This is a genomic window from Brevibacillus brevis (assembly GCF_031583145.1).
Classification (GTDB): Bacteria; Bacillota; Bacilli; order Brevibacillales; family Brevibacillaceae; genus Brevibacillus; species Brevibacillus brevis_E.
In genome coordinates, this window is the sequence record NZ_CP134050.1 from 3,398,698 (window position 1) to 3,456,368 (window position 57,671).

A 57,671-nucleotide genomic window follows, 5' to 3' on the forward strand; every position below is an offset into this window, starting at 1 on the left:
TTCCGTCTTGATTGCGTCGCCAAACACTTTTCCGCTGTGTACGATCTCCGAACGATGATTGTACGATTTTTTGATAAACTGCGCAATCTTTTCCCGCTGCTGCAAGGTTTCCCCAAAGTAATACGCCATTCGCAGCCTCAGCTTGTATGTGATTTCGCCTTTTTTCCCGTCCGGAACAAACAGCGACTCCAATCCGATCCACAAGTCCAGCAGCTGATCTTCGTAGCGTTTTTTTTCAAGAGAAAGAGCGTACCTGCGAAATGCCAGCGTCGGCAGATCCCGATCCAGCAGCGACAGGAAGATCTTCCTTGCCTGTTCGTCAAACACGTATTTGGCTCCGTCCAGGGAACGCTTCAAATAAGTGATTCCGAACAAATTCCCTTTCGCCGTAATGACATACGGTATCGAACAGATCCCGTCTACGTTGGAAAGGTTCAGCTTGTTCTCAATTTCCTCGATCCAGTCCCGCTCGTCAGTCAACCGCATTTCCGGGTATTCGCCGACAAGGAACAGGCTGCTCATGTCGACCCGCTTGTCAAACATCCGTCTGTTTTCATCCATTTCATTCCGCAAATAACGGGATGCAATCTTATATGGATTTTCAGCACCGGAAACCAGCGTATAGGAATTCGGCATATCGATCCGGAGCGGCTCTGGCGTCGTCGTGTTGAACACAGGTGCGATCAAAAGTGGCATATGCTTTCTCCTTTTGATTGGTGCATCTAGATGGGGCGAACAATGGTTTACATAATAAATATTATGTTGAACAAAGTTGCTCCTGCCAACCTCGTATTATTGCCAATCGTACGACCTGCGGACATGCTTCCTTATAGAATACCAGCATTTCCTATGGTTCGTCATCCTTCTCTTGCGACAAACTACAAAAAGTGCAAGACAGAAAGGAGCTGATCGTATGGAGAAAGACCATATCCTGGATGAAAACCCCCATCAAACGTATAATAACGAAGCAAGAAGCTTGGAGCAAACAGGTGAGCCGATGCCTGGCTCCAAAAAAGTGAAGCAGGAAAACCACAGCCGCGCGATCAAAACGCGCGAAGGATAAAAGGATCCACCCGGCTGCGAAATGGAGTCGGGTGTTCGGTTTTCCTTTTTTTTACACCAAAAAGATTGAATTGTCCCACAAGGATGAACTATGATGGATGAAGTATCCTTGTTGGAGGTAAGTATCTATGTTCACCATTCCGCTTCCGGGCACGCGCCCTCTTTCCGACACGTTCAGTTACAGCGTCTCGCCATTGTACGAGCTGGCTGCCAGTCTGCACACTTTGGCGCAGCCGAACCCGCCCGAGCGTTTTTCCCATTGGGCCGGCGAAAAGCTATCGCACATTCAAGTCGCGCGTATGACAAAAGATTGGGAGTATGTGCTCCCCCTCTTCCGCTACGGAATACCGGATACATTCGATCCCTTTCAGACCAAGGGGGTCATGTCGATCAACGATCTATACGACTACTTCTTCACGCTTCCAACCGAGCAATTCGTGACAAGCCTGCATCCCCTCCTGGAACAGTGGAATCAGCGTCACGCAGAGCCGCCTATTTTCAGTGACTTGCGCGAGGATTCCGACTACGTGAAAGGCCGATTCAGCCTTTTCGTCTCTTCGTACTGGCAGCTTTCCTTTGAAACCAACTGGGAAGGGATCGCTCCCTTATTCGTAAATGAAGCCGAGCGTATCCACGCTTCACTTGACTCCCCGCAGTCGCTGGTAGCTCTGTTGCAATCGATTCTGCCCGCCTGTTATTACGATCCGGACACTCATCGGATAGCCTGTCCCACCGATGGACCTTCCTATGAGGTGCAGCATCTGGTCCTATACCCAAGCCACTACTATTTTGCGGAACCGCTGCTCACGAAGAAAGGTGTCAATGGACATCTGCTCTATTCATTTACCGCACTGGCCGATTCCACCAAAAACGCCCTATGAAGGGCGTTTTTCATGCAACATATGGGCGACAATCAATTTGTCCAATTGCTGGCTAATCCTGACGATTTCAGGGTCAAGAAAATTGTAACCCGCGTCCTTGGCTGCTCGTTCCAGTTTGCGGCGCAAGTCATCAATCATCTGATTCGTAGTTTCCATGCTGCCGACCCCCACCCAACTTGTGTCTCCCACTATTTTACATTATATAAGAAACGGTGGAAAGGGTAAGATGTGGAAGAAAAAAGCCTTGCACGTTTGTGTGTGCAAGGCTTTTGTTATTGACCAGCCATCTTACTTCATGACGTGAATCGGATGACCCAAAGCCAGCTCAGCAGCTTCCATTGTCACTTCACCCAGCGTAGGGTGAGCGTGGATGGTCAGCTCGATATCTTCGAGTGTCGCTCCCATTTCGATCGCGAGTCCGATCTCGGCGATGATGTTGGATGCTTCCGGACCGACGATTTGCGCGCCGAGAACCAGGTTGGTTCCTTTCTCGCCAATCAGCTTCACATAGCCTTCGCCCGCATTGACAGACAGCGCACGGCCATTTGCTGCAAATGGGAAACGGCCGACAATGTAATCGATGCCTTTTTCTTTTGCTTCTTTTTCGTTGATCCCGACACTTGCGATTTCCGGATCGCAGAACACAACTGCAGGAATGGCTTTGTAATCCACCTCAGCAGGATGTCCAGCGATTGCTTCCGCAGCCACCTTGCCTTCGTAGGATGCTTTGTGAGCCAGGGCTGGGCCGGCAACGATGTCGCCGATCGCGTACACGTTCGGGATGTTCGTACGGCCTTGTTTGTCTACGACGATCAGACCGCGATCGGTCAAGTTCATGCCGATATCGCGTACTCCCAATTCGTCGGTATTCGGACGGCGACCTACCGTCACGAGGACGTATTCTGCCTCGATCTGCTTCTGCTCGCCTTTCACTTCAGCCGTAACAACAACGCCGTTTTCGGTTTCTTCCATGCCTTGAGCCAGTGCTTTCGTATGGATCGTCACGCCGAGCTTTTTCAGCTTGCGCTCGACCAGACGAGGCATATCCGGCTCGAAGCCAGGAAGAATTTGATCGGAGCCTTCCAGGATGGTGACCTGGGTGCCGAATTTCGCGAACACGGTACCCAATTCGATACCGATATAGCCTCCGCCGATGACAACCAGGCTCTTCGGCAGCTCAGTCAAGCTAAGTGCTTCCGTGGAAGACAGGACGCGCTTGCCAAACGGGAACGCAGGAAGCTCGATCGGACGGGAACCTGTCGCGATGATGCAATGCTCGAAACGGTAACGGTTCACATCGTAGCCGTGGAATACACGTACTTCGTTTTCGCTGACGAACAATGCTTCACCCGGGATTACCTGGATTTTGTGGCCTTTGAACAAAGAGCTTACGCCGCCGGTCAATTGTTTGACGATGCCGCTTTTCCACTCTTGTACTTTGGCAAAATCCACTTTGACGTTTTCCATGGTGATCCCCATGGATTCTGTATGCTGTGCATGCTCGTATGTGTGTGCCGCGTGAATCATCGCTTTGGATGGAATGCAGCCGACGTTCAGGCATACGCCACCTACGTCCGCTTTTTCCACGACGACTACGTTTTTGCCCAGTTGGGCGGCACGAATAGCCGCCACATATCCACCTGGACCCGCACCGATTACAAGCACATCCACTTCTGTGGTAAATTCACCTACTACCATTGCGCATTATCCCTCCATGACGAGCAGCGTCGGATTTTCCAGCAGCTGCTTCACGTAGTTGACGAAACGTTGAGCCGGTTCGCCATCAACCAAACGGTGGTCAAAGCTGAGAGACAGATGCAGCATTTGGCCAACCACGATTTCTCCGTTTTTCACGATCGGTTTTTCGCTGATGCGTCCTACGCCCAAGATCGCCACATCCGGGTGGTTGATGATCGGGGTGAAGAACATGCCGCCAGCGGATCCGATGTTTGTGATGCTGAAGGTGGACCCTTTCAGTTCATCCGTAGTCGCCTTGCGATCGCGAGCTTTTTTCGCTAGCTCACTGATCTCACCGGCAATCTCGAAGATGGATTTTCTGTCAGCCGCTTTTACGACCGGCACGAGCAGGCCGTCTTCGGTCGAAGTCGCGATCCCGATGTTGTAGTACTTTTTATAGATCACTTCTTGTTTTTCGTCGTCGATGGAAGCGTTCAGCTCAGGGAATTTTTTCAGCCCTGCTACGACTGCCTTCACGATCATTGGCAGGTACGTCAGCTTCACGCCGCGCTCTTCCGCCAGTGGTTTCGCTTCCTTGCGCATATTTACGAGCGCCGTTACGTCCACCTCGTCGAAAATGGTAACGTGCGGTGCGGTGTAAGCAGATTTCACCATTGCTTTCGCGATCGCTTTGCGCATGCCTTTGAGCGGTACGCGCTCTTCCAATTCGCCAGCTTGGGCAGGCGTGTAGTGCACAGTTGGCGCTGCTGCCGCTTGTGCGATACCTGTCGGTGCTGCCGCTGCTTCAGCTGCTGCTTGAGCCGGAGCTGCCGCTGCAGGTGCTGCGCCGCCCGCTACGAAACGATCGATGTCTTCTCGAGTGATGCGGCCCAGTTTGCCTGTGCCAGGCACATTCGCCAGCTGCACGCCTTTTTCACGTGCGTATTTGCGCACGGAAGGAGTCGCGAGTACATGCTTGCGGTCGATTGGTGCCGCCACCGCTGTCGCAGTTGCTTGCGCCATTGGCGTTTCAAGCGCTTGGTTGGCATTGGCGCTTACTTGAGAACCGATATCGCAGCCTGGCTCCATTTTTTCCGCAGCTGCTGGAGCTTCAGCAGCAGGCGCATCGCCGTGGCCGTGGTCCGGCAGGTTTGGAACTTCGCCTTCCACTTCGAACTCGATCAGCGGGTCTCCTACGACGGAAACGGTCCCCTCTGTCACTTTCAGTTCGAGCACTTTCCCTTTTACAGGCGATGGTACTTCCACAACCGCCTTGTCATTTTGCACTTCCATAATGACCTGGTCTTCTTCTACGGTATCCCCCGGCTGTACGTGCCATTTGACGATTTCGCCTTCGTGGATGCCCTCGCCGAGCTCCGGGAGTCTGAATGTAAAACGACTCACGATATCTCCTCCTTATAAACAGTTCGCCGTATTTTTACCTAAAATTGCCAAAAGAAGGCGGAAAGCTCTCATCTTTCCGCCGATTATGTCAGCTTCTTATTAGAAGTCCAAAACTTGAGTCAAGCCATCTACGACGCGTTTTACATCCGGAAGCCAGATGTCTTCCGCCTGTGCAAACGGATAGACGGTATCCGGCGCGGTGATGCGCAGAACCGGCGCTTCCAGGTGAAGAATCGCACGCTCGTTGATTTGCGCGATGATTTCCGCAGCGACACCGGACGTTCTTTGCGCTTCCTGAACGACGATCGCACGGTTGGTTTTCTTCACGGATTCGACGATGGTGTCGATGTCCAGCGGGCTGATCGTACGCAGGTCGATCACTTCCACCTTCGCTCCGCGAGCTTTTTCGATTTCTTCCGCCGCTTTCAGGCTTGTGTGCACCATTGCGCCGTACGTGATGATGGTAGCATCCGTACCTTCTTTCACTACGTTGGCCTTGCCGAGCGGAATGGTGTATTCGCCTTCTGGCACTTCTTGACGGAAGGAGCGGTACAGCTTCATATGCTCCAGGAACACGACCGGATCGTTGTCGCGAATCGCGGAGATCAAGAGTCCTTTTGCATCATACGGGTTGGAAGGGATGACGACCTTCAGACCCGGCGTTTGCAGCATCAGACCTTCCAGAGAGTCAGCGTGCAGCTCAGGCGTCTTTACGCCGCCACCGAATGGCGAACGGAACGTGACCGGGCTGTGAAAGCGACCGCCGGAACGATAGCGCATGCGAGTCGCTTGGGAAGCGATCGCATCGAAGGTTTCGAATACGAACCCGAAGAACTGGATTTCCGCTACAGGGCGGAAGCCGTTGATCGAGAGACCAACAGCCAAACCGCCGATACCGGACTCAGCCAGCGGGGTATCAAATACGCGCTGCTCGCCGAATTCAGCCTGCAGCCCTTCCGTCGCACGGAACACCCCGCCGTTTTTCCCTACGTCTTCCCCAAAGACAAGCACGGTCTCGTCGCGTTTCAACTCGACGCGCATTGCATCCGTAATGGCTTGAACCATTGTCATTTGTGCCATGGCTTACTTCGACTCCTTCGCCAGGTATTCTGCCTTTTGCTCTTCCAATGCAGGCGGCAGTGTCTCGAACATTACATCGATCAGCTCAGATACTTTCATTTTCGGAGTCTCGTCCGCTTTTTTGATCGCATCTGCAACTGCTTTTTTCGCTTCTTCAATGACAGCTTCTTCGTCTTTTTCGCTCCACAGGCCTTTTGCTTCGAGGAACTTGCGGAAGCGGATCAGCGGATCGCGCAGCTCCCATTCGCTTTGCTCTTCACCTGTACGGTAACGGGTCGGATCGTCACCAGCCATGGTGTGCGGACCGTAGCGGTACGTCAGTGCTTCGATCAAGGTAGCGCCTTCGCCGTTTACGCCGCGCTCTTTCGCTTTTTGGACTGCGTAGTACACAGCCAGGATATCCATCCCGTCAATGCGCTCGCTCGCGATACCTGCTGCAGTCGCTTTGATCGCAATGTTTTCGGAAGCGGTCTGCTTCTCGAATGGAAGGGAGATCGCATATCCGTTGTTTTGGGAGAAGAAGATCACAGGCAGCTTGTAAACCCCTGCATAGTTCATGCCTTCGTAGAAGTCCCCTTGGGAAGTCGCGCCGTCACCGAAGTAGTTGATAGCGACACGCTTTTCGCCGCGCAGTTTGTAACCCATTGCAACACCTGTAGCTTGGGTACATTGAGCTGCGATGATGATTTGCGGCATCAGCACGTTTACGCCTTCAGGAATACGTCCGCCCTCCACGTGTCCGCGGGAATACAGGAATGCCTGGTGCATCGGGAAACCATGCCATACCATTTGCGGGATGTCGCGGTAGCTAGGCAGAATGAAATCTTCTTTGGAAAGAGCAGCCTCGGACCCGATCATGCTCGCTTCTTGACCTGCAACAGGTGCGTAGAAGCCCAGGCGGCCTTGGCGGTTCAAGCTGATCGCACGTTGGTCCCATACGCGGGTAAACACCATTCGGCGCATCAGTTCACGCAATTCATCATCGGAGAGCTTTGGCATCAAGTCAGGGCGAACAACCGTTCCGTCCGGAGCAAGAATTTGCAGCGGGGCGTTGTTCTCTGTTTGTTCAACAGCAGTGGTTACGCTCATCACATTCACCTCTTCACTGGATTAAAGGATCCGTAGTCTGCAATACGCTTTTCGACAAAACCGACGAGTGTCCGTTCAGTCAAGAATCGCGAATGCTGGCTCTGGATACCCTGAAAGTAAAGCAAAAGAACAGTTGGAACTTACAGGAAAAGGCTTACAGATCCTCCTGCGCCACCCTGTTATACCTCAGACAAAATATCTGTTTAAAGTGTTATAGTATTGATATTACAGGGTTTATTTCCTCTCTGTTATCATTTACTATATAAGCTGTATCAGTTTATTTCAAGGACTTATTTGCAAAAAAGCAAATTTTGGTGGTGAGAATCATGTCCGAATATGTAAAACGAACAATCATAAAAGAAGAAGTGCCCAGCATCCATGTGGACACTCCCCGCTCCGTCAAAGTGTATGTGCCGCCTGGCTACAATGAGCTTTTGTCCTATCCTGTCGTCTATTGCCAGGATGGAAATGACTTTTTCACGATGGGCCGGATCGCCACAATCGCAAACCAGCTCATTCTCGAGGAGGGAATCGATCCCTTCCTGATCGTCGGAGTCTCGGTAGAGCGAAGCAAACGGACCAGCGAGTATTCGCCGATCGGTTCCCGCAACACGGCATACAAACATTTTTTCACAGACGAACTGGTGCCATACATCGAGGAGCGTTACCCTGTGCGCCGGGACCCGGCTTCCCGGGTTTTGGCCGGCGATTCGCTAGGGGGAGCGGTCTCCCTGCACCTCGCATTGGATCGGCCGGATCTGTTTCAGCGCGTCCTCGCTTTGTCCGGCGCTTTTTTTCAGCCGACCCTGGACCAGCTGCAAAGTGCTCCCAGCCTGTCCTGGCTTTCGCTATGGATGGTCGTCGGCACAGATGAGCTCGCAGTGGAGACGCACATGGGCACTTTCGACTTTGTCCAATGGAATCGGACTGCCAAAGAAGTGCTGGAGGCGAAGCAAGCAAACCTGTCCTACCGCGAAAAACCGGGAAATCACGTCTGGGGACTGTGGCAAAAAGAGCTGCCGGACGGATTGCGTCACTTCTTTCCCGCCCCAAAACTGTGAGGGGCGGTTCCGCAGACCTTACAATCCGTTGATTTCTCTGATGTCGTCGTATCCGTAGTAGCGGCCATCCACCAAGTAAATGCCTTCGTGGGTGGCTTTTTCAATTTCTCCCGCCACCTGCTGCTCATCGCTCAGCACGATATTTACGATTTTGCTCTCGTCGCGCTGCATTTGCCCCTGGATTCGTTGGCGATCCTTGGCCGATATCATGTCTATCCCCTCTTTTCCCTGCGATTGGATAGGTATAGTATTTCATTGGCGTTATGGATTTACACAACAAAAAACAGCCCGAACCTCGCACAAAGGCGATGCCGGGCTGTTTCCTCAAGCAATGTCACTTCGTCCGCTCCAGCATTTATCGTGGTGCAGACACACCTGAGATCAGCGTTTCCACCACTTCCAGCACGTGACGGACATCATCGTCGGTAATATGGCGATGCGTCGTAAAACGGGTGACATACTCGTCAAAGTCTACCGCATACACGCCGTGTTCGGCCAAAGAACGGAGGAAATCCACGGCCGTCAGCTGGATCCCATCGGTTTTTACCAGAACGATATTCGTCTCGACCGGCTCGACCGCAAGGGAAAGCTCGCGAAAACCATCCGCCAGCAGTTTGGCTCGCGCATGGTCTTCCGCAAGCCTCTCCGTCATTTCTGTGAGGGCGAGAATGCCTGGCGCAGCCAAATACCCGACCTGACGCAAGCCGCCTCCCAGCTTTTTGCGCCACCATCTCGCCGCTTCGATGAAGTCCCTGTCACCGGCCAAGATCGAACCGACAGGAGCGCTGAGGCCTTTGGACAGACAAACCTGCACGGAATCCGTAAAACGGGTGAGCTCACGCACGTCTACGCCCAAGGCTGCGGCTGCGTTGAACAGGCGCGCTCCGTCCAGGTGAACGGGAATCCCATGCTTCTGCCCGACATCATATACGCTCTTCATCTGCGCGGGAGAAACGACAGCCCCGCCTGCTCGATTGTGCGTATTCTCCAGACAAATCAGCTTCGTTCGCGGAAAGTGGATGTTGGTGGTAGAGCGAATCGCTTTTTCCACATCTTCGGCCCGGAGCGCCCCCCGCTCGCCATTCAAGGTCCGCGTTTGTACCCCAGCGAGAGCCGACATCGCCCCTCCTTCGTAGTAGAAGATATGAGAGTCGGCCTCCACGATGACCTCGTCTCCGTTTACGCAATGCGTCAGTACCGCCACTTGATTGCCCTGCGTCCCGCTCGTGACAAACAGAGCGGCTTCCTTGCCCAGCTTCTCTGCCGCGAGCTCCTCCAGGCGATTGACCGTTGGATCCTCGCGGTATACATCGTCGCCGACTTCCGCATCCGCCATCGCACGAATCATCGCGTCCGTCGGTTTGGTGACGGTGTCGCTGCGCAAATCAATTTTTCTCATGGCCTCCCCCTCCTCCTGCATTCTTCATTTCGTAACACTTTCCACATTGCATCGGCAATTCCCTCTTTGTTACTATGGAAGAGAACTTACATACAGTTAGGAGACCTGTCCCATGAAAGTGAAAATCACGCGCAATGCGGCGAAGCAGCTGAAAACCATTATGGAGCAAGAAGAAGACAAGGATCTCAAGCTTCGCGTCTACATCACCCACGCGCACGGCGACCACGCTCACTACGGTCTCGCTCTGGACAAGCCTACTGAAGAAGATGAGGTCATTTCCACCGACAAAGAAATCGATGTGATCGTGAAAAAGGACGAGTCTCTGCTGGACGGGATCATCCTCGATTACTTGTATCTGCCGGAAGAAGGCTTCGTCATTACGAATCCTTCGAAAGGCAACACCGGAGATCACTAAAAGAAACAGCACAAATCCCCCTGCCGCTGAATGCAGCAAGGGGATTTTTGTTTGTCCCGACGGGTAAGCGCTAGGCAGTCGTATAGAGCTCGGCTGGTAAATCAAGTAGCAGCGGCGCTTTCGTTCCCTCGCCGACGGTCATGACCAGGCGGTGCACCGGACGCGTCATCGCGACGTAAAGCAGCTTGGCGTCCCATTCCGTATCGGCGTACTGTTCGACATCCAATAGAATGACGACGTCAAACTGCAGGCCTTTGGTCAAGAATGCGGGCATCACGGTGACGCCGCCGGGAAACTGGCTGTCTTTGCTGCCGAGAAGAGTCACGTTCGGAATTTTATCCTGCAAGCTTTTGTGCGCCTTTTTGCTGCCCCCGATCGTCTTCGTCACGATCGCGATGGTCTGGAAGCCCTCCTCCAAAAAGGAAGCGACGCGCCGGGATATATCCGCCCACAGCTCCACTCGAGAGGTCGAGGTCACCATGACCGGCTTTTCGCCGTGCCTAAGTACCGGTTTGGCCAAAACCGTCTCCGGTAGCTCGATCTGCCGCAATACTTCGTTTGCGCATTTCATGATCTCAATCGTGGAGCGATAGCTCTGCGACAGCGTATAGTAAGCGGACCGGATCTTTTGGAAGACGCCCTCGGTCAATTCCTCCCACGTATGAATGCCACGGTAGGAATGAATCCCTTGTGCGATATCGCCCACGACGGTTAGCGACTGGTTTTTCGTAGCGAGAGACACTACGGCGATCTCCAGTGCGCTCAAATCTTGCGCCTCGTCCACTACCGTATGATCGAAGTGTTCGGCCTTGCTCATGCCCTCGATGATGTGCTGTAAATAGAGCAGCGGCGCAATATCCTCGACCTCCAATCGCCCGTCTGCAAACAAGGCGCCCGATGACTGGCACACGTCCCTGATGACGGTATCGTTCACATCGTCAAAGGCCAGCCTCCGCAATAGGCTCTCATCGGTCACTACTTCCCGGTATGCTTCGAATACGTCCAACCGTGGAAAGGAAGTCATGTACGTATCCAGAATCTGTTCCAGCATCTTTTCGAATCTCGTCAACCCTTGCTTGTCCAGATCGATCTTCAATTCGCGCAGATGAGCGAACATTTGCTTGCTCATTTCCTGCTTCAAATGCTTGCGCAAAGCGTCCAAACGGCGATGATACGGCAGCTGCGCGAACTGCTCCAAAAAGCTTTGGCGAATGAAGTCGCCACTGATGGTAAAGACGTGCTTCGTTTTGTTGTATTGAAAACTCAGTTTTTTGAACGGGATTCTCGTCTCAATGACGAAGCGGATGTACTGCTCCAGTACGTCCCTGCACGCAAGCGAGCCCTTGAAGCGCAGTCGATTGCGAGTCGCTTCCTGCTCCCTCTCGTCTTGCCCTTCCTCAAAGAACAACTGAAGCGGCTTATCCGGGCTAGTGATTCTCCACCCTTTCGGAATCAATGGCTTGACGAGCCTGGCAGCCCAATCCACAAAGGTCGATTGCTGGACGTCATCCACGCCCAACTCGGGCAGCACATCGGAAATGTATGTAAGGAACATCCGGTTCGGAGCAAACACCATGAATTTTTTGGATTGCATCGAATCCTGGTAGTTGTAAATCAGGTAGGAAAGCCGGTGCAGCGCAATGGTGGTCTTCCCGCTGCCTGCCACCCCTTGGACGACAATCGGACGCTCTTTTTCGGCCCGGATGATATCGTTCTGCTCGGACTGAATCGTGGCGACGATGTCTTTCAATCTGCTGTCGTTGGCCTGATTGAGATTGGCCGCCAAAAATTCGTCGATAAAGCCTTCCTGCAAAAAGTCGTCCGGATCGCCCATTTCCCGATGAATCGTCTCTTTTACCGCTCCATCGTAGATCCCGGTGATTTTCCCGTTCTCTATGGCAAAATTTCGCTTCAACGCCACTTCCCCGCGAACAATTTCCCGTCCCATCCGGTAGAACGCATCTTTGCTCTCCCCGGAGTAGTACAGGCTTGCAATCGGCGCCCGCCAGTCCACCACGACGGAGTCAAAAGTATCTCCACGGACAATCCCACGTTTCCCGATGTACACCTGATCGCGCTCGTACACCTCGTCCTTGATGAAATCGACGCGGCCAAAATACGGCTTTTCACGGCCATGGTCCTCCAGATAACGAAGGTCTTTCGCCTTCTTGGAATTCACGACCTGTTTCACATAATCGTCGGTCGCTTCCCGAATATCTTCGCGAAGCTGCGCGATTTCCTGATCGATAATGGCAATCGTCTCGTCGAGCTTCTTTTGTTCCAGTTCATACTCCCGGTGCTGGGTACTCATACCCATCCCCCCTCTCATTCACTCATTCTCGATAAGACGCTACTTCATGACCAATGACGAGCCATCCAGACACCCGCTGCGCATGCCAATAGACCTGCCGCCAAACTAAGCAACGCGTATACCGTACCACGGAGAATCTGGCCATCGCCCCAAAAAGAAATGACCTCCAGGGAAAAAGTCGAGAAGGTCGTAAACCCTCCCATCACTCCTGTCGCGAACAACAAGTACACTTGAGGCGGAAGAATCCCCTGTTCTTTGCCCCAGACCGACAGCATGCCGATCAAAAACGAACCGATTATGTTCGCGAGCCAGGTGCCCGCCGGCAGCCCGGGGCTGTTCGCTGCCAGAGAGAGCCCGTAACGCAGGATCGAACCAACCGCACCCCCTGCCGCTACCGCAATCCATGCCATCATCATGTTCACGCCCTTGCTTACCGATTCGGAACAAAAAGACACCCCGGCAATAAAGCAAGGATGTCTTTGCTATCCATACATATCTGTTATCTTACTGTTTCGGCCCATTTTCTTCAAGGTCTTCCACATAACGGATCGAATCGAGGTTTGCTTTCAGCGAAAGCCTTACCGCATCGATGTATTTTTGACGAAGCTGTTTTTGTTCGAGCTTCTCTTCCTCGGACAGTCCAACTTCACGGGATTTTTTCACCAGTTCATTAATGCGTTTAATTTCTGCTTCGGATACCACTGCTTCTCCCCCCACCATTGAGTAATGCCGCTTTATTATACCACAATGGACGCACCGCGCAAACAAATCGGCAGCTTTCACAGGAGCAAGATCATGTGGTGTAGTCTTGCTGGACTGGCAGTACCGTCTAGAATGCTCCCCCGCATCTTACTGCGCAACAGGTATTCGCAGTGTCTGCCCCGGGTAAATCACGACACTGTCGAGATCGTTCACTTCTTGAATGGCCGCCACCAGCTCTTTCACGTCCATCTGTGCTTCCTCCTGGTAGCGAACAGCCAGCTTCCAAATACTATCGCCTGCTCGCACCGTTACTTCTTTCACAGGAAGAGTCTCTTCTGCACCAGAGGCAAACACCAGTTCGGTCAAGAGGTAAAAAAAGAGAGAGAAGCTAATGAGAAACAGTAGCGCCTGACCTCTTGTAATCCCAAAGCGAGAGCGGCGGACTTCTCCTTTATTCCAACGGTTCTGTATCGAAATGGTCGACATCTCAATTCCCCCAAACACTTGTTCTGTTTTCTTGGATTCATCATAAACGAGAACATATGTTCATGTCAATAAAAAAAGAATCGAACTTACGTTTGTCGAACGCAAGATCCCATGGTATAATATAGGAAAATATGTTCGAGAAATCCGAGGTGTCTTTTATGTCTAAACTATCCAATCGACAGCAAGCCATCATCGACTTCATCCGCAAAGAAGTCCGCGACAAGGGTTACCCTCCCTCTGTTCGGGAAATCGGAGAAGCCGTCGGCCTTGCCTCCAGCTCTACTGTCCACGGACACTTGGCCCGTCTGGAAAAGAAAGGCTTGATCCGCCGCGACCCTACCAAGCCTCGTGCAATCGAGCTGCTGTCCGAGGAAGATCGCTTTCAAGACGATTTTGAAGATTCCGTAGTTCGCGTCCCTGTCATCGGGAAAGTCACGGCCGGTCAGCCGATTACCGCAATTGAGGATGTGGAGGAATACTTCCCTCTGCCGGAAAACATCGTGACATCGGACAAGGTGTACATGCTGCGCGTCTCCGGGAACAGTATGATTGACGCGGGAATTCTCGACGGGGATTACGTCATCGTGCGCCAGCAGCACGTCGCCAACAACGGGGATATCGTCGTCGCCATGACCGAAGAAGACGAAGCGACCGTCAAACGATTCTTTAAAGAAAAAAACCACTTCCGCTTGCAGCCGGAAAACGCGACGATGGAGCCGATCATTCTCGACACGGTTACCGTTCTCGGCAAAGTCATCGGCGTCTACCGCCTGATTCACTAATCATGAAGTAGAATCAACAAAAAGGACAGCCGCGGCTGTCCCTTTTTCCTGTTTGATTACGCTGCGAGGAAAAACCAGATCATCATCACCAGCTGCAGCACGACTTTCACTATGGCGCTGCCGAGAAAGCCGATCAGCGATCCGAAGCCGGCCTTGACTGCCCGCTCCATCGTCTGATTTTGAACGAACAGCTCTACCAGAACGACAAAAACAAAAGGCAGCACAATCATTCCGATCGGCGGGAACACGAAGATCCCGACAAAAATTCCGACTACTGCTGCTGCCGAGGACCATTTTGAACCGCCGTATTTTTTAACGAAGTACATATTCGTCAGCACGTCTGCTCCATACAAAAGAATGCTGAGGCCGACCATCCCCCACCAGAACGATGCCGGCAGCCCCGCTCCCGGCTCGGCAATAAAGAAATGATAGAGCAAAAATCCCGCCCAAAGGAGGATCGTATCAGGCAGTACCGGCAAGAAGATTCCGGCGATGCTGAGTGCGAACAGCGCCACCACGACAATCCACAGGATGATTTCCATCAGTTCCACTCCTCTCTCTAAGGATATACGTGCCAATAGGCATTCCGTTGCAGGTGATTGCCCTACCTTTCGGGTTACCAATCTCCTTGTCTGCCACCTACTTTACGAGGGTTACCCAAACGCATTGGTTTGAAACGGAGGTATTTTTCGATGTTCGATTGGCGCGATCTTTCTTATTTGCAGACAGGAACGTCCAGACAACAGGCAGCCTGGCAGGCTCTTTTCCGGACCGGGGTGATGGCTGTTTTGCAATCGTACGATCCCGTTCTCGCAGGAACGCTCCCTCTTCAGATCGATGTGGATGACAGCGACCTGGACATTATTTGCGAATGTCAGGAGCTGGACCAATTTGAGGCCAGCGTGCGAGCTGCCTATGAAAGAAAAGACGGCTACGTTGAAGAGCGTCACTTCGTGGGCGGTGTGGAGACGGGCATCATTCGCTTTTTCAGTGATGGCTTCTGGTTCGAGCTGTTCGCCCAGCCGATCCCGGTCGAACGTCAAAACGCCTACCGTCATATGGTTCTCGAAGCCAGGCTGCTAGAGCTGGGTGGGCCAGAAGCCCGTCGGGAGATCCATTTGCTGAAGAAACAAGGCATCAAAACCGAACCCGCTTTTGCCCGCTACTTCGGCATTCCGGGGGAAGATCCCTACCTGTCTTTGCTTCGGCTGGAATCCTTCACCGACGAGCAATTGCGGGAGCTTGTGAAAGCGAAAACCTCGTGAACGCTTCGCTCACGAGGTTTTTTGCTGCTTCTATAGAGACTGACGAGTTCCAGCTGTTTGTCGATAGCATCCGGGTTTGGCTGTGGGTGATTTCTCAGATGGACGCTCATATCCCCTGTCAGGTTTCCGTAGAGATCTTCCGCTAGGAGCGGCCCGAACGGCGCTATCATGCGAGCGATTGTCGGCAGTCTGGTGCAAAGTCACGTACGCGGACCGCCCCAAAAACGTTCCTTGAACTCCGCACATCCCCGTTGCTCAAATCGTCAGCTTTCTGATCGAAGACTCCGTTTCTTTCATCCGTCCTTACAATATTTCAATATACCCTTCTGTCCCATTCACCCGAATACGTTGCCCGTCTTGAATCAGCTTCGTCGCATTTTCCACCCCGACAACTGCTGGCAGGCCATATTCACGGGCGATCACGGCTCCATGGGTCATCAGTCCTCCCACTTCGGTGACTAGACCTTTTACGGAGACAAACAATGGGGTCCACCCTGGGTCCGTAAAGGAAGTGACTAATATATCTCCCTCTTCCAGTTCGGCATCTTCCATGTCTAAGATGACACGAGCCCGGCCCTCTATCACTCCGGAAGAAACTGGCAGGCCCACCATTGCACTTGCCGGCAGATTTTCCCGTTTGTACTCACCTGTAATGATTTCGCCATCAGACGTGATTACACGGGGTGGAGTCAGTTTTTCAAAGTACTTGTACTCGTCTTTTCGATTGCGGATGATCTGTTCATCCAGTTTGTTTGTGCGTACGACTTCGTGAAGTTCTTCAAACGTGAGATAGTAGATATCTTCTTTTTCATGAATAACGCCGTTCGCTGCGAGCTGTTCGGCTTCCTTCAGCAAAGCCTGCTTGTAAACGAAGTAGCGATGGATCATGCCGTATTTTGGATATTCCCGATATCCGCTGAAATTGCGGATGAGGTCGATCTTTTGTTTTGTCTCTTTGGCTTTTTGTTCGCCATCCGGTAACTGCTTCAATCGTTCGATCAGCTCTTGTTCCTTTTCCAAAGCTTCCTTGCGCCCCTGCTCAAATTTCCGCTTGCCCGCATTTGGCTCAAAGTTTTTGATGTTGCCTAGAATCAGAGGAACAAGAGCCGTTGGTTTTTCACTCCAACGCGTCCTCGTGATATCGATCTCCCCGGCACATCGCATTCCGTATTGATCGAGAAATGCTGTGATAGCGTCCCGGGTTTCCTGTCCACCATCAAACGCAATCAGTCCCTCCAAAAAGCTATCATCTTTTACCTGCTGTAAATATTTTATGACTTCCGGATAAGGACGAATCACATCTGCGACATCCATTAACGCCAAACCCATTTCCGAAGTAATATTGTTTGGTACCGATTGAGAAAGCGTATCTGCCGCGTTTTTCTCACCTAACCATTCGTTCATTTTTTCATTGATCCATGACGAAGCATTCATCGCAGCCATAATCAAAGCCGAACTTTGTGGATCAAATAAAATCTTCTTTAATTGCTGAATATCTTCCCGAATGAACTCAAACAAATCCGGTCCCGATTTCGTTTGGATGCTCTGCTTTAGCTCTTCGATCGATGTTTGACTACGCTTCATCAAATCCGAGACGATTGTCGGATCGTTTTCGATTTGTACTTGAGCTCCCCAAGGCGGCGTTCCTTTTTTGCTGATATCAGAACTCTGTCCGTTTGGATCGTTGGGCAACGACTGGATAAAATCCCCTCGCTCGATGATGGTCATCAGTGCGTCTTTTACGAGCGGTTCGGATTGTCCCAGGGTATTTACCAACATTTGTCTGCCGTCAGGCGAAGCCAGCCTATTTGTAACATCAACAAACAACCTTCCTCCAGCCGTGCGCATGGGTGCGGCAGTCGTTAGCAGGAAAAAAGACAGCCCCAATGGTTTAATGGGGTCGGTCATCATTTGCTGATGACCGACGGATATATAGACGCGATTTTCCTGATCATTTGCTTCGGGGATGGGGTATAACGTCGTGATCGGTCGACTCTGGACAATATAAAACGTATCGTTGGCCAAACACCACTCAATATCTTGCGGCTGTCCAAAATAAGCTTCGATCTGTCTTCCGATGCCTGCCAGCTGTAAGATTTGTGGGTCCGAAAGGGTCTGCGCCTTTTGCCGGTCAAGTTCGAGCTGCTGTGTCTTCGTTCCGCCTTCTTTTCGCCCATATACCGCTAGTTTCTTTGTTGCGATCCTCTTGCTGACGATTTCCCCTTCCCGCACTTTATAACAATCCGCAGATACGATGCCTGAGACCAATGCTTCTCCAAGTCCAAAGCTGGCATCGATGGACAGCTGCTTCCGGTTGGCTGTAATGGGATCCGCGGTAAACAATACCCCTGAAGCCTGTGGGAAAACCATCCTTTGAACGATTACGGATAATAAAACTTGGCTGTGGTCAAAACCATTTTGCATGCGGTAGATGACCGCACGATCCGTAAAGAGGGAGGCCCAGCATTTGCTGATATGCTGCAAGATGGAATCGACGCCGATGATATTTAGATAGGTGTCTTGTTGGCCAGCAAAAGAGGCATGCGGTAAATCTTCAGCTGTCGCACTCGAACGCACGGCATAAGCATGTTCTTCTCCAAACAGGGAGAGATAGTGAGCGACTGCGGACGCGACATCGGAAGGGATGCCTGCTTCCAAAATCGTTTGTCGGATCTTCCTGCTGATTTCACCGATTTGTTCCCGATCCTCTACTTTTAGCAAGGTGAGTCGATCCAGCAAAGCATGGTACGCTTCGTTTTGCTCGATCGCTTTTTGATATCCCACGGTTGTAACACAAAAGCCTTCTGGTACTTGGATTCCTTGGATTCCTTGAATGCTGGATAATTCCCCCAAGTGCAACCCTTTCCCGCCAACGAGCGAAAGCTGCGTTTTTTCCATTTCCTGAAAACCGAGAACCAAAGAGCTCATTCAACCTCTCCCCTAACAAGTAAATTGAGAAAAACCATTTGACATGAGTTTACCGGCATGGTACAATTAAATTGTAAAATAAGATAACTTTGACCTTATGAGGCTGAACAGTCGTAAACCGATTGTATCATTGTGCCTTTTTATTTGCAATAGAAAAGAACCTGGTCATCCGCCCAGGTTCTTTTTTTATGCTCTGTGTACACCACGCGCGGACCGTTCGTGTTTCTCGTAGACCCCTACTTGGAAGCTGGCGCATTTCCTGTTTTCAGCCGGGCATACGTTTCACGATCCATCCCGATATACTCCGGTCCAAAAATGGACAGGCCCCTCTCCGTCTCCCAAGCAGCAGGCGCGGGGAAAGTCACTACATCGACGATCATTCCCGGCTGGCAAGAGGGATTTAAGATCGGCTCTCCCGTCTTGTGATCCAAGATCGACAAAAGCTCCGGAATAATCGAAAGGATTTCGTCCTGCTGCGTTGCCATCATAAATTCATTGCGAAACCAGACACGAACCAGGTCATCCTGTTTCTGTCCGTACGCCTCGATCGTCACCTCTCCCTCGATGAAACCGCCGACATCCTGCCAGGAAGCCGAGCGAATGATGCCATGACAGAGATGCTGGCCGCCGCCCGCCTTTGCTATGGCGTGGGCAGGAATGCTTCCCTGCTCGCTCGCCAGCCGCATGGCTCGACCGACCTGCTCGGCCTTGGACAACGTCCCGATGATGACCGTTTCTTTCAGTCGCTTTCCATCTACGGGATGATCGCATACCCCGGCCAAATTGCCTGACGTTCCGGCAAAAGCACGAGCAATTTGCTCCGCGCGGTCATGATTGACGGCGTGCTGGACGATCAAGGTATCCCCAAAACGGTTGGCAAGCGCAAAGGGAGAGATGGATACATCATAAATATGGAAGGTCGTATGGGCCAAATCGGGAACAGCGCGACCGGCCGGATCCGCATCGATCAAAGGAACGCCTAATTGAATGGCGGTCTCGATTGCACATGCCGTGTTTCCTCCAAGCTCGGTGGCGATCACTGCCTTGATTTCCTTGCCCAAATATTTCTGCAAGGCTCTAGCAGCAAGCGTCGACACTTCATCCGGCAGAATCGGCAATCCCTCGAGACGTTTTCTCACTTCCTCGGGTGGCGGAGCTACGGAACCTACGTAGTAGGGTGAGGCAATCAGCCAGTCATCCTCGACCTCCTCCACGGAAATCATCATTACCGCCTTGCCGCTTGCGTACAATTTGCGGACGAGCGACAGTCCATCCGTGAGGCTTCCTCCTCCCCCTGTTCCAAAGATGCACGCTCCGTAGAGCATGTCCTCCGTTTCCTGCAACGTTAGCTGTCTCAAAATGTGGCAAACTCCCTTCTCCTACATGCTATTTCTATCCGCTACTCCAAGATTTGTCCTTCCGTTTCCGGCAAGAACAGAATAATGCAGAGCGTCATGACCATGAAAATCTGGATAAACGACACCGTCGTATTAAATGCCCATCCCCAACCGATCACCATCCCGATTATCGAGGGAGCGAGCGTATTCGCCCAGCGCTGAGCACCTGCCCCGAAGCTGTAGCCGGCGACCCGGCCGTTTGTCGGATAGATTTCGCCAAACCATGTATTCCAGACGCCCCACGCACCCAGGCTGAAGAAAGCCAATGCAAAATTGCAGATATACAGCTGCGTCATGTCACCTGCATACGCAAAGCCAAAGCCGCTGACTACCGCAAGTGCAACAAACGCTACCATCACTTTCTTGCGTCCATACTTACCCGTTAGCCAAGCAGCTACCATGTAGCTGGGAACCTGGAACAGCGTCGACAACGCCAGAAAGGTCAAGCTTTGCGACATGGACAACCCTTTTTGCGCCAGCAGTGTCGGAATCCACGTGTAAAGACCCCAATAACCGAAAGCAAACGCAAAGTTCACGATGGTTTGAAATGCCGTCAGCTTGCGGAACCGCTTGGTAAATATCGTAAAATAATTCCCTTTTGTCATCGGTTCGACCCACAGCTCTTCATGCTCCCCGATCGTCAGCTTGCCTTGGCTCAGATAACGGATGGCTTCCTTCGCTTCTGCCTGCTTCCCTTTGCTTGCGAGCCAATAAGGGGATTCCGGTATGTTTCGAATCATCAGGGCCCACAACCCTACCAGAGAGCTGAGCACAATGATCCCGCGCCATCCGCCCAAAAGTCCGTCCCCTTGCAAAAAGAAGGCGGTCACGCCGAGCGCGAGCAGCATCCCGAGGGGCCATCCCGCCGAGAGATACACGACGCCTTTGCCGCGTTGCTTGACGGGGAGCATTTCCTCAAAGTAGGGATAACCGGAGATCATCACTCCTCCGAGTGCTACCCCTGCAAGCAGCCGGACGGTATACAGCATCAGAAAGCTGGTGGAAAACGGTGTCAGCAAGGAGATGAGACTAAAACTAATCAAGCTGTACATCAATGTTTTTCTGCGGCCTACCCTGTCTGCGATAATCGCCCAGATATAAGTGCCGGGAATCATTCCCAAATAGATGGACCCGATCAACGAGCCTTCCTCGAGGGGAGACAATTGAAAATCTGCCGCGATGGAGCTGCTCAGGAAGATAATCAACATCATCTCCCAGGCCTCGATGACGGAAACGATGAATAAGACGATTCCGACAAACAAGTGCATTTTCGTGAACGGCATCCGTTCAAACAGTTCCCCTACTTTAACGATCTGTTTTTTGTTTTTGGAGACCTCCATGTGTCGTCGCCCCTTTTTTTGTGAAAAGCATGTCGTCGCTTTTCATAAACGTGTGCCGCTTCAAACGGTTACGAAACAAATGAAACGCTTTGACTTCCCATTCGGGCGGTACTGGTAACCGACCTTTTTGCTTTGACTCCGATTCAATTTCCGTTTGATATTTGCGAAAAATTCCGGATATTCCACGGATGCCAGGCGAATCCGCACCTTTTCCTTGCTCTCAGGAATCCCCTTTTGGAGTAGACATGCGAGGGAGCAAGGCCCCCGTCACATGTCTACGGTTGGATCGATGGAGCTTATTGCCGATAGTCTCTGCGCTCGGCCGTTTCCCCCCGCACTTCGTAAGACTCGGGGTTCAGTATGACTCCGTACTTTTGCTCGGCTTGCTCAATGGTCACGTATCCGTTCTTCGCATCCTTCGCGACCTGCTCCGCCGGCCGATGGAAAGGATGTCCATAGCCGCCTCCTGTACCGGTCATCAGCTTCACGACATCTCCCTTATTCAGGGGGTAGCGCGCATAGATTCCAAACGGCCCATCCGTTTCCCCATTGGCTTTCTCAATAAAAAACTCATTGGGAGAACCGGATTCCCCGCCATTGACTCCCCACGGCAAGAACTTGTTGCGGCCAAAGGTAACGGTCACTGCTTGCTTGTCCGTCATAGCACGATAAGAGCGAACAACACCGGATCCACCCATAAATTCACCCGCTCCTGCACCATCGCATCGCAGGCTGTACTCGTCAACCATGACTCCGTATCGTGCTTCTGCGATCTCCACGGGCATATTGTACGTCTCTCCATCCCCAATGCAAAACTGACCACGGGCGCCATCCTGACCTTCCCCTGCTCCCCATCCGCCAACGGAAGGTTCGACGATCAAAAAGGGCTCGTCCGACACATGATGCTTGCCGGACAAAGTCACAGCGGAGACGGACAGGAAATGGCCAGCTGTCAAACGGTTCGGCAGGATGGGAGCCAGTGCTTTCCATACCAGGTCTCCCCCTGCAGATCCACTTTCCCAATAAACAGAGACGGGTGCTGGCCGCTCTGCGGAGAAGATCGTGCCTGGATCGGCTATAATCTCCAACGGACGAAATACGCCATCGTTAATATCGTGAGAGGGGTTGGTGATCGCCAAGTAGATCGTGCGAACATCCGATACCAATGTCGTGTACGAGCAATTGACGGGGCCCAGTACTTGCGGATGGCTTCCCCTGAAGTCGCAAATGAACTGATCGTCCGTGATCGTGACCTTCACTTGAATCCGAAACGGCCCATTGCCCATTCCATCTGAATCGATGTAGTCAACCGCTTCATAGACCCCGTTTGGCAAGGAGGCCAGCTCTTTCCGGGCGAGCTGTTCGCCGTGGTCGAGCAAGCTCTGGATCGAAGCCAGAACCACATCTTTTCCATGCTTTTCACACAGCTCCTGGAAACGTCTTTCCCCAGTTCGCAGTGCCGCTACCTGTGCCCACATGTCTCCGAGAGACAGATCGGGAAAACGGACATTTGCTTGAATCATCTCCACCAGAGCCTGATTGACCTTTCCCTCATCAAACAGCTTGATGCAAGGGAATTGAAGGCCTTCCTGGAAAATGTCCGTCGAATCGTTAGTAAAGGAACCAGGATCTTTTCCTCCTACTTCTGTCCAGTGTGCTTTGTTTGCTGAAAACGCAACGATTTCCCCTTCGTAGTAAATCGGCATGACTAGCCCGACGTCAGACAGATGAGAGCCGCCGCCGCTGTACGGATCGTTGATGATGATGATGTCTCCGGGAGACAGATTCTTGCCCTCTGCAAATTTTTTCACCGTATCTCGTACCATGAAGCTCAGGTTGCCGATAAATCCCGCCACCCCGTGCCCTTGTGTCAATAGCTGACCATGGGCATCCGTCAAACCGCACGCGTAGTCCAATACTTCATAGATGATCGGACTCATGGATGTCCGACCCAAGGTATAAAACATCTCGTCCCCGATGGCGATCAACGAATCCTTGACGATTTCCAGGCTGAACGGGTCTACTTTTTGGACGCTCATTTAGTTCACCCCCGTGTGAATAATCAGATTGCCGTACTCATCTACCGTAAGCGACTGCCCCGGATGCATGACGGTGGACGAGGAACGCTCCTCTACAATGGCAGGACCCTCAAGGGCGATTCCTGGCGACAGCTTTTTGCGATCATAGACATGGGTAGCAACCCATCCTTTGCCCTCGAAGTAAACAGGACGTGATTCAATGATGGCTTCGGATACCGGGATATTGGTTTTCTCCAGCTTTTTGAGTGTGGGCTTCTGCACCTTGCCAAAAGCCGTCACATGGAGGGACACGATTTCCGTCTCTGTCTGTTCGAGACGGAATGTGTACGTTTTTTCGTGGAGCTGGTGGAATCTTTCCACGATCTCGGCAAAGGTATCTGCTCCCCACTCTCCATTCGGTACCTGCACTTTGACGGTATGCTCCTGTCCCACATAGCGCATGTCGGCAAAGCGAGCGTACATCACCGCTTCACGTGCAAGTCCGTCTGCTTCGTACTGCTGCCACGCTCCCTGCTCCAACGTATCCCACGCGCGGTTGATTTCCCCGATTTCTACTTGTCCCAAGCGCTTGTTGTACGTCTGTATGTAGTCGCGGCGCAGGTCCGTCATCAGCATGCCCCATGCGGAGAATACAGATGATGCGGTCGGTACCACTACTTTTTTCACGCCCAGCTCTTTTGCGAGAATCGATGCATGCATCGGTCCTCCGCCACCAAAAGCCACGAGCGTAAAGTCCCGCGGGTCGTATCCCTTGCGGACAGAAACAAGCTTCAGCGCATTCAGCATGTTGGAATCGGCAATCCGGATCATCCCGAGAGCTGCTTCCTCTACCGACATGTCAAAATGGCTGGCTACCGTCTCGTGAATGGCTTGCTTCACCTTCTCCAGATCGACGTTGTAACCGAAGTTTCTGGCAGCCAATCGACCCGTAACGAGATTCGCATCAGTCGTGGTCGGCTTCGTTCCGCCCATTCCGTAAGCGACAGGTCCAGGAAGTGCTCCGGCGGATTCCGGCCCTACTTTCAGCGCCCCCGCTTCATCGATCCAGGCGATTGACCCGCCACCATTTCCGATTTCCACGATATCGACGACGGGCACTTTGATCGGATAGCCGGCACTGCGCTCTGCACGCTCAATGTAGTAGTCCGTGGATACCTTCACTTCTCCCCTGTCGATGAGCGAACACTTCGCTGTCGTTCCGCCGATATCAAAAGCAATCAGATTGGTCTCACCGATCAGCTCTCCGAGTACCGCAGCTCCGTACACCCCAGCTACCGGACCGGACTCCACCATATTAATCGGAGTTTCCTTTGCCTGCGCAAACGTAGTCGTACCCCCATTGGATTGCATGATGTAGTTGTAGCTGTCTACCCCGTTTTCTTTCAGTTTTCCTTGCAGCTTATCGATGTACGAAGCGGCCGTTGGCTTCACGTAGGAGTTTAGCACGGCTGTATTGGTGCGTTCATACTCGCGCCATTCCTTTGTCACTTCATGGGAGGCTGTGACGTAGACCTCCGGCCATAGCTCCTTGATCAGGGCGGCCGTCATCTGCTCGTGCACCGGATTCACATAGGCATGCAAATAAGCGATCGCAACCGCTTTCACCTCTTCTTTTTGAAAGGAGGCGACGATGCTTTTGACCTGTTCACGATCGAGTGGACGAATGATTTCTCCCTGGAAGTCGAGGCGCTCCTCCACCTCCAGACGCAAATGGCGGGGGACGAACGGCTCCGGCTTGCGGTATCGCACATTGAAAAGATCCGGACGATTCCCTCGGGCGATCTCCAGTACATCGCGGAAGCCCTTGGTCGTAATCAGCCCTGTCTTGACTCCCTTTCTCTCTGTCAATGCGTTGATGATGACAGTGGAGCCGTGAATGAACGTATGAATCGCTTTTTTGTCGATTCCGCTTGCCTCAATGACATCCAGGACCCCTTGTTCAAAGTTCGGCGGTGTCGTCGGGCTTTTTGCTACGCCAATGTCTCCGTGCTCATCCACGAAAACCAAATCGGTAAAAGTGCCGCCAATATCTGTTGCCACTCTCATGAATATCCCCCTTTGCCAACCCATCTGTGATCGCTCACTGCTTTTTAAAAAATGACCGGCGTCAACACGCAGAGCAGCTGCGTTTCTTCTTGCAGCGGATTCTCGTATTCATGCTCGATATGAGACGGAAAATGAATGGAATCCCCTTGCTTCACGAAATATTCCTCTCCCCCAATCTCGAAGAGTACTGCTCCCTTCAGTACGAAGTAAAATTCCTCTCCTGGATGACTGAATGTCTGTTCCTTTTTTTGATTGGGCGCGAGCGTGACGATCATCGGTTCGAGAGAGCGCTTTGGGAAATCCCCGCCCAATCGGACAAAAGTCGTCGCAGAGCTCTCCACGCGAAATGGCTTCTGCTCGTTGGTTTTCACATGATAGTTGGAATGGACCTGCTCTTCAAAGAAGAAGCTCATCGGTACGCCAAACGCATCCGCAATTTTTTTGAGGGAAGTGATTGCGACGGAAGATGCTCCGCGCTCGATTTGGGACAAAAAACTGACGGACAGATTGGTCTTCTCGCTCAAATCCTTCAGCGTCATGCCTTGTTCCAGTCTGATGTCTTTGATTTTTTTGTGGATATCGTCCATCTCTTCACCTGCATCCTTTTCCTTATTGAAATTGAAGCATTTGCACGACAATTTCATATATTCTTTATTGATTGTGATTTTACTATAATCGATTACAGTTTTACAACATTTAATTCTTCTTTTACTTCATTTTTTACACTCTTATCTGAATATTGTTTCTCATACATTGACAACACTCGTTCTTTAAATCCTGCTGCCGCAGCTTTTGAAATAGAGGCATTATCAGGACTACAGCCGACACACTGCTTGGAGTTCATCTTCATCCAAATGTTGGTGGTCCCCCTTTTCAGAACAACAAAAATAGCCCCTTCCTCCGTCTTAGTACCGAAGGAATTAGGCTATTACTTTCAGTATTCCCGGTTTAGATTCGCCAAACCGAGTGGCGACATCCACGGACTTCCCGCAAAAAAATGTGGCGGCCTCCCCTTTTACTTTCAGCCATCGCCTTAGCGATTTCCCCTGTCTTCTTTCTTGCCTCTATTCGTAGTACCAGTTTCCAACTCACTCGTTCAAACTCTTGCGAATGCCCAAAAAGCCAAATAGGGCTTGTTACGCGGAAAATACGAGAATCTCTCACCCGATAAGAAAGATCCTTACAGGCATCATGAATTTGATTTACAGAACTTTCCTAAAATAGTACAATATTGTCATAACATTCACACAAGGAGATGGTACCAATGAAAAAATTAATTGCCATCGCTTTCGCAACCATGATGGTGATGTCTGTATCTACTGCTGCTTTTGCTTATGGTGACGGTAGGGGAAACGGTAAAGACCTTCCTGGCGGCAATCCCCCTACTCCCCCAGCCTATTGCCCTACACCAAAAGCCTGCTACGTACCCTGGTAGTATTAGGTTCAAATCCTCCAATCCGATGGTGATACCCCTGTCAAGTAAACACAACTAAAAAAACCTAAGCAGCCAGTGTGTTTCGGCATTCCACCGGAGCACACTGGTTTCATTTTTTTGGAACCGTTCATGGTTATCAAACCAGTCTTGTTATATGGGCTAAGCTTTTGTTTGTTCGGCCTGGCCTTGATTATCGCTCCTGTATTTGCTAAAAGTCGCTTCATTTATAAGAAATCTACTTCCGCCTGATTGCATAGCTGGCGGCTTTTATTTTGGGTGGACAGTAGAAACAATCACCGTATTAAGTCAGCTCTTCATCCCTCGTCATATGAAACATATATAATCGTATTTCGCCCAATGAAACGTTTTGCCATCGGCATCAAACCATTGAAGTTTGTAAAGGGGAAGATCAATGATATCCAGGAGCGTTGATCTTAGCGGAAATCAAATGACCACAGATGCGTATACCTATATCTCAAAGAAGATTGAAAACGATAGTATGAGTAAATTCGAGGTACAAATTCAGAAGGTATATAAGTGGATTGTAGGTAATTTTTGACTTCACCAATAAAAACAAAAACCCCTCGCACCAAATGGCACAAGGGGTTTGCATTCTTAATACGTGCTCATGTACTGCTCGCGCTCCCAATCGTGGACGCGTGTACGGAACATATCCCATTCGATTTCTTTCGCTTCGACAAAGTGGAGCAATGCATGCTCGCCCAATGCTTCGCAGATCACCGGGTCCGCTTTCAGGCACTCGATGGCTTCCTTCAGCGTTGCCGGAAGGTTTTCGATGCCGTTTTCTTCGCGCTCGATCTCGTTCATCACGTAGATGTTGCGATCGATGGCAGGCGGAGCTTCGATCTTGTTCTTGATTCCGTCCAGGCCAGCTTTGAGCATCACAGCCAAAGCCAGGTACGGGTTGCACGCCGGATCGGGGCTGCGCACTTCGATACGGGTGCTCAGACCGCGAGAAGACGGGATGCGGATCAGCGGAGAACGGTTTTTCGCAGACCATGCTACGTAGCAAGGAGCTTCATATCCCGGTACCAGTCGCTTGTAGGAGTTCACCAGCGGGTTGGTGATCGCAGTGAAACCGCGCGCATGGTGCAGAATTCCTGCCAGGTAATGTCTTGCCGTTTGGCTCAGTCCCAGTTCTTCAGACTCGTCGAAGAATGCGTTTTTGTCGCCACGGAAGAGAGATTGGTTGGCGTGCATGCCGGAACCTGCTACACCGTACAACGGTTTTGGCATGAAAGTGGCATGCAGACCGTGCTTCTGCGCGATCGTTTTGACCACCAGTTTGAAGGTCAAAATTTGGTCGGCCGCTTTCAGCGCATTCGCGTATTTAAAATCGATCTCGTGTTGTCCTGGAGCTACCTCATGGTGGGAAGCCTCGACTTCGAAGCCCATTTTTTCCAGGGTCAATACGATATCGCGACGACAGTTTTCACCGAGGTCCAGTGGAGCAAAGTCGAAATAGCCGCCTTGGTCGTTCAGATCAAGGGTTGGCACGCCTTTTTCGTCAAGCTTGAACAGGAAGAATTCAGGTTCTGGCCCAACATTGAACGATGTAAAGCCCATTTCCTCCGCTTCTTTCAGGGCGCGCTTGAGGATTTGGCGCGGGTCACCTTCGAACGGAGTACCATCCGGCATGTAGATGTCGCAGATGAGGCGAGCTACTTTGCCGTGCTCGTTGCCCCATGGGAAAACGACCCATGTATCCAGATCCGGATACAGGTACATATCGGATTCCTCGATGCGCACGAAGCCTTCAATAGAAGAACCGTCGAACATCATTTTGTTGTCGAGGGCCTTCGGCAGTTGGGACAGGGGAATCTCAACGTTTTTGATTACACCCATCAAGTCGGTAAACTGCAGGCGGATATACCTTACATCTTCTTCTTGGGCCAAACGCAAAATGTCTTCTTTTGTGTACTTGCTCACATTTCTCTCCTCCTGTCTCTAGTACAACTCTCTATCAGTGGAAGAACCGGGAAAGCTCTCCACGTATCAACGCATCTTCGCCGTAGCGAGAAGCATTGCGATACATGATTTGTTGCTTCAACAGTTGATGCAGGTCTTTCTCGGACAATTCCTTGCGCTTCGCCTCGGACGTGACCGTGATCTCGGACGGCGCCACAGCAGGCTCCTGCATTTGCAGCACTTGTTTAATGCCCGCGATGTTCAATCCCTTTTCGATCAAAGCCTTGATCTCCAGCAATCGATCCACATCATTGAAAGAGAAGAGCCGCTGTTTCCCTTCGGTGCGGGCTGGCTGAATGAGTTCGTTTTGTTCATAATAGCGAATTTGCCTCGCAGTCAGATCGGTCAGCTTCATGACGATCCCAATGGGAAAGAGGGCCATATTCCGGCGAATGTCATCACTCATGACTTGTCCCTCCTCATTTGTATTCCTTACGTTTATTCTATGCACTCCAAACTTTCCTGTCAACCGATGTTAGAAAAGATTACGCAAAACAGGAAAGAATTTTGGCGCGTGTACTGCACGTTGCCAAACACAATCGCTCATCATTCTTTGCAATCCAAAGGGGATCCGTATGAGCTCCGATCCCAGAGGAGTTCCAGGCTGAATCCGCCTTTCGCGGGTAATTTCGTCCACTGCCCATTTCCTTTTACCGCATCCACTGAGAGTATGGCTTGTCCTTCGAGAGACACGTCAGTCGCTTCCCTTGTTTTTTGTCAAACAAAAAACAGCGTCATACCCGTAACAGAGCATGGCGCTGTCTCCTATTTTCTCCCGGCCTTACTTTGTCTCCGGCAGCTCCAGCAGGTTTTTCTCGAGAAGTCCATTTAGTGCAGTAAGGATGCCCACTTTGACATGCGAGTAAGTCAAGCCCCCTTGCACGAATCCGAGATACGGCGGGCGGATCGGACCATCTGCGGAAAACTCGATGCTCGCCCCTTGAATGAAGGTCCCAGCGGCCATGATGACCGGATCCGCATAGCCAGGCATCTCGCTCGGGTATGGAGTGACGTGAGAATCGACCGGAGCCGCCTTTTGAATGCCTTGACAAAAGGCGATCAGTCGCTCTGCGGAGCCGAAAGCCACGGACTGGATCAAATCGGTGCGCGGTTCATGCCAAAGCGGATTCGTCTGGAAGCCGAGGCGCTCAAGCAATGCGGAGGAAAAAATTGCCCCTTTGAGCGCTTCCCCCACGACGTGCGGCGCGAGGAAGAAGCCTTGATACATTTCCAGCAGCGAATACAGCGACGCGCCTCCCTCCGCTCCGATACCCGGTGCGGCCATCCGGTAGGAAGCGAGCGTCACCAGGTCTTTGCGGCCGACGATATAGCCTCCGGTCTTCACAAGGCCTCCGCCAGGGTTCTTGATCAGCGAGCCGGCCATGATGTCTGCCCCTACGTGCAGCGGCTCCTGTTCCTCTGTGAATTCCCCGTAGCAGTTGTCCACGAAGACCACCACATCGGGCTTGATTTCCTTGACGACCCGGACCATCTCCTGAATCTTGGCGATGGTAAACGAAGGACGGTCGGCGTACCCTCGGGAGCGCTGGATTCCGATCACTTTTGTTTTGGGGGTAATGGCTTCCGCGACTGCCACGAAGTCGATCTCGCCCTCCGGCGTCAATGGGACATAGCTGTACCCGATCCCGTAATCCTTGAGCGAGCCCTGACCTTCTCCCCGCACTCCCACGACTTCTTCCAACGTATCGTACGGTTTGCCGGTAATGTAGAGCAGATCGTCTCCCGGGCGCAAAATCCCGAACAAGGAGATCGCGATGGCATGAGTGCCAGAGATGATGTGCGGACGGACTAGAGCCGCTTCTCCCCCAAATACGTCGGCGTAAATCGATTCTAGGGTGGCGCGGCCGGAGTCATCGTAGCCATAGCCCGTCGAAGGGGCAAAATGAAACTCGTTTACTTCATGCTTCTGGAAAGACCGAAGCACTTTCAGCTGATTCGTATCCACGAGTGCGGAAATCTGTCTGTGTCTTTCCGAAATCATGGCTTCTACTTCCATTACGAAAGGGCGAAGCTTTTCGCCGTGGGAAAAATATGGAAACACGTTATCTTACCAACTCTCTTCTGCAATCTCTGGTTTGTCCAGGAGGAAAGGGGCAATCCGGCCGTAGATCGGATGGTCCTTGTTTACGCGCACGGTGACGCGGTAGGATTCTTCGTTTTCATCGAAGTGCTGCTCCAGCTCGACGCCTTCGCGATGCAGGAGGGAAAGAATATCCCCTCGCTCGACCGGGACCTTCAGCGTCAATTCGTTGAAGGATGCGAGCGCGTACGATTCGATCCGCTTGAGCAGCCGCTCCTGGTCTTCTTTTCGCAAGGCGGAGATCAGGATCCATTCGTCCGCAGGGGGCAAGTACGTGCCCTCTTTCATGGCGTCCGCCTTGTTGAACACCACGAGCTGCGGGATGTCCTCCGCTTTTAACTCACGCAGGATCCGATCGACTACCTCCATGTGGATCTGCAGATCCGGATGGTGACTGTCCACCACGTGCAGGATCAGATCCGCCTCCTTGACCCCTTCCAGCGTGGAGCGAAAAGCTGCAACCAGGCTGGTCGGCAAATCCTGAATGAACCCGACCGTATCCGTCAGCAGCACTTCCATCCCGCTCGGCAACGAAAGCTGGCGTGTCGTAGGGTCCAGTGTGGCAAAAAGCTTGTTTTCCTGCAAGGTGTTCGCGTTGGTGAGCTGGTTTAAAATGGTGGACTTGCCCGCATTGGTGTAACCGACCAACGCAACCTGGAAAACGTTGTTTTTCTTGCGTCGCTCCCTGTGCAACGTGCGGGTACGAACCGTATCCGCCAGCTGCTGCTTCAGCTCGGTGATTCTACGGCGTATGTGGCGGCGGTCGCTCTCCAGCTTGGATTCCCCGGGGCCTCTCGTACCGATCCCGCCGCCGAGCCGTGACAGCTGTTTTCCTTGTCCTGCCAGACGCGGGAGCAAGTAGTTGTACTGGGCCAGCTCCACCTGGATCTTCCCTTCCCTGGACTGGGCACGCCCGGCAAAAATATCGAGAATCAACTGCGTACGGTCGATGACCTTGCAGTCGAACAGCCGATCCAGATTGCGCGTCTGGCTCGGGGAAAGCTCGTCGTTGAAAATGACCACATCGACATCCAGCTCTTCCGCGCGCTGGGCAAGCTCGTCGATTTTCCCTGTACCCAAGTACCAGGCCGGATCGATTCGATCCCGGCTTTGGGTAATGACATCCAGCACCTCGACACCTGCCGTATCGGCTAGCTCTTGCAGCTCTTCCATCGACAGGCGCATGCGTTCTTCATCGCGGTTATCCAAAAGGCATCCGACCAGGATGGCCGTTTCCTTCGTCTTAATCACATCGTTCACCGATTCACGCCCTTTCTTCCCCTATCATACCACATTTTCCCCCAAACCGTTACGCGCCTCTCCAGACAACGCTTCGTTTCAGGTCGGTGTGACTTGGCTCGGCTGGGGCACCAGCAGCACTCTCGCTCGGAATGCCGCCCCCCTTCCTTTTCCGCTCCCATCCCTAGCTTTTGCAATTCTTGCGCCAATATCATTTCTTTTCTCCCGCTCAGCGGCGAAACGAAAAAAAGACCGCGTCACGGTCTATTTCGCTAAAATCTCTTGCAATGCCTGTGCGGTTTGGTTGAATGCTTTCCTAGCCGGATGGTTTTTCCCCTCGATTTCCAGCATTCGTTTGTTTGCGTACAAGTCGATCAGCAGATCGAAAAGGAGCTGCTCGCTCTCATTTTTGGGCTGCATGTAGATGGAAAACTCAACGAATTCGTCTATAAAAGCCGCCCCCATCGTTTCCCCGTTTTTATCCATCTGGACCATTTGCGTATAGTATTTATTCCCCCAGTTCCTTATATCCGGACTGATTTCTTCCGTTGGGATGGCTGCGGCCGTTCTGATGGGCTTGGAATCAGGCTACCCGCTATGTATCGGAGCCGTCCCCGCATACATTACAAGCAGAGAAGATAATACCATGGTTATTGCTGTGTTCACGATAGCCTCCCAACAACACACGCTTGTTATTATAAACCATTCCATATTTTTACAACCAAATCCATCTTACCCCACGCTCATGTAGTCATCAACGAAAAATAAAAGCGTGAAGGCCAAAAATTAGAGGGAAAAGTCCTCTGGCTTCAGTCTGATCAAATCCTCTCGGGATAGCTGATTCGATTTTACGAGGCGAACTGCCTGAACCCTGATCGCTTTCTCGATGCAGTTCCGGATGTACCGGGCATTGCTGAAGTTTGCCTGAAAAGGATCATTCAGGATCGCCGTTACTGAACGCCTGATCTTTTCCAAAGAGTCTTTCGTCAGCTCAAAATCTTTCCCTTTCGCCATCAGGTTGGCGATTTCCAGCAGCTCGTCGACTGTATAATCGGAAAAATGAATATGGACGGGAAAGCGGGACGGCAAACCGGGATTCAGCTCCAAAAAGCTGTCCATCTCATCGTTGTATCCGGCGATGATGCAAATGAAATCTTTGTTGGAGTCCTCGAGCGCTTTCGTTAAACAATCTACCGCCTCCTTTCCGAAGTCTTTTTCCCCGCCTCGTGCCAGGGAGTACGCTTCGTCGATAAACAAGATGCCGCCCAGGGCCTTTTTCACCAAATCCCTTGTTTTTTGCGCGGTATGGCCGATGAATTCCCCTACCAAGTCAGCGCGTTCGACCTCGATGAGATGACCTTTGCTCAAAATGCCCATTTCGCGAAAGATCTTCCCGAACAATCGGGCAATTGTCGTCTTGCCTGTGCCGGGATTCCCTTTAAAGACCATGTGGTATACCTGTTTCTCGAGCTTTAGATTATGCTTTTCCCGCTCCTTGTTGATTTTGTGCAGAGCGTATATCTCATAAATGGTTTTCTTCGCTTCTTGCAGTCCAACAAGTCCTTCCAGCTCTTCAAACAGTACCAGCAATCCTTCCGGTGCCGTCGCACTTACATTTGCTGCCAGGGAATGAACCGGTTTCTTGGGGACTTCCCTTTTGAATACGACCTGGATCCGATTTCCCGAGCTTGGCATGCTGCTAGACTCGACGGACACACTGTTATCCATTTGCCTCAATCTGTTCACCCACCTGTCGCCCTAGAATGAGTGTATGATCACTACCCGGATTGTTTCGGTTACAGATCGCGTGCGAATGGCGATCACCTGCCTCCTGGTCCCTACATTAGTATACTCATGGATCAGCCAATCCTGCCCTATTTTTTCAAGACAAACCTGCCCGTGGCCCACGAGAAGAGCAGGACGCCGAGCATGCAGCCGGACAAGAAGGGAACGACACCGGAGAGCAAATGCGGCAAGGTCAAATCCGCATTTTTTCCGGAAACGTGCAGACCGGCCACGATGACTCCCACCAGCCACGAACCACCCCAAAACATCCATTTGATCCAGACAGGAAGCCTTCTCTCTCGCGGAAAAGCTCCCCTCTTCCTCCCCGCTTTCCAGAGCACCAGTGCGATTGCAGCAAAGCCGATGCACGAGCTTCCGTGCTGCAGCCACTTGTAAACGGGCCATACCCAAGCTCCGAAGCCGATTTGATGTTCGAGAACGGGCAGCTGCAGGACAGCATATCCCCCTTTATGGGTAAATGCATCCCATACGATATGGCTACCGATCCCGAGCAAGGCCGAGTAAACAAAAATAAGCACCCAACGCCAGCTGGGCCCGAAGGCGGCTGTGCGGAAGACAGGCCCGATTCTCCTGCCGACCGCCTCAGGCAAGCACGCGATGAGCGGCTCCTGGACAATCGCATGAAACAGCAGCCAAAGACAGGCAACCAGGGGCAAGTCAAACCAGAAGATGCCTGCAATCGTATGACTGTATACACTGTATGGCTGCATGCGGAAAAAATATTCGAAATCCGGTGCCATACTGCCCAGCGCCAATGCAGGAAAGAAAAAGAAACGGGACTTGCGAAGCGGCAGTACAATGGCGGGATGTGCGAAAGTAAACGGCAACGAACTCTCCCCTCTCTTTTTCGTAAGACGAAGAGTGAAAGGAAAAAGATACGGGCCAAAAGAAAAACACCCGACGCGGAAGCTTTCGTTCGCCGGGTGTCACTTCTTCTCAAAGGGGCAGGACGACCGCTACGACCTGTTTTCCACTCACCTGTATCCCTTTCTCTTGCTTTCCGCAGTGGGCCAAGTCGCGGACGAGCTCCTCCACCAGCCTTTTCGCTTCCTGGCTCTCCTTTTTCTCCAGCCGGACCGTCAATTCTACAACGTCGCCCGCTTGGAGAATCCGCTCCGCCTGGTGCTTTTTCGTCTCGTAATCGTGATCTTCAATGAAGGCACTCAGCCGGACCTCTTTCACCTTAGGGCCTTTTTCCGCCTTCCGGTTTTTCGCGTTTTCTTTCACTTTTTGCTGCTTGAAATCCGTACGGCTCACCAGCTGGCACGGAGGCGGACTGGAAGCGAGAGACAGGCATACCAGATCCACATCCAGCTCCTTCGCCATTTGCAATGCTTCTTTTGTGGACATGATGCCCAAATCCTCACCGTTTACGCCAGTTACCTGTACTTCTGCCGCTTTAATTTTTTCGTTGGCAATCATCGTATGGCTCACTCGTTTCTTCTTGATCTTTGGATTCGACAAACCCTTCAGTACTCCCGTTTGTACCCTTTGAAGATTGTACCATAAGGGAAGGAGCTGGAAGTATTGACACTCGAATGAGAATCAATTACAGTACGTTTAGTTAGCCAGCTAACCAAATTGGAGGAATCGACGTGGATTTCGACTACGCAAATGCCCTTACACACTTGATGGGTCACGTCATGAAGCTTCATCGGCAAAACGTGGATATGCTTATTCAAAAGTACGACGTGCACCCCGGGCAGCCTCCTCTGCTCATGCGGCTGACTCGTACAGACGGGATGGTGCAAAAAGAACTCGCTCGCCGAATGAACGTGAAACCGGCTACCTTGACCGTCATGATCAACCGGATGGAGAAATCCGGCCTTGTCACTCGCAGACCGGACCCGCACGATCAGCGCAGTTCGCGCGTCTATTTGACAGACAAAGGCAGAATTGCAGCCGGAGCAGTCAAGGATGCCCTGGAGCTGCTGGAAGGCAAATGCTTTGAACGTTTCACCGAAGAAGAAAAGACGATGCTCTGGGACATGCTCACACGCATTCACGCCGACCTGGAAATGTTCAAAAGCGAGCATGCGCGCGGAAGCTAGCTTCATCGCAGATCTCGACTCATGGCTGCGACTCAAACTCCGAAAGAAAGGTTGGAATTCTCCCATTGAACAATCTTGCAAAAGAACTGGAAACCACTGAATCTTCCGTCAGTCGCTCCCGCCGGCTGTGGATGGCGATTATCCTCGGTTCCTTGTCCGCATTTGGACCTCTTTCCCTGGACATGTACTTGCCCGCCCTGCCGATGCTGGAAACGGATTTGCAAACGACGACCTCCATGGCGCAGCTGAGCCTTACCGCTTGCCTCGTCGGATTGTCGGTCGGGCAGCTGTTCGCAGGACCTCTCAGCGATGTGCAAGGCCGGCGCAAACCGCTTTTGATCGGACTCATCCTTTATGCCGTATCTTCGTTTTTATGTGCGGTCGCGCCATCGATCTGGACGTTCCTCCTGCTTCGCCTCATACAGGGAATGGCGGGCTCCGCTGGGATCGTTATCGCTCGCGCAACGGTCCGCGATATGTATTCGGGGACGGAGCTTACCAAGTTTTTCGCTTTGCTGATGCTGATCAACGGGATCGCTCCCATCGCCGCTCCGATTGCGGGAGGTCAGCTGCTGCAAGTGACGTCGTGGCACGGCGTTTTTGTCGTCCTCGGAGTGATTGGTCTGATCATGTTCGTCACTGTTTTGTTCGGCCTGCCTGAGACGCTCTCTGCACAAATGCGCTCAAAAGGCGGTCTCAACCATACGCTCGCCACTTTCGGCAATTTGGTGAGAGACCGCACGTTTATGGGCTATGCCTTGGCGCAGGGTCTCGTAACGGCTGCCATGTTTGCCTATATTTCCGGCTCTCCTTTCGTCCTGCAAGAGATCTTTGGCGTCTCTCCCCAGATGTTCAGTGTCATTTTTGCCGTGAATGGCCTTGGCATCATCATCGCCAGCCAGGTCACCGGAAAACTGGCTGGCAAAGTCAAAGAGACCACTCTTTTTATCGCAGGGATCAGCATCGCTGCAATCGGCGGGATCCTTCTGCTGGCCATGATTTTGATCGGTGCGGGTCTGTTCGCCGTGCTTGTTCCTCTCTTTTTCGTCGTGTCCTGCGTAGGGATCGTCGGGGCGACGGGCTTTTCCCTGGCGATGCAAAACCAGAGCAAGGCTGCGGGCAGCGCTTCCGCCCTTCAAGGGTTGATCTCCTTCATCGGGGGTGGCATTGTGGCCCCGCTAGTCGGGATCGGCGGCAGCAGCACAGCGGTCCCGATGGGCGTGGTAATGGCGGCTGCAACCATTGGTTCCACGCTCTGCTATCTGCTCATGATTCGCCGGAAGGCATCCCACGTATAACCAGCCGTCCTGGACGGGCAAAGGACACGCGACTGTGTTCTTTTGCCCGTTTTTTCTTTGCCCCCGCTTTTTTTCCTCAAACAAGAAAAAAGTCCGGGCTGCTCGCTTCCCGGACTTTCCAAAATGCACGATCTTACTGTTGGTTGTTCTCCTGAGACATGAGCGATACCGGACGTTGCGGAGTAAAGGTGGAAATTGCGTGTTTGTACACCAGCTGCTGTTTGCCTTCGCTATCAATCACGATCGTGAAATTATCGAACGCTTTAATGTAGCCGCGCAATTGAAATCCGTTTACCAGGTAAATGGTAACCGCGATGTTTTCTTTCCGCAAATGATTCAAGAACGTATCTTGAATGTTGATCGTCTGTTTCATGTTCATTACCCCCTAAAAGGACTTGTATGTTATATATTCGGCAATTGTTGAAACTTTCCTGCCAATATTTGCTTGATAGTTTGCACGTTGTGCGGACGCTTTTCCGGCTCCGTCATGTCAAACCATTGGATTTCTGGCATGCGGCGGAACCAGGATAGCTGCCGCTTTGCAAAATGCCGGGTCCGCTGTTTGATGTCATTGACCGCTTTTTCCAGCGTGATCTCCCCGTACAAGTACGGAATCAGCTCTTTGTACCCAAGTCCCTGCATGGACACCAAGGATGCGTCGTATCCGCGGTCCAACAGACCTCTCACTTCTTCCACCAGTCCGGCTTCCATCATGAGGTCTACCCGATGGTTGATGCGCTCGTACAGCTTGGCGCGATCCATCGTCAGACCGATCATGACCAGATCGTACGGGGAATGCTGCGCCCTCAACTGGAACTCGGACATTTTGTATCCGCTGCTTTCGTATATTTCCAAAGCGCGTATGACCCGCTTCACATCATTGGGGTGAAGTCGTTCGGCCGTGATCGGATCGACTTGCGCCAGACGGGCATGGAGCGCTTCCACTCCTTCTGTTTCCGCCAGTCGATGCAATCGATCGCGCAGCTCCGGGTCTTGGGCAGTCTGCGAAAATTGAAAGCGATGGGTGACCGATTCTATGTAGAGACCCGTGCCGCCCACGATGAACGGCAAATGCCCCCGCTCGTTGATTTCCGTGATCAGTCGTGTGGCGCTTTCCTGAAAACTGGCGACAGAATATTCATCGCCGGGGGAGATGATGTCAATCAGATGATGCGGTACACGCGCCAGCTCCTCCGGAGACGCTTTCGCCGTACCGATATCCATGCCCCGGTAGACCTGCATGGAGTCGCCGGAAATGATTTCTCCCTCGAACTGTTCTGCCAGCTCCAGACTGAGATCCGTTTTGCCAACGGCTGTCGGGCCGATAATGACAACAAGCTTCTCTTTCTTGTGCAAGGTCACTCCCCTCCACCTATCTCTTTGTAGCTGTACACGACCTGCTGGCCGCGCGAGCGAAACGGGAGAAAGCCAAAACGCTCGTACATGCGACCTGTCTTTCCTTCTTTCAGAACCACTCGCTTTTTGGCGACCCGCATCGCCTCGGAAATGGCCTCTTCCGTGAGCGCTTCGGAATTCGCATACTCGCGGACTCCTGCGATTCCGGTCGAGCTGTGAACCGTCGTTTCAAACATCGGGTCGAAATAGACGACGTCAAAGGAACCATCAGGCAAATCCCGAAGAACATCCAGATGGTTTCCGCAGCGGACCTCGATGCGTCTCATGGCTTGCTGCAGAGCAACCTCGCCGGAAGCCCAATGCCGAAAGCCGTCTTCTACCAAGATGGCCAGCACTTCCTCCGACTCTACGCCAACGACGCGTCCTTCTGTGCCTGTGGCATGAGCAAACACAATCGCATCTGCACCCAAACCCATCGTCGCATCCAGGACAAAGTCCCCTGGTTGAATTTGGCAAGCGACAAGCATAGCATCAGTATCGCCCCGTAAAAGGCGCTTTATACGAAAGGCGGATGTGTTCGGATGAAAAAAGAACGGCTTTTTTCCCGGCTTTTCCAGACGAGCGCCCAACGCCGATACGATCAGCACTTCATCGTCGCCATGGCGCCTTCGCAATTCGTTGAGCGACAAATCGCTCCGCTCGGTGACTTGCAAGCCGAAGCGGGCAGCCAATTCAACAGCGTGTTGCCTGGTTTCCCATCCGGGCTCGAGTCCGGTCGTTACGATCATGTGTCCGTTCATCCCCTCATCTGTTCGTCCCAGGTGGACGGAAACTCTTTTATTGTACGCAGGATTAAATTCGGGAGTCAAACAAATCTTTTTGAAAACTGCTCCCCTTGCAGCCCGAAAATCCCCAGGAAAAATTCTGAGGATGAAGGGAGCTGATTGTCCTTTGCCGCCTACATGACCCGCTTGAACATCTTTTCCAGATCGTACCCGGAGAAATGAATGATAATCGGTCTGCCGTGCGGGCAAGTAAACGGACTCGTAGTCCTTCGCAGCTGATTGAGCAAGCTCTCCATCTCGGCGTGCGTCAAGTAGCGATTCGCCTTGATGGACGCTTTGCAGGACATGAGGATCGCTGCCTTTTCCCGCATCTGCACCACATTGGCCTGCATGCTTTCACCGGCTTCGAGGACGAATTGGATCAGCTCTTCGATGACTTCGATTTCCGCTCCTTCCGGGAACCAGTGAGGATGAGCCCTCACGATGAACGTCCGTCCCCCGAACGATTCGATCTCCAGGCCAAACGACTGTAGCAACGAAAGGCGTTTCTCCAGCTTGGCTGCTTCGGCAGAGGTCACTTCGACCGTATGGGGAAACAGCATGATCTGACTGGAGACGCCCTCTTCCTCCAGTTTGGCCATGAAGTATTCGTAAAAGATTCGTTCCTGGGCAGCGTGCTGGTCAATCAGATACATGCCTTCGTCGTTTTGGGCCACGATGTATGTGCCGTGTACCTGTCCGACCGGATACAGCAATGGTACCGCCGATTCTTCTTCCGCACTGCCGGTCGCCCCCGTATCGGACGTATCCGGTTCGGCTAAGCTGGCGGCCATCCCGGAAGCTGCCGACATCGATTCCACCTGCGGTATCGGTATGTTTACAGCCAATGTATCCGTTGTTGCCTCTTGGGCGGCGGACACACCGATTTTGGTTCCGATCGCTTTTTCTCTTCCCGGGTTAAGAGCTCCTTCTTCCCATGTCCCCGTTTCCCTGTCCTCTTGGCCAACCGGTTTCGCACTCCATAGGGCGTCTGAGAAGTGGGTGTTTTCCCCTCTCGCATAGTCCCCTCCCGCTTCTTTGACCGTAGCCGGCGGCAAAGTTGCTGTCGGGACCTGTGCCGGCTGGACCCGTTGCTGGCTTTGCTTCGAGAGCCATTCCTGAAGTCGAGGACTGGCTTCCAGCGATGGAGAGACGGTCACACTCGGCTTCGGCAGCTGCAGATCAAACTGGGGCTGCACGACCTGCGTTACCACCTTCGCTTTGGGGCTGGACACCATTGGACGAACGATCCCGAGACCTTGGCGCAGCGTCGCCTTCACCGATTGTTCGATTGCGCCGCATAGCTCGTCCTCTTTGCTGAACCTCGCCTCCAGCTTGGCCGGGTGGACGTTGACATCGACAAGCGTCGGATCCATCTCGATCTGCAAGGCGACGATAGGGAACCTGCCGATCGGAAGCAAGGTATGGTAGCCGCGCATGATGGCGTTGTTGAGGGCATAGCTGCGAACATAGCGCCCATTGACGAGCGTCGACAAGTACGAGCGATTGGCCCGCGTCACTTCCGTCTTGGAAACAAAACCGCTCCAGCGAAAGTCCAGTGTCTCGCCCGATATCGGCAGCAGCAGCTTGGCGACCTGTACGCCGTATATGGCTGCCATCACATGCAGCAGCTTGCCGTCGCCCGATGTCGTGAGCAGCGTCTTTCCGTTGTGCGTCAGGGTGAACGCGATGTTGGGATGCGTCAGAGCCAGACGATTGACGTAATCGGAAATATGCCCGACCTCAGTCGCGATCGACTTCATGTACTTCAATCGTGCCGGTGTATTGAAGAACAGGCTTCGCACCCGAATCTCCGTCCCCTTCGGCGCCGCCACGTCTTCTGGCTGGCCCACCTGGCCGCCATCGATCGTCAGGCGAGTGCCTACCTGGCTGCTGGAGGTGCTGCTCGTCAGCTCCAGGCGCGACACCGCGGCGATGCTGGGCAGCGCCTCGCCGCGAAATCCGAGCGTACGGATCCGAAATAAATCGCGGGACGACTGGATTTTGCTCGTCGCATGGCGCTCGAAGGCGAGCAAGCAGTCATCGCGGTCCATTCCTTGTCCGTCGTCCACAATGCGGATGAGCTCCAAACCGCCCTCCTCCACGTGCACCTCAATCGTCGTCGCCTGCGCATCGATGGCGTTTTCGACCAATTCCTTGACGACGGATGCAGGACGCTCTACCACCTCGCCCGCTGCGATCATATTGGCAAGCTGTTCGTCCAGCACTTGAATTTTGCCCATGGGTACCTCCTACTCGCCGCAAATTACCGTCTCTTCAACTGCTGCTTCCAGGCAAACAGCTTCATCATGGCATCCATCGGCGTCGTTTGATTCAGGTCAAGCTCGCGCAGTTCTTCCATAATCGCCAGCTCTACGGCTGCTAGCTGGGGAGCTGGCTCTTCTTTGACAGCTGCGACAGGGGCAGACCAGAGCATGTCCAGAGACATCTGCATATCCTTCGCAGCGGAGCTTCCTGCCTCCAGTCCTGCCAGGATGCTTCTTGCCCGTTCGATGACCCACACCGGCATCTCCGCCAGCTCTGCCACATGGATACCGTAGCTCTTGTCAGCGCGGCCTTCCTCGATTTTATGCAAAAACAGAAGCTTGCCTTCCCGCTCCTCGCAGCGGGCGTGAACGTTGACGACACCGCTCATCGTCTCTTCCAGGCTGGTCAATTCGTGATAGTGTGTGGAAAAAAGGGTTTTGGCGCCGATCTTCTGACAAATGTACTCGATGACGGCTTGTGCGAGGGCCATACCGTCGTAGGTCGATGTCCCCCGCCCGATTTCATCCAGCAGGATCAGGCTGCGTTCGGTCGCCTTTTGCAGGGCATGCTTCGTCTCCAGCATCTCGACCATAAACGTGCTGTGTCCTCCGACCAGATCATCGGCTGCGCCGATCCGGGTGAAAATCTGATCCACCAAGGACAGCTTGGCCGACTTTGCCGGTACGAAGCATCCGATTTGCGCCATCACGGTAATGAGCGCAATTTGACGCATATACGTACTTTTCCCCGCCATGTTCGGCCCTGTAATCAACAGGACGTGGCGGCCTTCCTGATCCATCCTCGCGTCGTTGGCTACGTACTTCTCCTTGTCCAGGACGGCTTCCACAACCGGATGGCGGCCTTCTTCGATGAGGAATTCCCCGGATTCCGCCAGCTCTGGCCGCACGTACCCGCGCTCGTCGCTGACCGTCGCGAAGGACTGCAGCACGTCAACAGCGGCAATCCGCTCTGCGAGCCCTTGCAGCCGGGGAATATGCTGAGCGATTTCGGAGCGAATAGCCGCGAATAGCTGATACTCCAGCTCAATCATTTTTTCTTCCGCTTCCAAAATGAGCGCTTCCCGTTCCTTGAGTTCAGGTGTGATGTACCGCTCCGCATTGGCTAGTGTCTGTTTCCTTTCGTAGCGGCCCTGCGGCACGCTGGCGATATTGGCTTTGGACACCTCGATATAGTAGCCGAATACCTTGTTGAAGCCGACTTTCAGCGAGCGGATGCCCGTCGCTTCCCGCTCAGCCTGCTCCAGCTGCGCGATCCACGTCTTGCCTTCCCTGCTGGCGGTATGCAGCTTGTCCAGATATTCGTCGTAGCCGGTCCGGATCATGCCGCCTTCCCTGACGGAAAGCGGGGGATCGTCGACGAGTGCAGCCTGAAGAAATCCGACGATGTCCGAGCAGTCCTCCATCCCCCCTGCCAGTTCCTCCAGCACGGGAGAATGCGTCTGGGCAAGCAGACGCTTTAAATCCGGAACCGCCTCGAGAGAGTGACGCAATTGTATCAGATCCCGGGCGTTTGCATTTCCATACGAAATGCGTCCAGCCAGGCGCTCCAGATCGTATACGCGATCCAGGCAGGTGCGGACGTCGGAACGCAGCAGCAGATCGGCTTTCAAAGCCTCGACCGCATCCAGGCGTGCCTGCAGCTCTTGATGTCGCAGCAGCGGACGTTCGATCCAACGGCGCAGCAGACGACCGCCCATCGCTGTCTCGGTACGGTCGAGTAGCCAAAGCAGCGATCCTTTTTTGGTCTTGTCGCGGATCGTTTCCGTCAGCTCGAGATTCCGCCTGGAAAAACCGTCCATTTGCAAATACTGGTTCGCGTCATAGCGTTTGATGGTACGCATATGTGCCAGGCTTCGCTTTTGGGTCGTCCCTATGTAACTGAGGAGCGCATTCACTGCAAGCCTCATGGCTAAATCGAGCTCTTTCGCCTGCTCCTGGTACTGCGAGTCGACGGCAAATGCGTCGAGCTCACTTGCGTCCAGAACCGTAAACGGCAGAGCGGTCTTCGGCGTGGACGAGAGGCCGCAAAACACGAGCTCTTTCGGACGGTATTGGAGCGCTTCCTCAAATGCACTCTCCCCGCTGCCGAGGAGAGATGTCACATGCATCTCCCCTGTACTCATGTCGCAAGCGGCGATCCCTGTGCGCCCATCGAGCTGCGCCACGGCTGCCATGTAGTTGTTTTCCTTGTCTGTCAACCATTTGCCTTCCATCATCGTCCCCGGCGTGATCACGCGTGTCACTTCCCGACGAACGACGCCTTTGGCAGCCTTCGGGTCCTCCACTTGTTCACAAACAGCCACTTTGTAGCCTTTCTTCAACAGTTCGGCGATGTAGCCATCTGCGGCGTGGTGGGGCACACCGCACATCGGAATGCGTTCATCCCCTCCGCCTTCCCGGCCCGTCAGCGTTATTTCCAGCTCGCGGGACGCAAGAACGGCGTCGTCAAAAAACAGTTCATAAAAGTCGCCCAAGCGAAAAAATAAGAAAGTATCCGGGAAATCTCGTTTGATCGCCAGATACTGTTGAATCATCGGTGTATACCCAGTCATTGTATTCTTCTCCTAGCCTACCAATCTCGACAGTTATTATAACATGAATCGCGAGCGATGTTGAACCGATGCGAGCGCTTAGGAGATCGCCCACGCTTTGCGCAAATCCTCGTCAGCCGGCCATGGCTCCTGTGACAGCAAACGGGAAAAATACCGATCCAGGTGAATGCGCGAGAGCGTGTATCCCGGCAGCTGGGCAAGCTCTCTCCAAATCTGGCGGACATAAGGCGCGAGCACCGATTTTTCCCCACGATAATAGGCTTTGATCAGAGCCAGCTGCAAATGCGGCACGGCATTCAGCTGCGAATGGCAGGTCGCCACCAGCCTCGCCAGGTGTAGCAGCCCCCGGGCCACTTCCGGATGTACCAGCCAGCTCGGAAGGGTCCGATATTCAAAACCGTACTCCTTTTCCCTGACGTCGCCCAAAAAACCGTACCGCTTCCGCCGAAGACGGCAGCCTTCGTCCTCGATCAGTACGAGCGGCAAAGCCAGATATGCGTCCAGCTTGCGCCGCAGGGCGAAAGTAGGAGTCAGTCCGCCAAAATGGATGTGCCCGCCGATGGGATAGCCGGTAAAAGGCATTCCTCCCGCTACCCACTCCACCTTCGGATTGCCGATTTTTTTCGCGGCCAGTCGCAGCGCTTCCCTTACGTGAAAAAACAGTTCATCCGGATCTTCCGATGGAGCGGGTCGCAGCTCTGCTACTGGATGCTGATGCATCGCGAGCTCTTCCCGATACCTCGTCGTGTCGCAGCCGACCGTTCCCTTTACCTTTAAAAAGTCAGAGGCAAGCGCCATCTCCCCGTCCGGCCCGCGCAACGCGAATTCCGGATCTGCCCCCATTTTGCTCAGCTCTTGGGGTTGGGTCGACAGCTTTGCTTCCCACCACTGGCTTGCCGCCTGAAAAAAAGCATCCGCCGACTGCATTGGCCAGTCCGGGACGACACTCACGACTTTCGCGCGATGTGCGGAAGCAGCGGTGATCGTCACCTGGCCCGCGTCAATTCCAGCCGCGTAGAGGCTTCGGGCTGCAAGGCTTTTGACCAGACTCGCTTCGGGGTCGAGGGAAGACAGCGAGACGGGTTCGAAAATCGGATCCTCCATGCGCTGCAACAGCCATTGCGGACTCTGGCTGCTTCGCGTCATCTCCAGGACGTGCTCCTGATACAAGCTGACCTTGTACGTCCGCCACCCGGGCAGGGTGATGCTTCCCGCCGTCACAGGGATGCCGCTCAGCCGCAGCAGCCAGCGCCCCAGCCCCGGCCGATGCAAGTGATCGACGGCTTCCTTGGCATTGGCTGTCATCCATGCTGCCACATTCCCTGCCTGTGCCTTACGTGCAAGCATGTCACTCACTCTCCCTCAGTCTACTGGTGTATCCTATGTTTTCGCCCAGAAAAGAGTGAGTCAGCCGCTACAGATGAAAAAAGACAAAGAAAAAAGAGGAGATGGGATTCTCCTCTTAGTCAAGCTCGTCGAGCAATGTAGCGGAATCGAAGTCGTCAAATTCGTCGCTGTTTTCTTCATAATCCCCGAGAATGTGGAAGTCTTTCTCGTCGCAATTATTGCAGACAACGACGCATACCTTCGTTTCTCCGATGATCTCTACCGCAAACTCGCTTTCAACCTTGACTGTAATCGTGCCACCACCACTCAACTCTGCTTTTACGCACTTCGGCTGTTCCACGGCTCGAGCAACGATTTCAAGATCGCCTCTGCAGTTTTTGTCGAAGAACGTGAGCGGAACGAGTACGGAGAACTTCACAGTTTCCCGCTTGACTTCGGTTTGCGTGTTATTTGCAAACGAGAACCACAGGTTGACGTCATACGTACCAGATACTTCAACCGCGTCTCCGACTTTCTCTGCCTGGAAGTTCGTGTTGATAATCCAGCATCCGAGGATCGTCGAAGGAGTTTGCGACGGTATGATGGTGTGGGTGGTAGTAGAGAATTTATGGCCTTTACCGCAGACAGCTTTCGCGATGAGTTCCCGGCACTGTAGTTCTTTGTCTGTACCCGACATTTCGTTACCTCCTCCATACAACGTTTCTGTACATTTGTATGCAGGGCATTCGGCTAGGGTGCAAACACCCATCTTATTTTAGGGAAAGTCGCGCGGGAGCTCATCTGGTCTGCCATTGCCGTTTTCGCCGAGGGTTAGCAGCCGCAGCCCCCGTCGTGTTTTTTCTCAGGTCCTCCGCCGGTCTCGCCTGTCAGCGGATTGCCGCCCGTATCCAGGATGATCCGCTCCGACACGGTATTCGTAATGACATGCGTGACCATTTGCAATAGATCGTTTACGTCGACCTGGGATTGCTTGAACTCGTTCACGATCGGAATGGAATCCAGTTCTTCCTGCAGCTGGTTGAATTCATCTTCCAGTTTTTTCACGAGCTCCGGTTTGTTGATAGACTCGAACATCACCATTTGTTTTTGCTTTTGCTTGAGCGCGTCGATGAGCTCCTGCACGCGCTCATTGTGCTTGATCTGATTCTCCGCCCGCTTGAAAAAATCAACTTCATTGGTACGGGAAATCATTGTGGCCAACTCACGGGCTTTGTCTAAAATTTCTTTCTGTGTGTACAAATTGGTCTGTTCCATCTCTTTTACACCTCGACAGTTGTAGCGATTTCACCGTGGAGAGTCCACGTCTTGGCATCGGTAATTTTGACATGCACATAGGTGCCGATCAGGGATTTATCTCCTCGGAAGTGGACCAGTTTGTTGGTGCGAGTGCGTCCGGCCAGTACTTCTGCATTCGTCTTGGATTCGCCTTCCACCAGAACTTCGACCACTTTATCCTGCAGCTTCTTGTTCTGCTCCAGCCCGATCTTCGCCAGCACTTCATTCAAGCGGTACAGCCGCGCTTTTTTCACTTCCATCGGGACATTGTCTTCCATGACAGCGGCTGGCGTACCTTCACGCGGAGAGTAAATGAAGGTATAAGCGGAGTCGTAGCGTACCTCCTCCACGAGGGAGATGGTCTCCTCAAATTGTTCGTCCGTTTCCCCCGGGAAGCCGACGATAATATCGGTGGAGAGGGAGACGTTCGGGATCGCCGCTTTAATTTTACGCACGAGCTCCAGATAGTGTTCGCGCGTGTATTTGCGGGCCATGCGCTTCAGAATTTCACTGGAGCCGGATTGCACCGGCAGATGAATTTGTTCCACGAGGTTGCCGCCTTTTGCCAACACCTCGATCAAATGATCGTCGAAGTCGCGCGGGTGGCTGGTCGTGAAACGGATACGCGGGATGTCGATTTTGCGAATCTCGTCCAGCAGATCCCCAAAGCCGTACTGAATGTCTTCGAAGTCTTTTCCGTACGCGTTCACGTTTTGGCCAAGCAGCATGATTTCCTTGAATCCTTGTCTCGCCAGATCGCGGACCTCCGCGACGACATCCTGCGGACGGCGGCTGCGCTCTTTCCCGCGCGTGTACGGCACGATGCAGTACGTACAAAATTTGTCACAGCCGTACATGATGTTGACCCACGCCTTGGTGTTCCCTTCGCGGATCTTCGGCATGTTCTCCACGATGTCGCCTTCTTTGGACCATACCTCGATCACCATTTCCTTGCTGAACATGGCATCGCGCAAAAGCTCCGGCAAGCGATGGATATTGTGCGTCCCGAAGATCAGGTCGACTTGCTGGTAGCTCTTCAGAATCTTATTGACCACTTTTTCTTCCTGCGACATACAGCCGCATACGCCGAGGATCAGATTCGGGTTGTTGTGCTTCAGCCGCTTCATGTGGCCCAGCTCGCCAAACACCTTGTCTTCCGCATTCTCGCGGATCGCACAGGTATTGAACAGGATGACATCCGCTTCCTCCATGACCTCGGAATGGCTGTACCCCATGTTCTCGAGAATGCCGGAGATGGTCTCCGAGTCATGCTCGTTCATCTGGCAGCCATAGGTACGGACGTGGTAGCGCTTCCCTTTCCCGATTTCCCGCATGTCCTCAGGAATGGCAAAGTCGTAGTGGACCAGGATCTCTTCCTTTCCACGCTGCTTCGCGTCTTTCAAGGAAGGAGCCTGAAAGTACTTCGCAAAGTCAGCCGTCGTCTTCGGAGACTTCGCGGATTTTAAGTCCGGAGTCGCCTCTTTCATTTCTTTCATCATGTATCACCTCAACCAGTGGGAATGTCTTTAGCAGTCAATAAAGAATTATAACATTTTGGGCCATCCATCGCTAATGTATAATGAGGCAAAATATGTACAATACGTCTGAACCCACCCCTACTTTTTGCCCAATTTTCCCAAAAAAGAGCTCTTCCCGTGCAACATTCCCTTCCCACCCAGCGTCTGAATAACAGCCAGACATAAGCAACCCATTCAAGAAGAGGAGGTTCCCCATGAAAAGAGCACTAGCCTTATTTCTATCGGTGATGATGTTCTTGACGATCGTTCCCTTTGTAAGCGCCGCGACGCCTACATTCTCGGACGTTCCGCGCAGTCACTGGGCCTATAAGGAAATTACAGAGATGGCTGCCAAAGGCATCATCGCCGGTTACGACAACCGGACATTCCGTCCGAACAACGAAGTCACTCGCGCTGAATTTGCCAAAATCATGATCGCAGCAGCAGATGTCGACATAGACAAACGCTCCGTTAGCCAAACCTTTAAAGACGTACCGCGCTCCCACTGGGCGTTTTATTACGTGGAGTACGCCAAGCCGTATTTGACCGGCTACAAGTCTGGCTCTACCTACACGTATAAGCCGAATAATGCTGCGGTTCGCGAGGACATCGCCGTAGCGCTGGTTCGCCTGCTCGGCTACGACAAAAAGTACAAGGCCGACCTGGATCAACTGAAAAAATTCCGCGATGACGACGATATCTCCCCGGCACTGCGGTCCTATATCGCCATCGCCATCCAAACCAAACTGATGCAGGGATCAAACAACTACTTCCGTCCACAGGATCCGATTACCCGCGCGGAAGCAGCGTCTCTGCTCTACCGTGCCTTGATCGATCGCAAGGATGACGATGAGACAAAGGTCGTATTCCCTGCTCCGGAAGAACCAAAGCCGACTCCCATCAGCATTTCCGACTCGTTCTCCGATACCAATCTGAAAAACTGGAAGAACGATCAAGCGAATGGATTTTGGGGTGTAGTCAACAAGCAGGTAACCGCGATTTCTACAGACAACAAGCTGGCTCACTACCTGCTGCCGCTCAGCTGGGATGAATCAGACAAGGTAGATAACTACGAGCTGTCTGTGGACGTAAACGTGAACGGCACCGACGGCCTGGGTGGTCTATTCTTCAATGGAAAAGACGGAAAAGCGAACGTCGTTTTCGTCCAAAAAGACCGCGTCGTCCTCGGCAAAGTAAACAACGTGAACGATGACAACGTCGATTGGATCGCCTCCGGTTCCTACAAACTGAAGTCTACCAACCGGATCAAGGTCGTGGTGAAAGGCAGCTCCGTCTCCATCTACATGAACGGACAGTTCCTGTTCGGCCAACAGCAAATCAAGCAGGAAGGAACGAAATTGGGGCTGTACTTGCAGCGTGAGGCAACGAAGGATACCCCACGGAAAACGACGTATCTGGACAATTTCTCGTTTCAAGAAGGAGAGTAAGCCTCAAATGAGCCCGGCACTTTGCACCCGAAGTGCCGGGCATTTTTACATAACGGTATCCCATGTATGTTTTTCCACTCCCGAAAAAAGGGCGCTGAACAACTAGTAAAGAACGACGTTCAGTTGTATAATGGAAGCTATTCTTGTTCGATAAGGAGTTCCTTATGTCAATTTCGATCTCTCAGCCGTTCCAATGGATGGACTCGGGCACTTATCAGGACAGTCCACTCGAACCGCTCGTGCGGGACGAAGCGCTGGCTGCCGGCATGCGCGATCAAGAATCATCACCTGTCATCCACCTGTGGGTCTACGACCAAGGGCTCTACCTTGGACGCCGCGACGCCAGACTGCCGCATTTGGAGAATGCTCTTCGCAGCTTTGGCCAGGAAGGCTTTGGCTGCGTGCTTCGCTCTTCCGGCGGTGCCTGTGTGCCTTTGGATGCAGGTGTCGTTAATGTAGCCTGTTTATTGCCGGATACGGCGATCTCAATTGATTCATTCTTTTCTTTTGTCGCCGACCTGCTTCGCGTGGGACTGCGCGACTACGGGACCTTGGAATTTGGAGAGGTCGCCGGCTCATACTGTGCAGGCGAATACGACTTTTCCCTGCACGGCAAAAAAATCGGGGGAATGGCCCAACGCCGCACCCGATTCGGCTCGATCCTGCAGCTGTGCATCAATGTGGACGAAAGACCTCGCGGCGAATGGATGGAACGCTTTTACGCACTCGCCGGATTGGAAGAGATGGAGGAAAACCACAAGCCGATCCCTCGTATCGATGGGACTACGGTCGGAAGTATCGCTGGTCTGACAGGCAAACCTGTCACAGTGGATGATGTGAAGGCCAGATTGCTTGCTACGATCCGGGAAGAATGGCCCGTCATGCCTGCTCCTTTCGCGGTGCAAAGTCACCTGCATCAGGACGCCTGGCAGCATCTTTCACAACGACTGCATTTGTTTGCCTTTACAGCAAAAGAACTGGCTGCACCAGACTGGAAGTTGCCTAAGTAAGGAGCTTATCAGTACGTTGCCGCCAGTGAGAATTTTGGAGGAGATATGAATACCAATCGAAAGGGGACGTTTCAGGATCTGAATGCCCTTTTTGTGTTTGGGGCGTTCACTGTCCTGATCATTCACATCCTTGGTTTTTTTATTGAAAACCAGACAGATTACCCTTGGAATGGCGATGTAGAAGCAATTTCCCTGATTTTGCTACGATTTGGACGTTCCTTGTTCATCTTCGCGACTGGGATGCTGCTGTTTTACTGGCATCAAAAAAAGCAGATGGACTGGATGGCATTCTGGCGCAAACGTTGGCGCGTCATCGTGCTTCCTTACATCATCTGGACGTTGATATTCACGGGCTTCAAGTTTCAAAGCGTCAACCCGCTCGTATTGGCGGAGCCGTTTTTTAACAGCTTGTTTACGGGAAGCTCCTTTTACCATTTGTATTACATCCCGCTTTACTTGCAACTGAATCTGCTGTTTACTTTTACCAAGCCGCTCATTGAGCGTTACTTGAACATGAAAGTGCTGGTGGCATTGTTCGTTGGGCAAATCGGGCTGTACATGCTTTACCAATTCTTGTTTGTCAACCCGCACTGGACAATCGACTGGTCGGCGAACGCTTTGCTCGCGCTCGTCCAACACAGCTATGTATCAGGTCAAAACTATTTTTACATGTACATCTTCACATTCGCACTCGGCGCCTATGCGGGAATGCACGTTGACCAATGGCGGTACTGGACAAACCGGCTGCAACCGATTGCGATCGTGTTGACCCTCGTGACCGGAGCGTGGATCATGTTCCGCTACTTGAATGGCACAAAAACGTACGAGGAAAGCCTCAATATTTTTGATCCGCTCTATCTGATCTACACGTTGAGCTTTCTGATCGCGTTTTATTCGTTTTCGCGTTTTTTGGGAGCGCTACCAAATTTCGGAAAATGGCTGTCTCGCCTTGCCAAGCAAAACATGGCCATCTACATGGTCCATCCGTTGATCCTGTTTCTGATGGAGAGCTACGTCATTTTCCGGCTCGATTGGTCCACGCCTCTCATCATGGCTGCGATGTTTATTATCACGCCGCCGCTTTGCATCTTCCTGTACGAGCACACGCTGGTCTCCCATTGGACCGGAGGAAATCGGCCAAAATCCAAGCCTGTCTATCGAGTGGAGGCGCACAAGGCTTGACCTGCCGTCTTTCCTTCAAGCTCCTAAGGTAAAAAGCCAGTCGTTCTTGCATACTACGAGTAGGGACAATTGTTCCACACCTCGATTCTTTACCCGGCGCAGCTGCCGGGCTTTTTCTTTTTCAGGGGAACCCTCCTGCCGATCAGACGTTGCCGGCAGCTGGGGGATGATGGCAAGATTTACACTTTTCTCAGGAAGCCCTACCGCAGATTCGCCGCATACGGTATCATAGAAGAGAACCACAGGCAGCGGTCCGCCTGCTGCCTTAGACGAAAGAAAAGGTGGTGGATTCTCAGATGAATCAGGATATCCCATTGCTACATACACCCATAAAAGATCTCGTCATTGCTTCCACAAAAGTCGCTCACGTCCAACTGGGCAATTCCCTTGAGCACGCCCTGCTCGTTCTGATCAAAAGCGGCTATTCGGCCGTCCCTGTTTTGGATCATCAGTATCGCTTGCACGGTTTGATCAGCACCAACATGATCATGAATAAAGCACTGGGACTCGAGAGGTTCGAGACCGAAAAGATGTCGGAATATACGGTGGACGAAGTGATGGAAACCAAAATGGCCCGCCTCAAGTACACGGACGATTTTCTCAGAGCGCTGGAAGTCTCCATCAACCATCCGTTTATTTGCATCGAAGACGATGAACAATATTTCCAAGGCATTCTCACCCGCAAATCCATCCTGGCGCTCGCCTACCGCCATTTTCGCAACTTGCCATTCCCGACTGCCGACCATCAGCAGCAGACGGCTACTGAATAATCACAATGAGAAGAACGGATTTCCGTTCTTTTTGTTTTCCTCTGGCTTACTTCATCCCGACTGCTCCTGATCCCTTTTTTGCAAGGATTGCCTTGAAGCGCCAGCTTGCAAAAAGGAGCAGACGCCGGTTTGCCTCGCGTGATCTGCTCCTTCTTGCTCTTTGTTTAAGCATGCCTCTTCTCCTGTTTTTTTCCTTCCTGGAACAGCGTATGGGCATATTCCATTGGATGACGGTAGGTCTGCTTGAACATCTCCTTCTCCCCGGCTTTGTAAAAAGAATAGCGCTGGTCTCGTACATTGACTTCAATCAGGAACGGATGTCCGCTGTCGTCAAGCCCCATGTCCATTCCCAAATCCGCGAGAGACGGGAAATGCTTGCCGTATTGTTTGGCAATTTCGATGGCCGCTGTCTGGATCCGCTCGATGGCAGCCATCTGCTCCTCTTCCGAAAAAGTGGCGGCCAGAGCCACTGTCAAAGGTACCGCTCTGCCGCCACGCGACAAATTGCTGAGCTTGTTTTTTTGGTTGGCAACCTTGGCGACCATACCGCTTACTGTCCACTCACGCTCCCTGTTCCGTTGCACAGAGACGCGAATATCGAATGTCCTTCCATCGTACCGCACCAGGTTGATGCCCTGCTGGATCAAAAATCGCTTGTTCCCTACCCATTTGCGGACGGTTGCCAGTAGACGACCTTTTGACATCGTCTTCCTTTTCTTTGACGCAATAAAATGATACTCGCTGCCATGCCTCTCTATCCGCGCTACCCCAATCCCCACCGAACCGATCGAAGGTTTCACGTAAACAATCCGGTACTTCTCCAGGAAACTCTTGAGCTGCTCCACGGAAAACGGAACGGTGTGCGGCAGGTACTGTCGGATATACGGATTTTTCCAAAGCATTTGATGCACTTTTCGTTTGTCACGCACCACGATTCCGTTAAATACGGTTTTCTTCTGGCTCAGCCGCCGGATTACTCTACGTGAAGCTCCGTCACCCGTCAAGACTCGGTTGTGAATCACACGCGGGATCTGTACCAGACGGGGGACCAGCCGATTTCCATTCCAAAAGTATCCTTGGACCTTTTCTTCCCCAGCCAGTACATGCCGCGGATGAAAGAAGACCGGCTCCAGCCCCAGCTCTTTTCCGATCTCGACATAATACGGCAAGCGCTCGTAAGACTTGTCTCCTTTAATGCCTTTCTGCATGACACCCCAGTCCAACATAATGCCGATTCGATTCACATAGATCCCCCTTGCTGCGTTACTCAACATAAGGTATGTGCCTTCACAGCCAAGGGCGTGCCTATTTTTTGGCGGAGGAACGGGGCGGCAGCGCCTGACACGATTCTCGGATCTGCCGCAGTCGCTGTCGCAATCTGCGCTTGCCCGGGAAAAGGATTTCCCTTACGCGCTTCTCCGCTCGATGGCAAGCAGGAATGGCGCTTGGTTCTGCTGGTTTATGTACTGGTATTTCAAGACGAGATACTCCATTTGGCTCAACGACTGGCAAAACGATTCGACTGCGTCCTTTTCCACAGCTCCGGCCGCATGCCCCCAGTAAATCATCACGGTCATGATTCCACCGGGACGCAGCACGCGGAGTCCTGCCTGGATCGCACGGATCGTGCTGGCTGCCTGTGTCGTAATCTCTTTGTCCCCTCCTGGCAAATAGCCCAGGTTGAACATGATGGCTCCCACCTGGTCAGTAAGGGATTCCATTTCTTCGTGGCTTGCGAGGCGCATGTCTACCCAATCGAGCACACCTTCCCGCTCCAACCGCTCTCTCGTCTTTTTCATAGCCAAAGACTGGATGTCATACGCGACGACCTTGCCCTTCTCCTGGACCAGCTGGGCAAGAAACAGTGTGTCATTGCCGTTGCCCATCGTGGCATCTACCACCGTCTCCCCCGCTTTCACTCTCTCCCGAATCAAATTCCGGGCCACTTCCAACACATTCGGAAACATCTTGGCATTCTCCTTACAATCCATTCTCCGTTTTTCTACTGCAACGAAATTTGCAAGCCGATACGGGCTACGTGACAAGCCCCTGCTTGATAGGCGCTCGCTTGCCGAAGGACTTCCTCCGGATCGTAACCGTGATACAGGTGCGTAATCAACAACGAGCGGCATGAATGCTCTTCTGCGATTTGTGCGAGCTGACGCACAGAGAGATGACCATTCGGAGTTGCCGGCAGATTGTGATCCAGATAGGTGCCTTCCCCGATAAATAAATCGGCCTCTTTCAGAAATGACCCCCAGTTGGTGGCCGGTCCGCTATCCGCTCCATACACCAGCACCTTCCCTTCCGCCTCAAGCCGCATCGCGTAGCAGGGGTCCCCGTCGCCATGATCCGTCCGCAAAAATTGGATCTCCATATCCCCGATTTTAGCGCGGGATTGCTCCTTTACCGGGTGAAATGCGGTTGCCGCCTTGTACACGAGCGACTGGGCATTGGCCGCTGGAGAATCAGGGGCGTACACCGGGAGCGGTTTTCCCGGGTTACGCTCACCGAACAGCTGGTGAACCATGAGTCCGTACTGCAAGACTCCGATATCCGCGATATGATCGTGATGGTAATGCGAAAGCAGCAAGGCATCCAGCTCGTAGATCGGCATGTACCTACCCAGCTGTGCCAGAACGCCGCTCCCGCAGTCGAGCATAAGGCGAGTATGTTGTGTCTCAATCAGATAACCGGGCGTCGCTCCGTTTGGCCCGGGATAAGGAGATTGAAACCCAAGGACAGTAACGCGCATAAACGGTTCACTCCTCTTCATAGGATGGATTAAGGTGGGACAGGAGGTCTGAGATGCAAGGATCATGGAAAACTACTTGGCAAATCGCCTTTACGTACATCGGAACCATCGTAGGGGCCGGTTTTGCCTCCGGAAAGGAAATCGTAGAGTTCTTTGTTCAATACGGTATACAAGGCCTGTTCGGAATTTTGCTCGCCACTGCTTTATTCATATGGGCTGGAACACGCGTGATGCTGATTTCTTATCGCATCCAGGCTGATTCGTATCAAGACGTCAGCACCTACTTGTTTGGTCATCCGTTCGGTACGATTTTCAACAGCTTGCTGCTCACCGTGCTGTTCGGCACGACTTCCGTGATGCTCGCGGCGACTGGAGCGATTTTTGGAGAGTCATTTCAGCTCCCTGCTCAGGCCGGTATTTGGATCAGCATGCTGCTCATCTTTATTGTCGCGCGAAAAGGGCTGTTCGCCATCCATCAGGTCAATGCTATTTTCGTTCCGACCCTGATCGTGTTTACCTTTCTCGTTTTCCTGCACACCGAGCCATGGGAAGGCCCGATCATTCTCGTCGAATCCGTCCGTCGGTGGGCTTGGCTTAGTTCTCCCTTTTATTATGTTGCCTTAAATGTCACGCTTGCACAAGCCGTTCTTGTTCCAATCGGACGCTACAGCACAAGTGAAAAACCGCTGATCATCGGAGGAATCATCGGAGGGATCGGGATCGGTCTCTTGCTCATCTTGGCATTTGTCTCCCTCTCTGTAAAAATGCCCGGTATTCAGGACGCGGAAATGCCCATGATCGCCTTGCTGCAGGGCTTTGGGCGCGGCATTCCCCTGCTTTTTTCACTCTTAGTGTATGCGGAAATTTTTTCGACCCTCGTCGCCAATGTCTTCGGACTGGCTGAGCAGCTGCGCCTCGTCACTCGGCTGCGAGGTCCAACGATTCTTTTCGGGATCCTCCTGGTCTGTTACCTGATCAGCTTCGTCGGATTCAGCTCCCTGTTGCGTTTCCTCTATCCGCTGTTCGGCCAACTCGTCGTCTTCTTCCTCGTCATGCTCGTGTATCGCCAATGGCGCGGTCGAACGCTTTAATACCCGGAACCGAGATACGGCGGACGGCCGTTCTCTTGCAATGATGAGCTCACAAAAAAACCTCTCCTGTACAGGAGAGGTTTTCGAGCTTGGATAAGCCTTATGCAAACTCGGCTACCAGTTTTGCAAAGTCGTCTTCGGACAGACGAACATCTTGTTTTACCAAGCCTTCTTCTTTGAAGCCATTTACGAGCGCTTCGTAAGGTTTTTGTTCTTTGTTTTGATAGATCAGACCTGTGATCAAACCTTTGTATTGCATGGAAGTGGACATTGCCTTGATGCGGTCATGAGGATCGTAGCCTTCGATAGTATCTACCGGTACGATGTTCTCTTTGAACCAGTCGTAGGTGTTCACTTTGTTGTATGTTACACAAGGGCTGAATACGTTGATCAGGGAGAAGCCTTCGTGTTTGATACCTTGTTCGATCAGCTCTGTCAAGCCTTTCAGGTCGCTGGAGAACGATTGGGCAACAAAGGTTGCGCCAACAGACAGCGCCAGTTCCACTGGAGAGATGGAAGACTCGATGGAACCTGCCGGAGTCGATTTGGTTACGAAACCGGTAGCGGAACGAGGCGAGGTTTGACCTTTGGTCAGACCGTAAATTTGGTTGTCCATTACGATGTACGTAATGTTCATGTTGCGGCGGATCGCATGGACAGTGTGGCCCATACCGATCGCGAAGCCGTCACCGTCACCACCAGCAGCAATAACAGTCAGCTCACGGTTCGCCATTTTTACACCTTGCGCGATTGGCAGGGAACGTCCGTGAATGCTGTGGAAACCGTAAGCGTTGATGTAGCCGGAGATACGACCGGAACAACCGATACCGGAAATAATCGCCAGATCTTCAGGCTCCAGACCTACGTTCGCTGCCGCGCGTTGGATCGCTGCTTGAACGGAGAAGTCACCGCAGCCTGGGCACCAGTTAGGCTTTACGTTATTTCGAAACTCTTTCATAGTCGCCATGTTTTA

57 protein-coding genes (2 of these 57 only partly in view) are annotated in these 57,671 nt (G+C 52.5%); 14 read left to right on the plus strand and 43 right to left on the minus strand.

Annotated features, from left to right (window positions below; all coding sequences use genetic code 11):
* Positions 1-696: the 5' portion of a HEPN domain-containing protein gene (locus RGB73_RS16885; protein ID WP_310763800.1), read on the minus strand. Its footprint begins 162 nt before the window's first position; 696 of the gene's 858 nt are visible here — the first part of the coding sequence; the start codon lies at positions 694-696; its stop codon lies beyond the left edge, outside the window.
* Between the two features lie 217 nt (positions 697-913).
* On the opposite strand from RGB73_RS16885, the gene RGB73_RS16890 reads away from it, so the two are divergent.
* A complete protein-coding gene (locus tag RGB73_RS16890; RefSeq protein ID WP_310763801.1) occupies positions 914-1,063 on the plus strand; it encodes a small acid-soluble spore protein P in 150 nt (49 codons plus the stop codon).
* Positions 1,064-1,190: 127 nt separating this feature from the next.
* On the plus strand, positions 1,191-1,943 hold the full coding sequence (locus tag RGB73_RS16895) for a hypothetical protein (protein WP_310763802.1): 753 nt from the start codon (positions 1,191-1,193) through the stop codon (positions 1,941-1,943).
* Here RGB73_RS16895 and RGB73_RS16900 read toward each other — a convergent pair.
* The 5 genes from RGB73_RS16900 to pdhA all read right to left on the minus strand — a co-directional run bounded on the left by RGB73_RS16900 (position 1,938) and on the right by pdhA (position 7,193).
* Positions 1,938-2,099 carry an aspartyl-phosphate phosphatase Spo0E family protein gene (locus RGB73_RS16900; RefSeq protein WP_310763804.1) on the minus strand — a complete coding sequence of 54 codons (162 nt, stop codon included), beginning with the start codon at positions 2,097-2,099 and terminating at the stop codon, positions 1,938-1,940. The genes RGB73_RS16895 and RGB73_RS16900 overlap by 6 nt on opposite strands.
* A gap of 132 nt (positions 2,100-2,231) precedes the next feature.
* Positions 2,232-3,641: a dihydrolipoyl dehydrogenase gene (lpdA, locus tag RGB73_RS16905; RefSeq protein ID WP_310763806.1), complete on the minus strand. Its 1,410-nt coding sequence runs from the start codon at positions 3,639-3,641 to the stop codon at positions 2,232-2,234.
* A gap of 6 nt (positions 3,642-3,647) precedes the next feature.
* On the minus strand, positions 3,648-5,024 hold the full coding sequence (locus RGB73_RS16910) for a dihydrolipoamide acetyltransferase family protein (protein ID WP_310763808.1): 1,377 nt from the start codon (positions 5,022-5,024) through the stop codon (positions 3,648-3,650).
* Between the two features lie 99 nt (positions 5,025-5,123).
* A complete protein-coding gene (locus RGB73_RS16915) occupies positions 5,124-6,104 on the minus strand; it encodes an alpha-ketoacid dehydrogenase subunit beta (protein WP_310763810.1) in 981 nt (326 codons plus the stop codon).
* Positions 6,105-6,107: 3 nt separating this feature from the next.
* Positions 6,108-7,193: a pyruvate dehydrogenase (acetyl-transferring) E1 component subunit alpha gene (gene pdhA / locus RGB73_RS16920; RefSeq protein ID WP_310763812.1), complete on the minus strand. Its 1,086-nt coding sequence runs from the start codon at positions 7,191-7,193 to the stop codon at positions 6,108-6,110.
* Positions 7,194-7,519: 326 nt separating this feature from the next.
* On the opposite strand from pdhA, the gene RGB73_RS16925 reads away from it, so the two are divergent.
* The gene (locus RGB73_RS16925) at positions 7,520-8,254 is read left to right on the plus strand and encodes an alpha/beta hydrolase (protein ID WP_310763813.1); all 735 of its coding nucleotides are present in this window, start codon (positions 7,520-7,522) and stop codon (positions 8,252-8,254) included.
* 18 nt (positions 8,255-8,272) lie between these two features.
* Here the strand turns inward: RGB73_RS16925 and RGB73_RS16930 are convergent, their stop codons facing one another.
* Together RGB73_RS16930 and ltaE are read right to left on the minus strand one after the other, a co-directional pair.
* Complete coding sequence (locus tag RGB73_RS16930) at positions 8,273-8,464, minus strand: hypothetical protein (RefSeq protein WP_310763815.1); 192 nt, start codon at positions 8,462-8,464, stop codon at positions 8,273-8,275.
* Positions 8,465-8,609: 145 nt separating this feature from the next.
* Entirely contained in the window at positions 8,610-9,653 is a 1,044-nt protein-coding gene (gene ltaE / locus RGB73_RS16935; RefSeq protein ID WP_310763817.1) for a low-specificity L-threonine aldolase, read from the minus strand.
* Positions 9,654-9,765: 112 nt separating this feature from the next.
* Here ltaE and RGB73_RS16940 point away from each other — a divergent pair, with 112 nt between their 5' ends.
* Complete coding sequence (locus RGB73_RS16940) at positions 9,766-10,068, plus strand: HesB/IscA family protein (protein ID WP_310763819.1); 303 nt, start codon at positions 9,766-9,768, stop codon at positions 10,066-10,068.
* Positions 10,069-10,138: 70 nt separating this feature from the next.
* Here the strand turns inward: RGB73_RS16940 and RGB73_RS16945 are convergent, their stop codons facing one another.
* The 4 genes from RGB73_RS16945 to yneA all read right to left on the minus strand — a co-directional run bounded on the left by RGB73_RS16945 (position 10,139) and on the right by yneA (position 13,567).
* The gene (locus RGB73_RS16945; protein WP_310763820.1) at positions 10,139-12,379 is read right to left on the minus strand and encodes a HelD family protein; all 2,241 of its coding nucleotides are present in this window, start codon (positions 12,377-12,379) and stop codon (positions 10,139-10,141) included.
* A gap of 44 nt (positions 12,380-12,423) precedes the next feature.
* Positions 12,424-12,795, minus strand: coding sequence for a fluoride efflux transporter CrcB (gene crcB / locus RGB73_RS16950; RefSeq protein ID WP_310763821.1), 372 nt, complete (start codon positions 12,793-12,795; stop codon positions 12,424-12,426).
* An 88-nt stretch (positions 12,796-12,883) separates the two neighbouring features.
* Positions 12,884-13,081 carry a DUF896 domain-containing protein gene (locus RGB73_RS16955; RefSeq protein ID WP_310763822.1) on the minus strand — a complete coding sequence of 66 codons (198 nt, stop codon included), beginning with the start codon at positions 13,079-13,081 and terminating at the stop codon, positions 12,884-12,886.
* A gap of 147 nt (positions 13,082-13,228) precedes the next feature.
* Complete coding sequence (gene yneA, locus RGB73_RS16960; protein ID WP_310763823.1) at positions 13,229-13,567, minus strand: cell division suppressor protein YneA; 339 nt, start codon at positions 13,565-13,567, stop codon at positions 13,229-13,231.
* Positions 13,568-13,725: 158 nt separating this feature from the next.
* Here yneA and lexA point away from each other — a divergent pair, with 158 nt between their 5' ends.
* Positions 13,726-14,349: a transcriptional repressor LexA gene (lexA, locus tag RGB73_RS16965; RefSeq protein WP_310763824.1), complete on the plus strand. Its 624-nt coding sequence runs from the start codon at positions 13,726-13,728 to the stop codon at positions 14,347-14,349.
* A gap of 56 nt (positions 14,350-14,405) precedes the next feature.
* On the opposite strand, the gene RGB73_RS16970 is transcribed toward lexA, so the two are convergent.
* Complete coding sequence (locus tag RGB73_RS16970) at positions 14,406-14,891, minus strand: DUF456 domain-containing protein (RefSeq protein WP_310763825.1); 486 nt, start codon at positions 14,889-14,891, stop codon at positions 14,406-14,408.
* 150 nt (positions 14,892-15,041) lie between these two features.
* Here RGB73_RS16970 and RGB73_RS16975 point away from each other — a divergent pair, with 150 nt between their 5' ends.
* Positions 15,042-15,614, plus strand: a complete 573-nt coding sequence (locus RGB73_RS16975; RefSeq protein WP_310763826.1) for a DUF4269 domain-containing protein — start codon at positions 15,042-15,044, stop codon at positions 15,612-15,614.
* Here RGB73_RS16975 and RGB73_RS30630 read toward each other — a convergent pair.
* The 8 genes from RGB73_RS30630 to RGB73_RS17010 all read right to left on the minus strand — a co-directional run bounded on the left by RGB73_RS30630 (position 15,539) and on the right by RGB73_RS17010 (position 26,208).
* Complete coding sequence (locus tag RGB73_RS30630; protein WP_396136113.1) at positions 15,539-15,784, minus strand: hypothetical protein; 246 nt, start codon at positions 15,782-15,784, stop codon at positions 15,539-15,541. The two genes, RGB73_RS16975 and RGB73_RS30630, sit on opposite strands and share 76 nt — an antisense overlap.
* A 133-nt stretch (positions 15,785-15,917) precedes the next feature.
* Positions 15,918-18,542, minus strand: coding sequence for a phosphoenolpyruvate synthase (gene ppsA / locus RGB73_RS16980; RefSeq protein WP_310763827.1), 2,625 nt, complete (start codon positions 18,540-18,542; stop codon positions 15,918-15,920).
* Between the two features lie 236 nt (positions 18,543-18,778).
* The gene (locus RGB73_RS16985) at positions 18,779-19,900 is read right to left on the minus strand and encodes an S-methyl thiohydantoin desulfurase family protein (RefSeq protein ID WP_310763828.1); all 1,122 of its coding nucleotides are present in this window, start codon (positions 19,898-19,900) and stop codon (positions 18,779-18,781) included.
* Between the two features lie 41 nt (positions 19,901-19,941).
* Positions 19,942-21,279 carry an MFS transporter gene (locus RGB73_RS16990; protein WP_310763830.1) on the minus strand — a complete coding sequence of 446 codons (1,338 nt, stop codon included), beginning with the start codon at positions 21,277-21,279 and terminating at the stop codon, positions 19,942-19,944.
* Between the two features lie 296 nt (positions 21,280-21,575).
* Positions 21,576-23,318 carry a hydantoinase B/oxoprolinase family protein gene (locus RGB73_RS16995; protein ID WP_310763832.1) on the minus strand — a complete coding sequence of 581 codons (1,743 nt, stop codon included), beginning with the start codon at positions 23,316-23,318 and terminating at the stop codon, positions 21,576-21,578.
* Entirely contained in the window at positions 23,319-25,364 is a 2,046-nt protein-coding gene (locus RGB73_RS17000) for a hydantoinase/oxoprolinase family protein (protein ID WP_310763834.1), read from the minus strand.
* A gap of 44 nt (positions 25,365-25,408) precedes the next feature.
* Positions 25,409-25,951 carry a helix-turn-helix domain-containing protein gene (locus RGB73_RS17005; RefSeq protein WP_310763836.1) on the minus strand — a complete coding sequence of 181 codons (543 nt, stop codon included), beginning with the start codon at positions 25,949-25,951 and terminating at the stop codon, positions 25,409-25,411.
* Between the two features lie 92 nt (positions 25,952-26,043).
* Entirely contained in the window at positions 26,044-26,208 is a 165-nt protein-coding gene (locus tag RGB73_RS17010) for a hypothetical protein (RefSeq protein ID WP_310763838.1), read from the minus strand.
* Between the two features lie 420 nt (positions 26,209-26,628).
* Here RGB73_RS17010 and RGB73_RS17015 point away from each other — a divergent pair, with 420 nt between their 5' ends.
* Positions 26,629-26,799, plus strand: a complete 171-nt coding sequence (locus RGB73_RS17015; protein WP_310763840.1) for a hypothetical protein — start codon at positions 26,629-26,631, stop codon at positions 26,797-26,799.
* 615 nt (positions 26,800-27,414) lie between these two features.
* On the opposite strand, the gene glnA is transcribed toward RGB73_RS17015, so the two are convergent.
* The 8 genes from glnA to infC form a co-directional block, all read right to left on the minus strand.
* Complete coding sequence (glnA, locus tag RGB73_RS17020) at positions 27,415-28,749, minus strand: type I glutamate--ammonia ligase (protein ID WP_310763843.1); 1,335 nt, start codon at positions 28,747-28,749, stop codon at positions 27,415-27,417.
* Between the two features lie 34 nt (positions 28,750-28,783).
* Positions 28,784-29,194 (minus strand): MerR family transcriptional regulator, encoded by a 411-nt coding sequence (locus RGB73_RS17025; RefSeq protein ID WP_310763845.1) that lies wholly within the window; start codon positions 29,192-29,194, stop codon positions 28,784-28,786.
* 375 nt (positions 29,195-29,569) lie between these two features.
* Complete coding sequence (locus tag RGB73_RS17030) at positions 29,570-30,850, minus strand: methionine gamma-lyase family protein (RefSeq protein ID WP_396136114.1); 1,281 nt, start codon at positions 30,848-30,850, stop codon at positions 29,570-29,572.
* A 6-nt stretch (positions 30,851-30,856) separates the two neighbouring features.
* The gene (gene hflX / locus RGB73_RS17035; protein ID WP_310763846.1) at positions 30,857-32,149 is read right to left on the minus strand and encodes a GTPase HflX; all 1,293 of its coding nucleotides are present in this window, start codon (positions 32,147-32,149) and stop codon (positions 30,857-30,859) included.
* A gap of 243 nt (positions 32,150-32,392) precedes the next feature.
* On the minus strand, positions 32,393-32,614 hold the full coding sequence (locus RGB73_RS17040; protein ID WP_310763848.1) for a hypothetical protein: 222 nt from the start codon (positions 32,612-32,614) through the stop codon (positions 32,393-32,395).
* A 300-nt stretch (positions 32,615-32,914) separates the two neighbouring features.
* On the minus strand, positions 32,915-33,856 hold the full coding sequence (locus RGB73_RS17045) for an AAA family ATPase (protein WP_310774370.1): 942 nt from the start codon (positions 33,854-33,856) through the stop codon (positions 32,915-32,917).
* 146 nt (positions 33,857-34,002) lie between these two features.
* On the minus strand, positions 34,003-34,761 hold the full coding sequence (locus RGB73_RS17050; protein WP_310763851.1) for a DUF4184 family protein: 759 nt from the start codon (positions 34,759-34,761) through the stop codon (positions 34,003-34,005).
* 109 nt (positions 34,762-34,870) lie between these two features.
* Positions 34,871-35,356, minus strand: a complete 486-nt coding sequence (infC, locus tag RGB73_RS17055) for a translation initiation factor IF-3 (RefSeq protein WP_310774374.1) — start codon at positions 35,354-35,356, stop codon at positions 34,871-34,873.
* A 173-nt stretch (positions 35,357-35,529) separates the two neighbouring features.
* Here infC and RGB73_RS17060 point away from each other — a divergent pair, with 173 nt between their 5' ends.
* Complete coding sequence (locus tag RGB73_RS17060) at positions 35,530-35,985, plus strand: MarR family winged helix-turn-helix transcriptional regulator (protein ID WP_310763853.1); 456 nt, start codon at positions 35,530-35,532, stop codon at positions 35,983-35,985.
* A 65-nt stretch (positions 35,986-36,050) separates the two neighbouring features.
* Positions 36,051-37,283: a multidrug effflux MFS transporter gene (locus RGB73_RS17065; protein WP_310763856.1), complete on the plus strand. Its 1,233-nt coding sequence runs from the start codon at positions 36,051-36,053 to the stop codon at positions 37,281-37,283.
* 133 nt (positions 37,284-37,416) lie between these two features.
* Here RGB73_RS17065 and hfq read toward each other — a convergent pair whose 3' ends face one another.
* From hfq to miaB, 9 genes are all read right to left on the minus strand, one after another.
* Positions 37,417-37,656, minus strand: a complete 240-nt coding sequence (gene hfq / locus RGB73_RS17070; RefSeq protein WP_007719110.1) for an RNA chaperone Hfq — start codon at positions 37,654-37,656, stop codon at positions 37,417-37,419.
* Positions 37,657-37,685: 29 nt separating this feature from the next.
* Positions 37,686-38,645: a tRNA (adenosine(37)-N6)-dimethylallyltransferase MiaA gene (miaA, locus tag RGB73_RS17075; protein WP_310763879.1), complete on the minus strand. Its 960-nt coding sequence runs from the start codon at positions 38,643-38,645 to the stop codon at positions 37,686-37,688.
* Complete coding sequence (locus RGB73_RS17080) at positions 38,642-39,427, minus strand: class I SAM-dependent methyltransferase (RefSeq protein ID WP_310763881.1); 786 nt, start codon at positions 39,425-39,427, stop codon at positions 38,642-38,644. Before RGB73_RS17080 ends, miaA begins: the two co-directional genes overlap by 4 nt.
* Positions 39,428-39,597: 170 nt before the next feature.
* Complete coding sequence (gene mutL / locus RGB73_RS17085) at positions 39,598-41,706, minus strand: DNA mismatch repair endonuclease MutL (RefSeq protein ID WP_310763883.1); 2,109 nt, start codon at positions 41,704-41,706, stop codon at positions 39,598-39,600.
* Positions 41,707-41,729: 23 nt separating this feature from the next.
* Complete coding sequence (mutS, locus tag RGB73_RS17090; protein WP_310763884.1) at positions 41,730-44,303, minus strand: DNA mismatch repair protein MutS; 2,574 nt, start codon at positions 44,301-44,303, stop codon at positions 41,730-41,732.
* Between the two features lie 78 nt (positions 44,304-44,381).
* Positions 44,382-45,650, minus strand: a complete 1,269-nt coding sequence (locus tag RGB73_RS17095) for a putative amidoligase domain-containing protein (RefSeq protein WP_310763886.1) — start codon at positions 45,648-45,650, stop codon at positions 44,382-44,384.
* Between the two features lie 115 nt (positions 45,651-45,765).
* Positions 45,766-46,326 (minus strand): outer spore coat protein CotE, encoded by a 561-nt coding sequence (cotE, locus tag RGB73_RS17100; protein WP_310763887.1) that lies wholly within the window; start codon positions 46,324-46,326, stop codon positions 45,766-45,768.
* Between the two features lie 134 nt (positions 46,327-46,460).
* On the minus strand, positions 46,461-46,904 hold the full coding sequence (locus RGB73_RS17105) for a YlbF/YmcA family competence regulator (protein WP_310763888.1): 444 nt from the start codon (positions 46,902-46,904) through the stop codon (positions 46,461-46,463).
* Between the two features lie 5 nt (positions 46,905-46,909).
* A complete protein-coding gene (miaB, locus tag RGB73_RS17110) occupies positions 46,910-48,421 on the minus strand; it encodes a tRNA (N6-isopentenyl adenosine(37)-C2)-methylthiotransferase MiaB (protein WP_310774378.1) in 1,512 nt (503 codons plus the stop codon).
* Positions 48,422-48,657: 236 nt separating this feature from the next.
* Between miaB and RGB73_RS17115 the strand changes: the two genes are divergently transcribed.
* From RGB73_RS17115 to cbpB, 4 genes are all read left to right on the plus strand, one after another.
* Positions 48,658-49,890 (plus strand): S-layer homology domain-containing protein, encoded by a 1,233-nt coding sequence (locus RGB73_RS17115; protein WP_310763889.1) that lies wholly within the window; start codon positions 48,658-48,660, stop codon positions 49,888-49,890.
* A gap of 164 nt (positions 49,891-50,054) precedes the next feature.
* Positions 50,055-50,900, plus strand: coding sequence for a lipoate--protein ligase family protein (locus RGB73_RS17120; protein ID WP_310763890.1), 846 nt, complete (start codon positions 50,055-50,057; stop codon positions 50,898-50,900).
* 45 nt (positions 50,901-50,945) lie between these two features.
* Positions 50,946-52,082 (plus strand): acyltransferase, encoded by a 1,137-nt coding sequence (locus RGB73_RS17125; RefSeq protein ID WP_310763891.1) that lies wholly within the window; start codon positions 50,946-50,948, stop codon positions 52,080-52,082.
* Positions 52,083-52,378: 296 nt separating this feature from the next.
* The gene (gene cbpB, locus RGB73_RS17130; protein WP_310763892.1) at positions 52,379-52,852 is read left to right on the plus strand and encodes a cyclic-di-AMP-binding protein CbpB; all 474 of its coding nucleotides are present in this window, start codon (positions 52,379-52,381) and stop codon (positions 52,850-52,852) included.
* A 164-nt stretch (positions 52,853-53,016) separates the two neighbouring features.
* Here the strand turns inward: cbpB and RGB73_RS17135 are convergent, their stop codons facing one another.
* From RGB73_RS17135 to RGB73_RS17145, 3 genes are all read right to left on the minus strand, one after another.
* On the minus strand, positions 53,017-54,096 hold the full coding sequence (locus RGB73_RS17135; RefSeq protein ID WP_310763893.1) for a YheC/YheD family endospore coat-associated protein: 1,080 nt from the start codon (positions 54,094-54,096) through the stop codon (positions 53,017-53,019).
* Positions 54,097-54,258: 162 nt separating this feature from the next.
* Entirely contained in the window at positions 54,259-54,819 is a 561-nt protein-coding gene (gene mnmM, locus RGB73_RS17140; protein ID WP_310763895.1) for a tRNA 5-(aminomethyl)-2-thiouridylate-methyltransferase MnmM, read from the minus strand.
* Between the two features lie 35 nt (positions 54,820-54,854).
* Positions 54,855-55,607 (minus strand): MBL fold metallo-hydrolase, encoded by a 753-nt coding sequence (locus RGB73_RS17145; RefSeq protein ID WP_310763896.1) that lies wholly within the window; start codon positions 55,605-55,607, stop codon positions 54,855-54,857.
* Between the two features lie 53 nt (positions 55,608-55,660).
* Between RGB73_RS17145 and RGB73_RS17150 the strand changes: the two genes are divergently transcribed.
* Positions 55,661-56,698, plus strand: a complete 1,038-nt coding sequence (locus RGB73_RS17150; RefSeq protein WP_310763898.1) for a YkvI family membrane protein — start codon at positions 55,661-55,663, stop codon at positions 56,696-56,698.
* A 100-nt stretch (positions 56,699-56,798) separates the two neighbouring features.
* On the opposite strand, the gene RGB73_RS17155 is transcribed toward RGB73_RS17150, so the two are convergent.
* On the minus strand, positions 56,799-57,665 hold the full coding sequence (locus RGB73_RS17155; RefSeq protein ID WP_310763900.1) for a 2-oxoacid:ferredoxin oxidoreductase subunit beta: 867 nt from the start codon (positions 57,663-57,665) through the stop codon (positions 56,799-56,801).
* Positions 57,637-57,671, minus strand: partial view of a 2-oxoacid:acceptor oxidoreductase subunit alpha gene (locus RGB73_RS17160; protein WP_310763901.1) — the 3' portion only. It continues 1,744 nt past the right edge of the window; the window shows 35 of its 1,779 coding nt (coding positions 1,745-1,779); the start codon falls outside the window, past its right edge; the stop codon is at positions 57,637-57,639. The genes RGB73_RS17155 and RGB73_RS17160 overlap by 29 nt, the downstream gene beginning before the upstream one ends.

Excerpts from the sequence above, each read along its gene's own strand:
- RGB73_RS16890 (WP_310763801.1), top strand. The coding sequence starts at position 914 with ATGGAGAAAGACCATATCCTGGATGAAAACCCCCATCAAACGTATAAT.
- RGB73_RS16895 (WP_310763802.1), top strand. The coding sequence starts at position 1,191 with ATGTTCACCATTCCGCTTCCGGGCACGCGCCCTCTTTCCGACACGTTC.
- RGB73_RS16900 (WP_310763804.1), bottom strand. The coding sequence starts at position 2,099 with ATGGAAACTACGAATCAGATGATTGATGACTTGCGCCGCAAACTGGAA.
- lpdA (WP_310763806.1), bottom strand. The coding sequence starts at position 3,641 with ATGGTAGTAGGTGAATTTACCACAGAAGTGGATGTGCTTGTAATCGGT.
- RGB73_RS16915 (WP_310763810.1), bottom strand. The coding sequence starts at position 6,104 with ATGGCACAAATGACAATGGTTCAAGCCATTACGGATGCAATGCGCGTC.
- pdhA (WP_310763812.1), bottom strand. The coding sequence starts at position 7,193 with ATGAGCGTAACCACTGCTGTTGAACAAACAGAGAACAACGCCCCGCTG.
- RGB73_RS16925 (WP_310763813.1), top strand. The coding sequence starts at position 7,520 with ATGTCCGAATATGTAAAACGAACAATCATAAAAGAAGAAGTGCCCAGC.
- RGB73_RS16930 (WP_310763815.1), bottom strand. The coding sequence starts at position 8,464 with ATGATATCGGCCAAGGATCGCCAACGAATCCAGGGGCAAATGCAGCGC.
- ltaE (WP_310763817.1), bottom strand. The coding sequence starts at position 9,653 with ATGAGAAAAATTGATTTGCGCAGCGACACCGTCACCAAACCGACGGAC.
- RGB73_RS16940 (WP_310763819.1), top strand. The coding sequence starts at position 9,766 with ATGAAAGTGAAAATCACGCGCAATGCGGCGAAGCAGCTGAAAACCATT.
- RGB73_RS16945 (WP_310763820.1), bottom strand. The coding sequence starts at position 12,379 with ATGAGTACCCAGCACCGGGAGTATGAACTGGAACAAAAGAAGCTCGAC.
- crcB (WP_310763821.1), bottom strand. The coding sequence starts at position 12,795 with ATGATGATGGCATGGATTGCGGTAGCGGCAGGGGGTGCGGTTGGTTCG.
- yneA (WP_310763823.1), bottom strand. The coding sequence starts at position 13,567 with ATGTCGACCATTTCGATACAGAACCGTTGGAATAAAGGAGAAGTCCGC.
- lexA (WP_310763824.1), top strand. The coding sequence starts at position 13,726 with ATGTCTAAACTATCCAATCGACAGCAAGCCATCATCGACTTCATCCGC.
- RGB73_RS16970 (WP_310763825.1), bottom strand. The coding sequence starts at position 14,891 with ATGGAAATCATCCTGTGGATTGTCGTGGTGGCGCTGTTCGCACTCAGC.
- RGB73_RS16975 (WP_310763826.1), top strand. The coding sequence starts at position 15,042 with ATGTTCGATTGGCGCGATCTTTCTTATTTGCAGACAGGAACGTCCAGA.
- RGB73_RS30630 (WP_396136113.1), bottom strand. The coding sequence starts at position 15,784 with ATGATAGCGCCGTTCGGGCCGCTCCTAGCGGAAGATCTCTACGGAAAC.
- ppsA (WP_310763827.1), bottom strand. The coding sequence starts at position 18,542 with ATGAGCTCTTTGGTTCTCGGTTTTCAGGAAATGGAAAAAACGCAGCTT.
- RGB73_RS16990 (WP_310763830.1), bottom strand. The coding sequence starts at position 21,279 with ATGGAGGTCTCCAAAAACAAAAAACAGATCGTTAAAGTAGGGGAACTG.
- RGB73_RS16995 (WP_310763832.1), bottom strand. The coding sequence starts at position 23,318 with ATGAGCGTCCAAAAAGTAGACCCGTTCAGCCTGGAAATCGTCAAGGAT.
- RGB73_RS17000 (WP_310763834.1), bottom strand. The coding sequence starts at position 25,364 with ATGAGAGTGGCAACAGATATTGGCGGCACTTTTACCGATTTGGTTTTC.
- RGB73_RS17005 (WP_310763836.1), bottom strand. The coding sequence starts at position 25,951 with ATGGACGATATCCACAAAAAAATCAAAGACATCAGACTGGAACAAGGC.
- RGB73_RS17010 (WP_310763838.1), bottom strand. The coding sequence starts at position 26,208 with ATGAACTCCAAGCAGTGTGTCGGCTGTAGTCCTGATAATGCCTCTATT.
- RGB73_RS17015 (WP_310763840.1), top strand. The coding sequence starts at position 26,629 with ATGAAAAAATTAATTGCCATCGCTTTCGCAACCATGATGGTGATGTCT.
- RGB73_RS17025 (WP_310763845.1), bottom strand. The coding sequence starts at position 29,194 with ATGAGTGATGACATTCGCCGGAATATGGCCCTCTTTCCCATTGGGATC.
- RGB73_RS17040 (WP_310763848.1), bottom strand. The coding sequence starts at position 32,614 with ATGGATAAAAACGGGGAAACGATGGGGGCGGCTTTTATAGACGAATTC.
- RGB73_RS17045 (WP_310774370.1), bottom strand. The coding sequence starts at position 33,856 with ATGGATAACAGTGTGTCCGTCGAGTCTAGCAGCATGCCAAGCTCGGGA.
- infC (WP_310774374.1), bottom strand. The coding sequence starts at position 35,356 with ATGATTGCCAACGAAAAAATTAAAGCGGCAGAAGTACAGGTAACTGGC.
- hfq (WP_007719110.1), bottom strand. The coding sequence starts at position 37,656 with ATGAAACAGACGATCAACATTCAAGATACGTTCTTGAATCATTTGCGG.
- RGB73_RS17080 (WP_310763881.1), bottom strand. The coding sequence starts at position 39,427 with ATGATCGTAACGACCGGACTCGAGCCCGGATGGGAAACCAGGCAACAC.
- mutL (WP_310763883.1), bottom strand. The coding sequence starts at position 41,706 with ATGGGCAAAATTCAAGTGCTGGACGAACAGCTTGCCAATATGATCGCA.
- mutS (WP_310763884.1), bottom strand. The coding sequence starts at position 44,303 with ATGACTGGGTATACACCGATGATTCAACAGTATCTGGCGATCAAACGA.
- RGB73_RS17095 (WP_310763886.1), bottom strand. The coding sequence starts at position 45,650 with ATGCTTGCACGTAAGGCACAGGCAGGGAATGTGGCAGCATGGATGACA.
- cotE (WP_310763887.1), bottom strand. The coding sequence starts at position 46,326 with ATGTCGGGTACAGACAAAGAACTACAGTGCCGGGAACTCATCGCGAAA.
- RGB73_RS17105 (WP_310763888.1), bottom strand. The coding sequence starts at position 46,904 with ATGGAACAGACCAATTTGTACACACAGAAAGAAATTTTAGACAAAGCC.
- miaB (WP_310774378.1), bottom strand. The coding sequence starts at position 48,421 with ATGAAAGAAATGAAAGAGGCGACTCCGGACTTAAAATCCGCGAAGTCT.
- RGB73_RS17115 (WP_310763889.1), top strand. The coding sequence starts at position 48,658 with ATGAAAAGAGCACTAGCCTTATTTCTATCGGTGATGATGTTCTTGACG.
- RGB73_RS17120 (WP_310763890.1), top strand. The coding sequence starts at position 50,055 with ATGTCAATTTCGATCTCTCAGCCGTTCCAATGGATGGACTCGGGCACT.
- RGB73_RS17125 (WP_310763891.1), top strand. The coding sequence starts at position 50,946 with ATGAATACCAATCGAAAGGGGACGTTTCAGGATCTGAATGCCCTTTTT.
- cbpB (WP_310763892.1), top strand. The coding sequence starts at position 52,379 with ATGAATCAGGATATCCCATTGCTACATACACCCATAAAAGATCTCGTC.
- mnmM (WP_310763895.1), bottom strand. The coding sequence starts at position 54,819 with ATGTTTCCGAATGTGTTGGAAGTGGCCCGGAATTTGATTCGGGAGAGA.
- RGB73_RS17145 (WP_310763896.1), bottom strand. The coding sequence starts at position 55,607 with ATGCGCGTTACTGTCCTTGGGTTTCAATCTCCTTATCCCGGGCCAAAC.
- RGB73_RS17150 (WP_310763898.1), top strand. The coding sequence starts at position 55,661 with ATGCAAGGATCATGGAAAACTACTTGGCAAATCGCCTTTACGTACATC.
- RGB73_RS17155 (WP_310763900.1), bottom strand. The coding sequence starts at position 57,665 with ATGGCGACTATGAAAGAGTTTCGAAATAACGTAAAGCCTAACTGGTGC.